The organism is Geothrix fermentans DSM 14018, assembly GCF_000428885.1.
Taxonomy (GTDB): Bacteria; Acidobacteriota; Holophagae; order Holophagales; family Holophagaceae; genus Geothrix; species Geothrix fermentans.
Map to the genome: position 1 here is coordinate 1 of NZ_AUAU01000011.1, position 54,245 is coordinate 54,245.

Below are 54,245 nucleotides of genomic sequence, written 5' to 3' on the forward strand. Positions count from 1 at the left end.
CTGTCGCGACCTTGCGCCCCTCCCGGCGGGACGATCCTTTCCGCGCGAAGGAAATCCACCGTAGTACCCTTGACGGTGAACTGACAACCTCTCTCAGCTTCTCGCTTCCTCGGCTCCGCTCATCGTCTCGGTGCAGGCGGGGCCGGTTAGCCACATTCGTTAGGCCGCAACCAATCGATGCCGACCAGCGCCCAGTTTGTTTCTTTCCTTGCACATGTTCTCTGGATGGTTCTCGGCCTTCCGGCTTGCTTGCTCTTTGTGCAGTGGATTTCCAGAACTTTCCCTAAGATCGTTCACAGAAAGGGAGTGGCTCAATTCCTCTTAACCCCAACGGTGATCTTCACTTGGGCCCTATTCTGGTTCTATCCGTTGGGTTGGCTGGCCCATTGGGTTCCCATCCGATTGTTCAATGTCCCTTACTCAGTGCTTAAAAGTGCTTCCGGGCTAGGCATCCTAATCGGCGTTCTGCTTCTACTCCTGTGGCGTATTATTCGTGGCAAAATCCCAAAGAATCGCCCAGCGGCCTAACCCTTAGCTCAACTCGGACCCCGCCTGCATTGCCCGCTGCTCTCTCTCAACATCTCGCTTCCTCGGCTCCGCTCGTCGCCTCGGTGCAGGCGGGGCCGGTTAGCTTCATTCGTTAGGCCGCTCACATGAAGAATGATCCTCGAATAGTGCGGCTCCTCAAACGCTACCCAAAAGGTGAGGATTTTTATGACGCTTCCATTGATGTGAGCCATTTCGACATCGATCGGCTTCTCGAAATCTGTCAGTGCCAAAAGGATTCAGAGCTTTCAGTTCCCAGGGAATTGGGTGAATTCGCATTGGGTCACTTCGGCCAGGCTTTCGGAATAGAATTCGACCGCTCTGAATTCGACTTCTATCTGCATTCATATGTCCGAGCTGAATTCGTGTCGTCCTACTATAGTGATCCAACGGTCACTTCAAAGCCTGCACCAGAAAATGGTCCGCCCACCAAGATTCCACTTCCTGAGGGCATGCAATGGTTTTCTGTTCGCCCAAAAGAGGGGCGAGAACACTACGAAGCTTACGAAATCTCCGAAGATGGCTCATCGGCCTAACCCTTAGCTCAACTCGGACCCCGCCTGCATTGCCTTTCGCTCTCTCTCAACATCTCGCTTCCTCGGCTCCGCTCAGCGTCTCGGTGCAGGCGCGGCCGGTTAGCTTCATTCGTTAGGCGCCACACACCTGGAGCCGTCATGTCGATCAAAAATGCAGCAACAATCCTATGGTTTGGACCAATCTGCCTGTTCGCGGCTCCTCCTCAGTTGGCAGAGCAACCAAAGCAACAAGAAAAAATCATTACGACTTACGACATGCGCAGATCAGCGAGTAGGGAATTAGAGGCCGCAGAAAAGGAAATGGCCGTTGTTCTAGCAAAACTTGAATCCCTTCTGTGCGAAGAAACTCAGAAAACCAAGTTGAAGGCCTCGCAGGAGGCCTGGTTGAATTATCGAAAAATCAACTCCGACTTCGAGGCATTCTTCTGGGATGGCGGTACTGGTCAGCCCCAGATCCACATTCAAGCAATCACACGGATGACTAAGGCCAGGTCCGCAGAACTACAGAAAGTCATTGATGATAATTTCGGCCATTGAAGGCCTCTCTGTGCGCCTAACCCTCCGCTCAACTCGGACCCCGCCTGCATTGCCTTTCGCTCTCTCTCATCGTTTCGCTTCCTCGGCTCCGTTCAGCGCCTCGGTGCAGGCGGGGCCCGGTTAGCTTCCTTCGTTAGGCCTTTCCATGGAGGAGTCGGTGCGAGTTCTGTTCTTTGCACTCATCGCGGCCACCCTAATAGGCCAATCTCCAGAGAAGTCTCATTCGCGTGGTATTCGCATCCTTGAACCAGGTATGTATTGGTCCTCCGATTTTACCGGTGGTACCAAAGGAGAATGGGTAATCGTCAGCGTAGAAAATGGCCAGGGGTGGCTGACCTTGGGCAAGCTCTCTCAAGGCTCTACAACCTATGGAGATAAAACCATTTCGACCATTGAAAGGGTTAAAGGTCAGCCTTGGATATATATTCAAAACTTGCCATCTATTCCTAATTCTCCAACGTGGGCGTTTTCTGCAATTCGAGAGGTAGAATGGAAACCACTGATTACACCTAAAAAGCGCACACTCAGCACTAATCATCCAATCATCGGTGACATTAAATTAATCTTTGACCCACCAACCCCTCAATTTACATTCAACAACGATATGATTTGCACAATTCATTTTGGCCAGTCGACTCAAAGAATTGTCATTGATAGGGGCTGCAATGATTCTTCGATTCATGGTGTTGCTGTATTGGATATTGATGGGGATGGAAAGTTGGATTTAATTGTTAGTCATGTCGGTTATCCAGGGCGTCATCATCTATGCCTATTTCTTTCCTCCAGTGCCTCGCCAGGAAAGCTGCTTGGCCGTGCTATCAGGTTAAGTCACGGTGGAGAGTAGCAGGTGCTCTTGACCATTCTTCGCAGCACGAAAGGCCTAACCCTCCGCTCAACTCGGACCCCGCCTGTATTGCCCTTCGCTCTCTCTCAATATTTCGCTAACCCGGCTCCGCTCGTCGCCTCGGTGCAGGCGGGGCCGGTTAGCTCCATTCGTTAGGCCTCTCAATGCACCCAAGGTTCGCCATCGTAGGGATGATGCTGCTGAGCATTAGTCAGCTCGTCGGCCAATCGCCTTCTCCTGACCTACAATCCGCCAAACAGCTGTTGGGTATGGCTTCCAATCAAGAATGGAAAGCAATTCAAGATGTCGCCAAGTCAGCCAAAGATCCTATGAAGCGGTTGTTCTCTGGGTACCTTCTCTATCGGTCCAACCCCAACAAATTTGGGTCCATCTTCACCAGGTCACTTCCCGATACGGAACTAGCGATTTCTAGGTTCATAGGGCTCAATCAGTCGATCCCATACTCCGCAGAGTGGCAAAACAATGAATTCCGCCATCCCAAGGTGAAATGGGCAATCGGATTTGAACCCATTTTCGAGGCATACCTAGAAAAGGTCAAAACTGGTGACACCGAAGCCCTGAGGCGACTTCTCATGTTACAAGGTCGTGGAGACGGGCATTATGCCGAAGAGATCGCTTCAGGCATCGCTGAACTCTTCTATGACCCTGAGTTTGTGATCACCCACTGGAACCTTCTTGAGCCTCACAAGATATTCCTCAGGGCCGTAAAGAACTGGGTTTCTGAAACTGAATTTTTGGCGATTCGGAAAGGGTTTGAAGAAAGGCTGAACCCGGGTGATCCTCGATTACCGCTAATTCTAAACCTGCTGGATAACCCTGAATGACCACCATCGGCCTAACCCTTAGCTCAACTCGGACCCCGCCTGCATTGTCTTCCGCTCTTTCTCTTCTTCCCGCTTCCTCGGCTCCGCTCAGCGCCTCGGTGCAGGCGGGGCGCGGTTAGCTCCATTCGTTAGGCCGCTTCCACAAGAAACAGCTTCAGGTTCTAAAAGGGAGAATCCATAAAGAGCTTTCCGGAAGTCACTGAACATCCAATCGAACGAGTTCTTCGCGTTCTCATTGGAATTGGCCTTCTTTGCATTGTCTTCGTTGGTCCCAAAACGAATTGGGGCTGGTTTGGTCTTGTTCCGCTGCTCACGGGCGTGACGGGCCTTTGCCCGCTCTACACTCTGCTCGGTATCTCAACTTGCCGCCGCAAGTCGGCCTGAGTCCAGTTAGGCCGCGTATGAACAACCGGCAGTCCATGTTTTCGCCGTTTACCCAGTTCCTTGGTCTGGTTTCCTGCCTGGTCGTCGTATTCATCGCTGCCGGAGTTGGAGCCTTTGCATCGGTCAATGCCGGACCTTTCTATGCCCAGCTTGCCCGCCCTTCCTGGGCCCCTCCCGGCTGGCTGTTCGGCCCGGTTTGGACTGCGCTGTATACTTTCATGGGAATCGCCGCTTGGCTGGTCTGGCGCGTTCGGGGGTTTTCTGGGGCAAGGTCCGCGCTATTGCTGTTCCTCAGTCAGCTCGTGGTCAATTCACTCTGGAGTTGGCTCTTTTTCTTTTGGCACCAGGGGATGCTTGCCTTCCTCGAAGTGATTCTTCTATGGACCCTGATTCTTGCAACCGTGATCGCTTTCTGGAGAATCCGGAAACTCCCAGCTGCTCTACTCATTCCGTATTTTTTGTGGGTCACCTTTGCTTCTTTGCTTACCTTTTCGGTATGGCGCCAAAATCCAAAGATTCTAGGTTGATCACAATTGACGCCCCAGCGACCTAACCTTCCGCTCAACTCGGGCCCCGCCTGCATGGCCCGCCGCTCTCTCTCAATCTCTCGCTTCCTCGGCTCCGCTTAGCGTCTCGGCGTAGGCGGGGCCGGTTAGCTTCATCCGTTAGGCCCCTCTCTGCGCTGCCTGCCTGCTGGCCTTCTTCTTGATGACCGCACCAATCACTTCTCTTCTAACAGGAGTCAACATGCGATTACCCGCTGCCATATTGCTTTTATTGCTGACAGCTTGCTTTCCCATGTCAGCCCCATTTCACATCTATCCAATTAGTGAAACGGGCTCCGGTTCACCGATCCCTTGCCGCTTCAGAATTCACTTTGGTTGGCAAAGCGCAACAATCACAGCTTCCCTTCCGAATGAGGAAACTTTTGAATCGGTGATTAGTACTACGAGTTCAGTCCCACCCGACCGCGAATTGGCTCCCCTCTGGGACAAGGTATTCGGCAGCGGGTATTTCAATGCCAAAGTCCTCGGTAGCCCCCAACACTTCCGAACTACACTCCGTAGCCAGCAGGGGCATGAACTCCGCTTGGAACTCCATCGAATGCCTGGAGACAAAAACAACGGCTTCGAAGGGGTTGCCATTGATAATAATAATTTAGTCTATAAGGCAGGCTATTAGTACTTTGTCATCACGGAACCATTCGATCACGAACATGAGCCTAAACCCTCAGTTCAACTCGAACCTCGCCCGCACTGCCTCCCGCTCTCTCAACTTCTCGCTTCCTCGCTCTGCTCGTCACCTCGGCACAGGCAGGGCCGGTAATCTTCATTCGCCAAACCGCAATACCATCTTTGTGAATTTCCATGTCAAAGGAGATTGGCATGATCAATCAGGTTTTCCTCAACCTTCCTGTCGCTGACCTCCAGAGATCAATCGCTTTTTTCGAGGCGCTTGGCTTTACCCAAAACCCGCAATTCAGCGGTGATTCGGCAGCATGCATCGTCATCAGCGATGCAATGTCTGTCATGTTGGCCACGCATGCCAAGTTTCGCGAGTTCACTCCCAAGGCCGTTTGCGATACCCATCAGGCCGTCGAAGTACTGATCTCCCTCAGTTGCGACAGCAGGGAACGGGTCGATGAGCTGGTCGCAAAAGCCCTTGCAGCTGGGGGCTCCACCTACGATGAGCCTGAAGACTTCGGGTTCATGTACACGCACAGTTTCGTGGACCCGGACGGGCATGGGTGGGGATTGCTCCACCTGGTTTCCCAGCCTGCGCCAGAGAGTGCCTAACAAAACCCCCACGGGCCCGCGCCGGTCCCATTCCCCCGCCGTCAGCCCGTTCGAATAACCTACCGTTCTCGGGAGGATGCCATGAGCGCTCGGGACATCTCAAAGCTGCTGTTCACGACCGTCTATCCTCTCTACGTCCAGAAGGCCGAGCGCAAAGGAAGAACAAGGGACGAGGTGGATTCGATCATCTGCTGGCTCACGGGTTACAGCCGTGACCAGCTCGCCCTCCATACGCGCGTGAACATCGACTTCCAGACGTTCTTCGACCACGCCCCCTTGATCCACCCCAACAGCTCACTCATCACAGGCGTCGTCTGCGGGGTCCGGGTCGAGGACATCGCCGATCCCATGACCCGGAAGATCAGATACCTCGACAAGCTCATCGACGAGCTTGCCAAGGGCAAGGCCATGGACAAGATTCTGCGCCAATGAACCCCGGGCCGGTCGTAGGCCTGGCCCGATTCCCGCTTACGGCCGAGCGATGCCTTTTGGTATCCTAAGGATGGCGGGTCACCGCATTCATCGTCATGCCGACCATGAGGGCGGCATGGGAGGCGTAAGCATGTTTGGAATAAATGACTATGTTTTCTACGGTGCCACTGGCGTCTGCCGGGTCACGGACCTCAGGATGGTGAAGCTTGGAGGCATGGAGGGGCAGGAATGCTATGTACTCGAGCCCATTTCGGCTCCCACAAGCAGCATCTACATTCCCACCTCCAATGATGAAATTCTCGCCCATATCCGTCCCATCATGAGCAAAGACCAGATCTACGGCCTGATCGACCACATGCCCGAGGAGGAGACGGTCTGGATCAGCGATGAACGGGAACGGAGCAAGGCCTATTACGCGAAGGTCAACTCCTGCGACAGCAGGGCGCTGATCCAGCTGATCAAGACGCTCTACCTCGAGAAAAACCAGCACAGCAAGTCCAAGCGGCTGGGCACCATCGACAGCAAGATCATGGGCACGGCCGAGAGGCTGCTCTACGAGGAGTTCGCCTTCGTCCTGGGCCTCGACCCGAAGGACGTGCTCCCCTTCATCCAGGCGCGGATCCCCCGGCAGGCCGTGTAGGGATCCGGCCGCCGCTACTTCCGCCGCCGCTCCTCGGCCTCGGCGTCCTCGTCCTCCTCGTCGTCCTCGATGGAGGCCAGGGATACGGGCTTGCCCCGCAGGTCCACGGGCGAACCCTCCTCGGGGATGAAGATCTCCCGGTGGCGGTCCCAGCGCCCGACCAGCTGGTCCTCCTCGGTGTAGAAGCGCGCCTCCCCGGCCTCCGGGAACAGCACCACCCACTGGGCGTGGCTGGAGCCGCGCTCGAACGCCATGAGGACGGACCAATCCTCGTCGCGGCCCTCGGCGGACACCAGCGCGTCCATGAGGGCGTACGGCGGCGGGAAGGCCAGGGTGCGCATCTCGTCCAGATCCCTGATCGTGCGGGTGTGCAGCATGGCGACCCCCCAGCCATTGGCCCCGTCGGGAAAGCGGAGCCATCATAGCTCCGACCGGCCTGGGAAGGCCCCGCATCTTCGGAGGGACGCGGAGGTTCCAGCCCCCGGGCGGGCCCGGAGGCGCCCATGAAACCCGTTTCGCTGATCGCCGCGGCCTTTCTCGGGGTGATCTCCCTGGCCCACCTGCTGCGGCTGGCCCTGGGCCTGGAGGTCCAGATCGGCCGGGCCCAGGTCCCGCTCTGGATGAGCGGAGTGGCCTTCCTGTTCTGCGGGATCCTCGCCGCGCTCCTCTACCGGGAGGGCCGCCAGCACTGACCGGGCCCGATCGGCCTGGCGCCCGGCCCGAACCCGGCTATCTTCTTCCGGGTAATCCCCGGGAGAAGTCTCGATCTCAGAATCCGCAACCGGCTGGACCCTTCCCCGCCCCCCCTGGTATCGGAGAATTGGAGCGCCCCATGGCCGAGCTGAGCCCAGACCAGGTGGCGGGCAACTGGAGCGCCATCGCCTCCGAGTACGAGCAGGCCTTCGAGGGGCTGAGCGCCCAGTTTGCGGAGCATGCCCTCCGGCTGCTGGACCTCGGGCCGGGCGCGCGGGTGCTCGACGTGGCCGCCGGCACGGGGGCCTTCGGTCTCTCGGCCGCGCGCGCCGGGGCCGAGGTCCTGGCCACGGACTTCGCGCCGGGCATGGTGGACCGCCTGCAGGCGCGCATCGCCGCGGCGGGACTGCCGGGCATGGCGGCCGAGGTCATGGACGGCCAGGCGCTGGCCCTGCCCGACGCCAGCTTCGACGGCGCCGCCTCGGTGCTGGGCCTGATCTTCTTCCCGGACCAGGACCGGGGCCTGGCGGAGCTGCGCCGGGTGCTCCGCGAGGGCGGCCGCGCGGCGGTGGTCTGCTGGCGCGACCCGGCCAACCTGCCCCTGATGGCCTTGGTGAGGCAGGCGGTCCGCAAGGTCGTTCCCGGCTTCCAGCCGCCCTCCGCGCCGCCGGTCTGGGCCCGGCTCAACGGTGACAGCCTCGGGTCCCGCATGGAGGCGGCCGGCTTCCGCGAAGTGGAGGTCCTGACCTCCACGGCCACCCAGCGGATCCACTCGCCGGAGGCCTACTGGTCGGGCTTCACGCGGTCGGCCCCGCCCCTGGCCCACCTCTTCGAGCGCCTGGGACCGGAGACGACCGCGGCCGTGGGGCGGGAGTACATCGGCGCCCTCCGCGCCCAGTCCCGGGACGGCGTGCCCACGCTGACCGTGGAGGCCTGCATCGGCCTGGGGAGGGCCTGACATGGAGGCGGGCCGGGAGGGCCCCGGCGTCCGCCTCCCGCCGCCGGTGGTGTTCGCCGCGGGGCTGGGGCTCGGCTTCCTGCTCCAGCGGGTCCAGCCACTGACTTTCGCCGCCCCGGACAATCCACTGCCCCGGTGGCTCGGGGCCCTGTTCGCCCTGGGCTCTTGCTTCCTGGCCGGCTGGGCCTTCCTCACCTTCCGCCGCTTCCACACCACCGTGCGGCCGGACCGTCCCGCCTCGGCCCTCATGGTGGAGGGCCCCTTCCGCTTCACCCGGAACCCGCTGTACCTGAGCCTGGCGCTCCTCCAGGCGGGCCTGGCCCTCCTGGCGAACGCCCCCTGGCCCGCGCTCATGCTGCTGCCGACCCTCTTCGTCATCCGGGTCCACGTCATCGCCCGGGAGGAACGGCACCTGGAGGCCCGGTTCGGTGCGGAGTACGAGGCCTACCGCCGCGCCGTGCGACGCTGGTTCTGACGGATCCTCAGGGCTGACCTTCGGCCACCCGCGCCGCATAGGCGTCCAGGGCCCGGGTGGAGAACACCAGGGCGGCCCCCGCGTTGACGGACACCGCCACGCCCAGGGCCTCCGCGATCTCCTCCCGGCTGGCGCCCAGCTTCACGGCGGCGTCCGTGTGGACCGTGATGCACCCGTCGCAGCGCAGCGTGACCGCCACCGCCAGCGAGATCAGCTCGCGGGTCCTGGCGTCGAGGTGGCCGGTCTTCTGGCCCGCCTCTCCCAGCATGCGATAACCCCGCGCGGTCTCGGGGCTCAGCCGGGCGAGCTCTGTCACCCCGGCTCCGACCTGCTTCCGATAGCCGTTCCAGTCGAGCATCATGGCTCCACCTCCGGCCCACGAGTGTTCCACCAATCCCGGGTCGCGGGACCGGTCCATGGATCCCGTCCCTGGACCTATGCTGGTCGGATGCCCGACTCGTTCGCCGCCCGGATCCCCACGCTCGCCGAGGCGGAGCTGCGCCGCTACCTGGAGCAGCCCCAGGCCTACAAGGCCGAGGCCGTGGAGGCGGCCCTGGCGGAGCTGCGGCGGCGGGGATGCCCGGTCTCCGAGACGGACCTGGCGCGGATCGGCGACGTCCATCGGCAGCGCGAGGCCCAGCGGGCCCACCGGGCCGCGCGGTCCGGCCGCTGGCTGGGCACCGAGCCCGCCACCCGGGGGGCCCGCATCCGCCGCGTCACGGCGGGCATCCTCGCCGCGGGCCTCGGCAGCGCCGCCCTCCTCTACCTGCGGGCCGCGCCCCGGGCGGCCAATCCCCTGGGCTACGAGCCCGAGGACACCAAGCGCTACCTGCGGCAGCTGGAGGTGGTGGGCGGCAAGGCCAATGTCGTCGCCACCGAGTTCCAGCGCTGGTTCGAGGGGCTCTGGCAGGGCCGCCAGCTGGCCTTCACCGTGGCCTGGCTGACGCTCCTGCTGGCCCTGGGCTTCTGGTTCGCGGCCACGCGCCTGGCCGCCGATGGCGGGGGAGACTGACATGGCCCCCCGTTCCAGCGGCCCGGGCGCGGCGAAGCCCGCCAAGCCGGGCCTCCATCCCCGCAACCGGCACGACGCCGGCTACGACTTCCCCCGGCTGGTGGCGGCCAGCCCGGAGCTGGGCCCCTTCGTGCGCCGCGCCCCCCACGGCGGCCCCTCCATCGACTTCGCGGACCCCGCGGCGGTGAAGGCCCTGAACCGCGCCCTGCTGCTGGAGGCCTATGGCATCCGGGGCTGGGACCTGCCGGCGGGCGCCCTCTGCCCGCCCATCCCCGGCCGGGCGGACTACCTGCACCACCTGGCGGACCTGCTGGCGGAGGGCGGTCCGGTCCCAAGGGGCGCCCAAGTACGCGCACTGGACCTCGGCACGGGCGCCAGCCTCATCTACCCCCTGCTGGGCCACCGGGAGTACGGCTGGTCCTTCGTGGGCACGGACATCGACGGGGCCTCCCTCGCCTCCGCGGCCCGCATCCTGGCCGCCAACCCGGGCCTGGCGGCGGCCATCGCCCTGCGGCGCCAGAGGGATCCCCGGGCCCTCTTCCAGGGCGTGGTGGGGCCGGACGAGCGCTTCGACCTCAGCCTCTGCAACCCGCCCTTCCACGGCTCGCTGCGGGAGGCCCGGGAGGTGGCCCGGGCCAAGTGGCGGAAGCTGGGCTTGGGCGCGTCCGGCCCGGCCCGGAACTTCGGCGGCCAGGGGGCGGAACTGTGGTGCGAAGGCGGCGAGGCGGGCTTCATCCGGCGCATGATCGCGGAGAGCGCGGCCATGCCGGCCCAGGTGCGCTGGTTCACCACCCTGGTCTCCAGCTCCGCCAACCTGCTCGGCCTGCAGCGGGCCCTCCGCCAGGCCGGGGCCCTGGAGGTCCGCATCGTGCCCATGGCCCAGGGCCAGAAGCAGAGCCGCTTCCTGGCCTGGACCTTCCTGGAGGCGGCGGCGCGGAAGGCCTGGTGAAGGGGTGATCCGGGTTGTGATTCGATATTTCGGATAAACAGGTATGATTCTCCCGTCGCCGGAGCTCCCATGTTCGTCCTTCGCCGCCTCCCCGCCTTCTTCGCCCTGCTGATGCTGGGAGCGCACTTCCTCCGCGCCAGCGAGCTGCTCCTGGTGGGGCTCTCCCTCGTCCTCCTGGTGCCGCTCTTCATCCCGAAACCCCCGGCCCAGGCCACCGTGCGCTGGGCCCTTGCCCTGGGGGCGCTGGTGTGGCTGTGGACGGCGGTCCAGGGCGTGCGCCAGCGCCTGGCCTTCGACGAGCCCTGGCTGCGCATGGCCCTCATCCTCGGCGCCGTAGCCCTGTTCACCGCCTGGTCCGGCTGGCTGCTGCGGGGGGGGGGTGAAGAATGAAAAGGATGGACAGGATTAACAGGATGAAAGGCAGGATTAACAGGATTGAAAACCTTGGATCTTGAATCCTGTTCCCTGCTCATCGACCAGGCCCAGCCCAAGGTTCGCAAGATGAAGGGCTGGAGCCGGAGATGGCGGAGAAAAGGCTGCGGGCCCACAGATTTCACAGATCCACACAGATTGAGAACGGGGCTGTAGCTGGTTTGGGGATGCCGCTTCGCCAGCGTGGGCTCCATGGGGGGCGTCTTCGGCGGGCCCGGATGTCCTTGTCAGAACGCCCGGCGCCTTTTCTTTGGCCTCCGCTTTCCTCCGCTCCTCCGCAAACCTCCGCTTATGAACGCTTTTTCTCCGTCATCCGCAGTTCCAGCTTCTTCAGACTGAGGCTCACCGATAACGAGATCCTGTTAATCCAATCATTTACTCCTGTTCATCCTGTCCAGCTTTTTCAGAACACCGACCACCCCGTTCGGGTGGTGAAGCGGTCCAGGGCCTCGACGCCGGCGATGCTGTTGCCGTGGGGGTCGAGGGCGGGGCTCCAGACGCAGAGGACGCCGCGCTCGGGCAGCACCGCCAGGATGCCGCCGCCCACGCCGCTCTTGCCGGGCAGGCCCACGCGGTAGGCGAAGTCGCCGGCCGCGTCGTAGGTGCCGCAGGTGAGCATCACGGAGTTGATGCGCTTGGATTCGCTGCGGGAGAGCAGGCGCGAGCCGTCCGCCCGCAGGCCGTGATTGGCCAGGAAGAGGCCCGCCTTCGCCAGGTCCGCGCAGCTCATGGCCAGGCTGCACTGGCGGAAGTAGTGGTCCAGCACCTGATCCACGGGGTTCTCCAGGTTGCCGCAGCTGGCCATGAAGTGGGCCAGGGCCGCGTTGCGGTGGCCGTGGGAGGCCTCGGAGGCCGCGACTTCCGGATCCACGTCCAGGGCCGGGTTGCCGCTCTCGGCGCGCAGGAAGTCCCGCAGCGCGCCCAGGGAATCGCCCGTGAGCGAGAGCAGGCGGTCGATGAGGACCAGGGCCCCGGCGTTGATGAAGGGGTTGCGGGGGATGCCCTTCTCGTACTCCAGCTGCACCAGCGAGTTGAAGGGATTGCCCGAGGGCTCGCGGCCCACGCGCTTCCACAGGGCCTCGCCGTCCCGCGCCAGCACCAGGGCCAGGGAGAAGGCCTTGGACACGCTCTGGATGGAGAAGGGCGTGCGCCAGTCCCCAGTGCCGAAGAGCTGGCCCTCGGTGGTGGCGAGGGCCAGGCCGAAGCGCGTGGCGGGCACGGAGGCCAGGGCGGGAATGTAGTCCGCCACCTTCCCCTGCGCCGCCAGGGGCGCGGCTTCCACCGCCAGGTCGTCGAGGAGGGCCTGAAGATCCATGAGAGGCAGGATAATGCACAGGCGCCCGCGGCCGCACCCCGATGAGCCGCAACCACCCCATCCGTGTTCATCTGGATGCCTCCGTGGCCAACCTTCTTCTCCGGAGCGCCCATGACCCCCCTCGCCGCCGACCTCCTGCCGATCTTCCGCCGCGACCTGCGCTGCTTCATCCGCGAGGTGGAGCTGTTCCCCGATGACGCCACGCTCTGGCGCACGGTGCCGGGCGTCACCAACAGCGCGGGGAATGTGGCCCTCCACGTGGCGGGCAACCTGCGGCACTTCCTGGGTGCCGTGCTGGGCGCCACGGGCTACGTGCGCCAGCGGGAGCGGGAGTTCGCCCAGCGGGAGGGCACCCGGGCCTCCGTGGCCGCAGAGCTCGCATCCGCCATCGCCGCCGTGGAGGCGGGCCTGGCGGCCCTCACGCCGGACATGGAAGCAGACATCTTCCCCGCGCCGGTGGGCACGCACCGGCCGCGCACGGGCCTCCTCCTGACGCACCTGGCCGTCCACCTGGCCTTCCATCTCGGCCAGGCCGGCTACCTGCGCCGCGCCCTCACGGGCGATGCCACCAGCGCCGGAGGCATGTCCCTCCCGGAGCTGCTGGGCCATTGAGGCTTCCGCCCCGCCGTTGGAGAATCTGAACCAGGCCTGAGGAGGCACCATGTCCTTGAACGGGAACGTCGCGCTCGTCACCGGCGCCAGCCGCGGCATCGGAGCCGCCACGGCCCGGGCGCTGGCCGCCCGGGGGGCGGCGGTGGCCGTGAACTACTTCGGCTCCGAGGCCGCGGCGCAGTCCGTCGTGGCCGACATCCGGGCCGCCGGCGGAAAGGCCATCGCCGTGAAGGGCGACGCGCGGGACCGGGCCCAGGTGGAGGCCATGGCCGCCGAGGTGAAGGCACAGCTGGGGCCCATCGGCATCCTCGTGCTCAACGCCTCCATCGGCTTTCCCATGAAGGGCTTCCTGGACTATCCCTGGGACGCCTTCGAGGCCAAGGTGCTGGGCGAGATGGGCGCGGCCTTCCACGGCTGCCGGGCCGTGGTGCCCCAGATGCTGGAGCGCAAGAGCGGCAGCATCGTCGCCATCACCAGCGGCCTGGCCCGCGACCCGGGCTGGGGGTTCTGCGCCCACAGCGCCGCCAAGGCCGCCCTGGAGGGCCTGGTGCGCGCCCTGGCCTTCGAGCTGGGCCCCATGGGCATCCGCGTGAACGCCGTGGCCCCGGGCCTCACCCTCACAGACGCCACCGCCAACCTCCCCGAGAAGCACAAGCAGGCGGCCGCGGAACACACGCCCCTGCGCCGCAACGGCCAGGCGGAGGACGTGGCCGAAGCCGTGGCCGGCCTCCTCCAGACCGGGTTCGTCACCGGCGCCACCCTCCCCGTCAACGGCGGCGCCCACACCTTCTAGGAGTCTTCCATGGCGGCGCTCCGCACCGGCTTCGTCCTCGGCATCCTCGTGGTGCTCTGGACCTTCGTCATGGGCTTCACGGGCTGGTACCGGAACCCTGGCCTGCTCTTCCTCTTCTGGCTGGTGATCCCCCTGCAGATCGGGATCCTGGTGTGGATGCTCCGTCGCGACGCCTCCACCACGGGCTACCTGCGCCAGGTGCAGAACGGCGTGGGGGCCTCCCTCGCCGCCTCGGCCATCATCTTCGTGGGGAGCCTGCTCTTCACCACCGTGGTGTTCCCCAGCTACTTCGCCGAGATGGAGGCCCTGGGCCGCCTGCGCATGGCCCAGCAGGGCCTCGGCCCCGAGCAGATCGAGGCCGTGGTGAAGGCCCAGGCCCCCATGCGGACCTCCCTGGGCAGCGCCTTCGCCGGGGCCCTGGGCACCTGGATCACGGGCCTGTTCACCTCCCTGATCGCAGCCGTGAAGTACCACCGGCGCCGAGCGTCCGCCGCGGCCGCGGAACCCATCCTTCCGAAACCCTAGCCGCGCTCCCGGCGCAGCTCCGACACCAGGGAGAGCGGGTAGGCCAGGCCGGCGCAGGCATCGTCCACGCAGCGCAGGACGAGGCCCGAGCGCAGGGGGGCCACGGCCAGCTCCTCGCGGCTGAGCCACCGGCAGCCCAGGATCTCGGGGTCCTCGGGCGCGGCCTGGGCGCCTCCGGGCACGGTGCCCCGGAAGCAGAGCCGGCAGTAGTCCTTCCCGTTCCGGGCCCGGAGCTGGTAGACCCCCACCAGCGCCTCCGGCGTGAAGGCCAGGCCCGTCTCCTCGCGCACCTCGCGGCGCACGGCGTCGAGAATGGATTCGCCGGGCTCCACGTGGCCCGCGGGCTGGTTGAAGACGCGCTCAGGCGAACCGTCCGTCTCCTCCACGACCAGGTAGCGGCCCTCCCGCTCGATGATAGCGGCGACGGTGAGCTCCCACATCAGACCGCCAGGAACAGGTAGAAGCCGTTGATGAAGTAGACGATGCCCACCACGCCCACCAGCAGGCCCAGGACGTAGACGGGCTTCTGCTTCAGCAGGGCGGCGATGGAAGAGAGCAGGATCGCGATCTGGAGGAAGATCACCGCCAGGCCGAAGGCCGCGCCGTGCTTCTGCGCGTCGGTCTTGGCATCCTCGAAGCGCCGGGCCTCCTTCTGGATCTCGGCCTTCTCGCCGTCGTACTTGGCCACCTTCTTCTCCACGTCGGCCAGGCTCTTCTCCAGGGTGGGCACAGCGGTTTTCGGGGCCAGCTCCAGCTCCCGGCGGAGGCGCATGGCCTCCACCTCGTAGAGGTTCCCCTTGATGCCCTTGGCCTGGTAGTAGGCCCACTGGTCCGAGGCCTGGCTCTGGCTCAGCACGGCCCGGGTGGAGTGGCCGCCGCCCTTGAACGTGGCCAGAGTCGCGCAGACCGCCAGAATCACGGTGGTGAGAGCCAGGAGGCTCAGCCAGGGTTCCTTCTTCTCATCGCTCATGGGACTCCGCCGCAACTCGCTCCTCCATCTTACGGAATATCACCCGCTTGCTTGAACCGTCGGGGTCCGGGCCTATCGTGGAAGGCGGAGCCTTCTGGGATGTGCGTCGTCTGCCGCAGTCCTCCTCCGGTCCTGCCAGGATCCGCTTCCCCTTCCCGGGGGCGGCCCGGCGTGTCCGCTCCCGTGTTCCCCGTGCAAAGCCAGAGGAGACTCCCATGCTGCATCGCACCGCGCTTTGCGTCGGGATCAACCAGTACCAGAACTTCCCGGCGGCCAGCCTGAACGGGTGTGTCAACGACGCCCATGACATGGCCTCGCTGCTGAAGGACCTCCTGGGCTTCGAGGATTCCGACATCACCCGGCTGACGGACCAGGCCGCCACCAAGGCCAACATCATGCGCGAGCTGCGGCGCATGGTGGAGGGCGCCCTGGCGGGCCGCTACGACCACCTGGTCTTCACCTTCGCAGGCCATGGCACCCAGGTGCCGGACCTGAACCTCGACGAGTTCGACCGGGCCGACGAGGCCTTCTGCCCCCACGACCTGGCCCAGAGCGGCCCCCAGTGGGACCGCGACCACCTCATCGTGGACGATGAGCTTCACGACCTGTTCGTGCAGCTTCCCCCCACGGTGATCCTGGAGATCCTGCTCGACACATCGCACAGCGGCGCGGGTCTTCGGGCCGCGGACCTGCTCATGGACCGCAAGCCCCGCTACCTGCCCCCGCCCTCCATCGAGGCCTTCCGCGACATTGAGTACCGCCACGCCCGCCCCGGGCACATCAAGCTGCTGGAGAAGGGCCTGTCCCACCACATCCTGTGGACCGCCTGCAAGCAGACCCAGGCCGCCGCGGACGCCTTCATGCAGGGCGACTGGCACGGCGCCTTCACCTGGCACTTCTGCCGGGAGGCCCGGGCAAGCGGCAACCACCTCACCCGCGCCAAGGTGCTGGCCAAGATCCGCGCGGATCTCGGAGCGGCCCACTTCACCCAGACCCCCCAGCTGGACTGCGAGGCCATCACCCGCCACGCGGTCATGAAGGCCATCGAGGTGCCCCCCAACGTGGCGCCCCTGCCCACGGAGATGCCGAGCTGATTCTCGCGGGATCCGCGGAGTACACTCAGGCCGGACGCGCCTGAGAGGGCCTTCGTGAACCTGCTCGGAACCCCCACGGGAAGGAAGGCCCTCTTCGGGGCGCTCTACCTCTCGGAGGGGGCGCCCATCGGGTTCATCTGGTGGACCCTGCCCACTTGGCTCCGGGCACGGGGCGTCGCCCTGGACGCCATCACGACCCTCACCGCCTCCCTCACCCTGCTGTGGACCCTGAAGTGGCTCTGGGCCCCCCTGGTGGACGTCCTGAAGGGGAGGGGCCGGGGCCTCCGGGCCTGGATCCTGGGATGCCAGGGCCTCATGGGCCTCACGCTGCTCCCGCTGCTGGCGCTGGAGCCCGGCCGCTGGCGCGGTGCCGCCGTGGCCCTTCTGGTCCTCCACGCGCTGGCGGCGGCCACGCAGGACGTGGCCATCGATGCGCTCGCGATCCAGCAGGCCCCGGCCGGGGAGCGGGGAACCCTCAATGGGTGGATGCAGGCGGGGATGCTGCTGGGCCGCTCCCTCTTCGGCGGGGGGGCCCTGCTGGTGGCCTCGCGGATCGGGGAGCGGGCGGTGCTGGCGATGCTCGTGGCCGCCATCTGGGGACCCGGGATCCTCGTGCTCCTGTCGAAGGAACGCACGGCGCCCCCTCTTCAGGCCGGGACCGAGGGCAGGGTCTGGACCACCTTCTTCCAGCGGCTCAAGGGCGTGGTGACTCGGCGGAGCAGCCTCGTGGGGCTCGCCTTTGCCCTGACCAGCGGCGCGGCCTTCGAGGGCGTCGGAGCCGTGGCCGGCCCCCTGCTGGTGGACGCGGGAGCCACCCAGGAGGCCGCAGGCTGGTTCTTCGCGGGACCCGCCGTCGCCGCCATGCTGGCGGGGGCGCTGCTGGGCGGCCACCTCTCGGACCGGTGGGGTCGCCGGCGGTGTGCCGGCCTCTCCCTGGGCCTCATCATCCTGGATGTGCTTGGCTTCGCCTTCCTGCTCCGGAGCGGGGCCGCGGGCCCGGCGGGGCCCCTGATGTCGCTCCTGGGCGGCCTGTATGTGGGGATCGGGCTCTTCACCGCGGCCTCCTACGCCCTGTTCATGGACCTCACGGATCCCGCCTTCGGAGCCACCCAGTTCAGCCTGTTCATGGGCGCCACCAATGGCTGCGAGGCCTGGGCCGGCCTGGCGGCGGGGGCCCTCATCGCAGGCCGGGGGCACCTCCCGGCCCTGCTCACGCTGGCCCTGGTGTCCGGCCTGTCCCTGCCCCTGCTGCTCCTCCTGCCCGCGGGAGGCGGGAGCCCCCTGCGGCACGAGGAGCCCGGCGCCTGACCCGGTTCCTGGTCCGACGCCGGGCTTCGCTGGCTAGCATTCGCTGACTAGTAGCGGTAGTGGTCCGCCTTGTAGGGCCCCTCCACCGGCACGCCGATGTACTTGGCCTGGTCAGGCCGCAGGGCGGTGAGCTTCGCGTTCAGGGTGGCCAGCTGGAGGCGCGCCACCTGCTCGTCCAGGTGCTTGGGCAGGGTATAGACGCCGACCTTGTACTCACCCTTCTTCGTCCACAGCTCGATCTGGGCCAGGGTCTGGTTGGCGAAGCTGCTGCTCATGACGTAGCTGGGGTGGCCCGTGCCGCAGCCCAGGTTCACCAGGCGGCCCTTGGCCAGCAGGATGATGCGCTTCTGATCGGGGAAGATCACGTGGTCCACCTGGGGCTTGATCTCCTCCCAGGGGTACTTCTCCAGGCTGGCGACGTCGATCTCGCTGTCGAAGTGGCCGATGTTGCATACGATGGCGTTGTGCTTCATGCGCTTCATGTGGTCGTGGGTGATGACGTGGAAGTTGCCCGTGCAGGTGACGAAGATGTCGGCCTGCTCGCAGGCCTCGTCCATGGTCACCACGCGGTAGCCCTCCATGGCCGCCTGCAGGGCGCAGATGGGATCGATCTCCGTGACCCACACCTGAGCGGACAATGCGCGTAAGGCCTGGGCGCTGCCCTTGCCCACGTCGCCGTAGCCGCAGACGACGGCGATCTTGCCGGCGACCATGACGTCCGTGGCGCGCTTGATGGCGTCCACCAGGCTCTCGCGGCAGCCGTAGAGGTTGTCGAACTTGCTCTTGGTGACGCTGTCGTTGACGTTGATGGCGGGGAACTTCAGCTCGCCCTTCTTGGCCATCTCGTAGAGGCGGTGGACGCCGGTGGTGGTCTCCTCCGTCACGCCCTGGACCTTGGCGAGCTGGGTGGAGTACCAGCCGGGCTGCTCCGCCAGGCGCTTGCGGATGGCGGCGAAGAGGACGGTGGCCTCCTCGCTGTCCGGGTGGTCGAGCACGGAGGCATCCTTCTCCGCCCGGGCGCCCAGGTGCAGCAGCAGAGTGGCATCGCCGCCATCATCGAGGATCATGTTCGCGCCGCCCTCGAAGTCGAAGATGCGATGGGTGTAGTCCCAGTAGTCCGGCAGGGTCTCGCCCTTGATGGCGAAGACCGGCGTGCCCCCCGCCGCGATGGCGGCGGCGGCATGGTCCTGGGTGCTGAAGATATTGCAGCTGGCCCAGCGCACTTCGGCGCCCAGTGCCTTCAGCGTCTCGATGAGCACGGCGGTCTGGATGGTCATGTGCAGCGAGCCCGCGATGCGCGCGCCCTTCAGCGGCTGCTGCGCGGCGTACTGCTTCCGGATGGCCATGAGGGCGGGCATCTCGCCCTCGGCGATGGCGATCTCCCGGCGGCCCCAGGGGGCGAGGGCGAGATCGGCGACGATGAAGTCGGTGGTGGCGACGGTCATGGGACCTCCACGGAGGGCCGGGTCAACGGGCTGGCGGTCCACCCCATCTCCCCGGTTCAGGGTTGAGGCGAGCGCCGTTCCTGGAAGGATGGGTCCGAGCCTGAGATCCCGCACAGCCGATCTGCCGGGTCCTGCAGCGCTCCTCGGACTGTTCCAGGATAATCGGTTCCGACAGGGACTCGGAGGGAGGTTTCGGGTGGTCTTTCAAAACTGTCACCCTGCAAAATTTTTTCGAAATTTTGTAACAAAAAATAAAAATTAAAATAACTAAATTTATTGATATTCGCCTGGATTGAGTCATTTTTTAATTACTAAATTTTTTCGAAGAAAAAATTTAGCCAAGCCATAACAACACTTAACAACTGGCACAGACCTCGATGAGACATGACTGCCTGAAAGGAGGCAACCATGTCCAACCCCCTCACATCCTTGGCCTTGGCACTCGCCCTGGCCCTTCCCCTCTCCGCCGCGGCAGGCCGGGCTCCCCGGGCGCCCCAGCGGGCCGTGAACCTCAACACGGCCTCGGTCACGGAGCTCATGCAGCTGCCGCGCATCGGGCAGAAGACCGCCGAGCGCATCGTGGCCTTCCGCAAGCAGCACGGCGGCTTCCAGCGGCCCGAGGAGCTGATGAACGTCAAGGGCATCGGCGAGAAGTCCTACGCCAAGCTCAAGCCCTACCTGGCCCTCACGGCCGCGCCGCGCCCCGCGGCGGCGAAGTAGGGGGCCCGCATGCGCCCGAGCTGCCGCCTCTCCCAGCGGGGGACCTCCCTGCTCGATGTCACCGTCTCCATGGCCGTGGCCGCCATCGTGGCCTTCGTGTGCATGGCCCAGTGGGATCCAGGCGGCACCGACCTGGCGGTGGCCCACCATGAGATCCGCGGCAGCCTGGAGCAGGCCTTCAGCCTGGCCCGTGCCCGGGGCAGCAACGTCACCGTGGCCCTGGGCCAGGCCAGCGGCGCCGGCGAGCACCTGCAGGTGCAGCTCAGCCGCCGGGTGAAGTGGGGCAAGCCCGCCGGCATCCCCCTGCCCCCGGACATGGAGGCGCCCACGGTGGCCACCCGCACGGGCGAGGCCCACCCCATCCTCACCGTCACCCCCCGCCACACGGCCCTGGCCAGCACCTGGTTCCTGAACGATGGCCGGGAGGCGCTCTGCATGCGCCTCTCGGGCCAGGGAAGGCTCCAGGTGCTGCGCTGGAACCGGGACCGCCGGAAGTGGGTGAGGGCCTGATGCGCATTCTGGACCTCTCCCCCGACCAGCGCCCCCGGGAGCGCCTGCTGGCGGGCCACGGCGAGACCCTCTCCGACGCGGATCTGCTGGCCCTGCTCTGGGGCACGGGCCTGCGCGGCGCCAGCGCCGTGGAGCTGGCCCAGGCGGTGCTCGGCCGCACGGGCGGCCTGGCGGGCCTCCTGGCCCTGGGCCTCAACGACTGGCTGGAGCAGCCGGGCCTGGGCCCCGCCAAGGCCGGCCAGCTCTGGGCGGCCCTGGAGCTCTCCCGTCGCGCCCAGCGCGGCTCGGACCGGCCCCGCATCACCAGCCCCCGCGCCGCCGGCAGCTACCTGCTGCCCCGCTGCCAGGGCTGGACCGAGGAGCGCTTCGGCCTGCTGGCCCTCAACGCCAAGGGCGACCTGCTGGCGGAGCGCATCCTCAGCCAGGGCACGGCCACCGCCACCCTCATCAGCCCCCGGGAGTTCTTCCGCGAGGCCCTGCGCTACGGCGCCAGCACCGCCCTGGCCTTCCACAACCATCCCAGCGGCGACCCAGCGCCCAGCCGAGAGGACATCCAGCTCACCCGCCGCCTCCAGGCCGCCGGGGAATCCCTGGGCGTGCCGCTGGCGGACCACCTCATCCTGGGCCGCGAGCGCTACCACAGCTTCCGGGCTGCGGAGGGCTGGGATCAGCGGGGCTGAGTGTCGATCAGGCCGGGCCCGGCCCCAGGTCCGGCCAGCTCCGGGCCCAGGCCTCCACGCCCTCCGCGAGATCCGGGAGCCCCGGACCGAAGCGCGCGGCGCCCAGCCAGTGGAGGCGGGGCGGGAGGGCCGCCAGCAGGCGCGCCACCCGGGCCCCGTGGCCCGGCTCCAGCAGGGGGAAGGCGCCGGGACAGGCCTCCTCCCGCACCTGCACCGGCTCCCCCAGCTCAAGCAACCAGCGACGCAGCTCGCGCCAGACGCCCGCCCAATCCGACAGCTCGGGGTCCACCGGATAGGCGCCGCCCAGGTAGGTGCGGAGCTGGAACAGGCCCGGCACGCCCCGGGGGTCATCGGCCGCGAAGGAGGCCACGCCCAGGAGGCCCCGGCCCTCCGGGGGATGGACCAGCAGGCCGATGCCCCGCTCCCAGCCGGGCACCGGGGCGTGGCGGCTGTGCCAGACGCGCAGGTCCAAGCGCGGGATGGCGTCAAGGAGGGCCGCGGCCTCGGGCGCCAGGGGTCGCAGCAACGCGGCAGAAACGGCGGCGGGAAGGGCCAGCACCAGCCCGTCCACCTCCCCGACGACGTCCTCGCCGTGGACTCGCCAGCCGCCACCGGGAAGCGTTTCGATGGCCCGCGCCGATCGGTTCGTGAGCACGCACCCCAGCCGATCCGCCAGGACCCCGGCCAGGGTTCCTACGCCGCAGGCCTCGCCGGCGCAGGGCACGCGGGTGTGCTCTGCGCCCGTGCGCAGGCCGCCGATCAGCAGGCCGCCCCGCGCCTCCAGGCGCCGCAGGCGGGGCAGCGTCTCCAGGCCGATGCGCTCCGGCGGCGCCGCCAGCACGCCCGCCACCAGGGCCGGCAGGAGTTCCCGGACAAACCCATCGCCCAGGCGGCGGCTGAAGTAGGAACGGAGGTCCTCCGTCGAGTCCGGCCGACAGGGCACGAAGGGCTCCGCCAACATACGGAGGCGCTCCGGGGTCGTGAGCCCCGGCGCCCGCAGGAGTCCCGCCGGCGTGGCGGGGCTCGGGTGCCTACCGCCGGCCTTCGCCAGCCACCGGGGCCCCTTGGGTCCGGCGCCGCGGAGCGTGAGCCCCAGCTCACCGATGAGGCGGACCAGCGGGCCGTCCCGCCCCACCAGGACGCCCTGGGGCCCGCGCTCCAGGAACCCGGGTTCCCCGCCCGGCCCCGGCCAGGGCAGGGTCTGGGCCCAGCCGCCCGGGGCCCCGGAAGCTTCCCATACCTCGACCTCCCGGCCCCTCTCCCGGAGGTGCCAGGCCGCCAGCAGCCCGGAGATCCCGCCCCCCAGGACGATGACACGGCCCGTTCCCGGATCCCTGGCCTCGCCGCTTCCCATGCCCCCTCCGCCGCGGTGGCTTCGCCTAGCGGCCCGCTTCCGCCACCCGGGCCTCCTGGAGGCCGGCCTTGGACCGGGCGCTCTTGAGGTGGTCCACGACGGCGTCGGAGATGTAGTAGCCGCTGCGGTTCTGCCGGTTCCGCCCGGCCAGGAAGGCCTGGTAGCCGTCGCCGCCATCGGCCAGGAAGGAGCTTGTGACCACGCGGTAGGTGGCGTCCTCCTCCAGGGACTTGCCCTCCAGCGTGAGCGACAGGACCCGCTGCCCGGCCGGGCGGCGGCTGTCGTAGCGCATCCGGAGGCCGTGGGAGGCCTGGAGGACGCCGTTGGTGAGGCCCGCGGCGTGCTCCATGAGGGCGCGGATCTCGCGGCCCGTCAGCTCCAGGGCCACGGCCTCGTTGGGGAAGGGGAGGGCCGACAGCACTCCACCCATGGTTACTTCGCCCGCGGGGATGTCCTCGCGGATCCCCCCGGAGTTCGTGAGGGCCAGCTGGGCGTCGGGGAAGCTCGCCAGGAGGGCGTCCGCCGCCAGGTTGCCCAGGGGGGAGGACTCGCCGTAGGAGCGCGTGAGGGCTGTGGGGGCGCTCCAGACCTTCTCCCGGGCGATGGCGTCCAGGCGGCCCAGCCAGGTGTCGATCACCGCCTGGGTGCCGGGATCCGGGCGCCACTCGTCGGCGTAGATGGTCTTCAGCTCGAAGGCCTTGAAGGCGGGCTTCCGGGTGCGCTCGTCGAGGTCCAGCACCAGCCGGCCCACGTTGATGCCGCCGCTGTCCGTGGACACGATCAGGGTGGAGCCCGCGCGGAGGGGCTGGGGCGTGCCCACGTGCGCGTGGCCGCTGATGAGCACATCCAGGCCCTTCACCGCCGCGGCGGTCTTCAGGTCCGCGTCCAGCGCCCGGCGCACATCCGTGCCGCCCTGGCTGGACTGGCGCCCGGGCATGCCCTCGTGGATCAGCAGCACCGTGATGTCCACCTTGGGCCGGAGCTCGTCCAGGTACTTCTGGAGGCAGGCGATCTCGTCGCGGGCCTCGAGGCCCACCCGCGTGATCGCGGAGACCGTGTCGTCGAAGGCGAAGCGCCCGTGGAGCCCGATGACGCCGACCTTGACGCCGTCCTTCTCCAGGATCACCCAGGGCGTGTTCCACAGCGGCACCTGGCTGTTCTGGAAGAACACGTTCCCCAGCAGGACGGGGAAGCGCGCCTGGCTCAGCTGCACCAGCAGGTTGTCCCAGCCGTGGTCGAACTCGTGGTTGCCGATGGACACGGCGTCGAAGCCCATGGTGTCCATGATCTCCACCACGGCCCGGCCCTTGGTCAGGCTGCTGAGATGGGGGCCCGTGAAGTAGTCCCCCGCGTCGAAGAGGAAGGCGGCCTTGCGCGCCCGCTTCTCCTGCTTCACGAAGGCGGCGATGTTCGCGAACCCGCCCACCTTCCGCGCCGGATCCACGAAGGGCACCTGGTAGGGCACGGCGTGGGCGTGGAGGTCGTTGGTGCAGAGGATCACCACCTCCTTCGCGAAGGCCGCGGTGGTGAGCAGCAGCGCCAGCAGGAATGATGTCCGGACAGAAGTCATGGTCCCGCCCCTGGGGCTCGGGCCCGGCGCCCAGGCCGGGCCGGAATGGCGGAGGGAGCGAGATTCGAACTCGCGGTGGACTCGCGCCCACGACGGTTTTCAAGACCGTTGCCTTAAACCGCTCGGCCATCCCTCCGTGCCTCCATCTTGAAGGCTGGGCGCGGTTCCCGGCAAGAAGCCTTGTGCCAAACCGCCCCCAACGGTAACCTGGAAGGCCTTGGAGAGATGCCGGAGTGGCCGATCGGGCTCGCCTGCTAAGCGAGTGTATTGGGTAAACCAGTACCGGGGGTTCGAATCCCCCTCTCTCCGCCACTGAAGCCGCCGAAAGGCGGCTTCTTCGTGGCGGAGAGAGGGGGATTCGAAGTCACAGAATCGCTGGCAGGTAGGCCCCGCCGAAGGCAGTCCGGGGGACTGCCGCAGGCGATCAGGGCCGTGCCAGCAATTCGTGCGGCCGGAGGGGACGCCGCGCAGCGGTGGCCCCGGAGGGAATCCCCCTGATCGCACTGCCCGGATGATCATCGAAGCCGTGGCGGAGAGAGGGGGATTCGAAGTCACAGAATCGCTGGCACGGCCCTGATCGCACTGCCGGAACGACCGGCGGGCTGGCGGAGAGAGGGATTCGCGCGGCTAAGGCGGTTCAGCCCTTCTTCTTGTGGGCGTGAACCTTCGCGAACATCGCGTCGGTCATGGGCGACACCTTCTTCTTGCCGTGGCAGGTGGCGCACTGGGCCTTGTCCGGCATGAGGAGCCCCGCCTTCTTCGCGGCGGCGGGATCCTTCATGATCCTCACGGCCTTGTACTCGCTGCCGGGGCCGTGGCAGGCCTCGCAGTCCAGCACCGGCTTCAGCTTGGCATGCGCCGAGGCGCTCCAGGACTCGAACTGCACCTTGTGGCAGGGCTTGCAGGCCCCGGCCCCGACGTGGGCCGGAGCCCCGCCGGAGAGCGCGCATGCGCTCGCGATGAATGCCGCCACCACGGAACGGATCAGCACCATGGATGCCTCCTGTAAAGAGGCCCCCAGCCTACGCCCGCGGACGGGAAACTTCATCCAACCTACAGGTAGTGAATGATGCCGGAGCTCAGGGAGTGCGGAACCGGTGGTGGCATAGGGGCGGGATGCCGTCATGGAGACAGGGGCCCCGCACGGGCAGGGGCTCCATGCGGAACCACCGCTGTGCCGTGGTCTGGGCCCGCACGTCCGGGGACTGGTTCATGGACCACCGTATGGCGCGCCCTTCCCCATCCAGGGTGAAGCGCGCCCGCACGGACCAGAGGTACTCCGTGGCCGGGGCCAGGACGCACGCCACGCGGTGTTCCACGAAGGCCACCGCCGGGCGGCGCGGCTCCCCTTCGGAGGGCGGCTCCGGCTCCTCTGTCCGCGCCTCCAGCCGGAGGCCGGTCCGCTCGTAGACCAGGTCGCCGGGGCCCCCGCCCACGGACGTCCAGATCCGGAGGTCGTAGCAGACCTCTCCGATCCGATGGAGCACTCCGCCCAGGTCATGGTCCTGGTCCTGGCGCCTCGGGAAGGCCTCCCAGCGCAGCACGGGACTGGACTCCCCCACCTTGGGCAGGGCTCCCCGAAAGGGAGGGGCGGCCAGGAACATCGGGCCCGGCTGGAGGGGGAGCAGTCCGCAGGTCAGCGGCGGCAGGTCGCCCGGCAGGTGGAAATCCTGGACCAGGAAGGCGGCGTCGGACACGGCCTCCGCCGCCTCATCGACGGCCCGTTCCACGGCCTGGCGCAGGAGGCGGCCCTCCTCCGCGGCCCAGTCCGGAAGCGGCCGGCGGGGGCCCCCCACGGTAAACCGCCCGGAGAGCAGCATGCCACCCTTCCCGTCCAGGACGGCGTAGGCCACCGTCAGCTCGAAGTCCGCCACGGGCCGGGAGCCCGCCCCGCCATACAGGCCCCAGGCCACCGCCGAGACCTCGATCCTCAGGTCAGGCGCCACGTCCGGCGCGGCCAGGACCTTCCCGGCCCGGGGCAGCCGCTGGGCCACCCGATTCGCCAGCTCCGCGGAAAGGTCCGTCTGGTTGCGCGTGAGCAGCGCCTTCGCGGTCTCTGCATCCTTCACGGGGATGCCATGGGCATAGCCCACGGCGGCGCCGGTCATGCTGCCCAGGACGGCACCCGCCGGGATGAGGATGGGCGCGAGGATGACGAAGAAAGGGCCGGTCTGCAGGGAGGTGAGGAGCCCGGCGGCGGCACCCCCGGCCGCGCCGCTCGTGGCCCCCTTCCCGGTCGAGCGCCCCTTGCCGACCTCGCCGCCCACCTGGACCGCAGGGCTGGAGGCGGAGGGGAGCGGCAGCACCGCCACGGCCACGCACCCGCGCCGGGAGGGTTCGGGGACGGCCGGGGTGAAGGACCGGGGATGCTGGGACGCGCAGCCGCCGGCCAGCACGAGCAGGAGGCCGGCGAGGGAGCGGATCGCTCTCCCACCGGCCTCCGGCTTGCGGATGGCGGCCATGGCCCCTCCGGGGGGCCGGGCCCGGCCCAGCCCGATCCGGATTATCCGACGATCTTCTTCATCCAGCCATGGGGATCCGGCACGAGGCCGTGCTGGAGGTTGAGGAGGGTCTCGCGCAGCCGGGCGGCCACGGGGCCGGTCTCGCCCTTGTTCACGACCCAATCGCCCCTGCGGGATTTCACGTGGCCCACCGGGGTGATGACGGCGGCGGTGCCGCAGGCGAAGACCTCGGTCATGCGGCCCTCGGCGACGGCGGCCTTCCACTCGGCCACGCTGATCTTGCGCTCCTCGGCCTTGTAGCCCAGCTCGCGGGCCAGCTGCAGGAGGCTGTCGCGGGTGATGCCGGGGAGAAGCGAGCCCGTGAGCTCCGGCGTGACCACCACAGTCTCGCCCTTCTCCTGGTAGACGAAGAAGATGTTCATGCCGCCCATCTCCTCGACGTACTCGCGGTGGATGGCGTCGAGCCAGACCACCTGGTCGCAGCCCTGGTCCTTGGCCTGGCTCTGGGCCACGAGGCTGGCGGCGTAGTTGCCAGCGCACTTGGCGAAGCCGGTGCCGCCGGGGGCGGCGCGGACGTACTCCTCGGAGATCCACACGGTCACCGGCTTCACACCGCCGGAGAAGTAGGCGCCGCTGGGGCAGGCCATGAGGAGGAAGAGGTATTCACTGCTGGCGTGGACGCCCAGGGCGGGCTCGGTGGCGATCATGAGCGGGCGCATGTAGAGGCTCTCGCCCACGGCGCCGGGCACCCAGGCCTGGTCCTGGGTGATGAGGGCCTTGGCGGCCTCGAGGAAGCGCGCCTCGGGCAGCTCGGGCATGGCCAGGCGGGCCGCGGAGGTGGCGAAGCGGTGGGCGTTGGCCTCGGGCCGGAAGGCGGCGATGCTGCCGTCCTTCTGCTTGTAGGCCTTGAAGCCTTCGAAGATGGCCTGGCCGTAGTGCAGAACCGAGGAGGCCGGGGACATCTCGATGGGCCCGTAGGCCTTCAGCACACCCTTGCCCCAGCCCTGGCCTTCCTTGTAGGGAATCACCACCATGTGGTCGCTGAACACCTGCCCGAACCGGGGATTGGTCATGAGCTTCGCGCGCTGCTCGGGGCTGGCGGCATGATCCGAGGGCTGGATCTCGAGGGTGGAGGTGGACGTGGCGGGGTTCACAGGCGCTCCTTGGGTGAAGATCAGGCCCGGCGGACCAGGTGCCCGAGCCGCGCGATGGCGTCCCGGGTGGTGGCGGGGTCGTGCGTGGAGAAGTTGAGGCGGAGGCAGTTGGTGCCGCGACCGTCGGCGAAGAAGAGGGGCCCCGGCGCGAAGCCGATGCCGGCGGCCAGCGCGTCCCGGTGCAGATCCAGGGCGGAGAAGCCCTCGGGCATCACCACCCAGAGGTGCATGCCGCCCTTGGGCTCGGACACCTGGGTGCCCGGGGGGAAGTGCTCCGCCAGGGCCTCCACCATGGCGTCGCGGCGCTCCTTGAGGGCGCGGCGCAGCCGGGCCAGGTGGCGCCGGAAGCCGCCCGTGTCCAGGAACCGCGCCACCACCGCCTGCATGAGGGGCGGCTGGCCGATGGTCTGCACCTCCTGGATGAGGGCCATGCGCCGCAGGAGGTCCTCCCGGGCGATGAGGTAGCCCAGGCGCAGGCCCGCGGCCAGAGACTTGGAGAAGCTGCCCAGGTGGATGACGTTGTCGGCCCCTTCCAGGCGCCGGAAGGGCGGCAGGGAGTTGCCGGAGAAGCGCAGGTCGCCGTAGGCGGAGTCCGTCACCACGATCACGCCGTGGGCCCGGGCCACCGCCAGCACCCGCTCGCGGCGGGCCTTGGACTGGGTCATGCCCGTGGGGTTGTGGAAACTGGGCACCGTGAAGAGCAGCTTGGCCTCGCTGCGCTGGAGGGCCGAAGCCAGGCGGTCGGGATCCAGGCCCTGGCGGTCCACGGGCACCGGCACGGCCTCCCGGCCCAGGGCGCGGATCATGGCCAGGATGCCCACGTAGCAGGGGCTCTCCACCAGCACCCGGTCACCGGGCACCGTGAAGGACTCCAGGGCCAAGGCGAGTCCCGACTGGGCCCCGGGGGTGGAGCGTATGCCCCAGCCCTCGTCGATGGGCTCGCCCTCGGAGGCCAGCCAGCGGGATACGGCCTCCAGGTAGGGGGGATGGCCCGCCGGGGCCGAGTACACCCAGACCTCGGGACCCATCTCCTTCAGCACCTGGGCCGTGATGCGGCGCAGGTGCTCGCCGGGCAGCAGGTCCGAGGGGATGAACCCCGCGGAGAAGCTCACCAGATGGCGGTCCTGCACCCGCTCAAGGGTCTCGCCCAGCCAGGAGCCCAGCTCGCCGTCGTGGACCAGCATGGGCGAGCCCTCGAAGGGGAACTCGCTGGCGGCCCGCAGGCCCGGAGCCTCGGGCAGGCGAGGCGCCACGAAGCTGCCCCGGCCCTGGACCGTCTGGATCCAGCCCGTGCGCTTCAGACCCGCCAGGGCCTTCAGGACGGTCAAGCGGTGGACGCCCCAGCGCTGGGCCAGCTCCGGCACCGCCGGCAGCCGGGAGCCGGGCCGCCATTCCCCTTCCTGGATGAGGCCGCGCAGCCGCCTCTGCAGCTGCAGATACAGGGGGCTCGAGGCGCCCGGGTCGAGGGAGGGATCGAGAACCATCCCCACCAGGATCGGTCATTTTTCCCCAAAAAACGACTGAATTCACAGCCTGGAGCAGACCGTGACCCGGGGTAGGTGGAGATCGGGCCTGCTCCCAGACCACCCTAGACCGGAGACCAGGCTCAACCCTGGCCTGGCCCGGACGTCCATAATGGTGCACCGGAGGTTCCATGCGCCGCCTGACCCTGACCGCCGCCCTGCTCCCCCTGCTCCTCCTGGGGGCCTGCACGGGCTACCACGTGACCTACGACTACGACGTGACCGCCTCCTTCGGCCGCTACAAGACCTTCGACTACTACACCTCCAAGAAGGGCACCGGCGGCACCACCAACCTCATGGACAAGCGGGTGCGCGCGGCCCTCGAGAAGGAGCTCCAGGCCAAGGGCTTCGTCATGGAGACCAAGGCGGACCCCGACTTCCTCGTGACCTACTACCCCGTGGTCCACGAACGCCGCTACCGCACCACCACCCACATGGGCTGGGGATGGGGCTGGGGCTACCGCCCCTTCTACGGCGGCGTCGGCACGAGCATGAGCGAGGTGCACAGCTACAAGGAAGGCACCATCGTCATCGAGGTCGTGGACTTCAAGACCAACCAGATGATCTGGCAGGGCGCCGCCGCCGGAGCTCTCACGGGCCTGGACAACCCCGAGGACGCCGACGAGGTGGTGCCAAGGGCGGTCCACGACATCCTCTCCAAGTTCCCGCCCCGGTAGCCCCTTCCCGATCAGCCTGAGATCCGCTTCGTGTGCCGGAAGAGGTCGTCCGGGTCATGGGTTCGCTTGATGGCCGCCAGGCGGTCCAGGATGGACCGGCCGTAGGCGGCCTCGATGCGGTCGGCCCCCTCCTCCTCCGTGAGGAAGTTGACGTAGGCGCCCCCCGTCGAGCTGGCCCGGGTGGCCTCGAAGCAGTCCCGGGCCCACTGGATGTTGGCGGCGTCGTCCTCCGGCCGCTCCCAGGCGCTGGCGATGTTCAGCACGTAGGCCGCATCCCGGTTCCCCGCGGGCGAGTGGCCGGCGGGCAGCTCGTTCAGGGCCCCCTGGAGGTGGAAGAGGAAGAATGCGGAGTGGGGCGACACCAGGCGCCCGGCATGATCCACCGCCAGGTTGATGAGCTCCGGGCCGATGCCGGGCAGGTAGTGGGATTTCCAGTAGTAGCGGCGGCCCTTGGGCTGGGTGGCGTCCAGCAGGCTCTGCATCTGCGTGTAGGGCCGGCGGGTCACCGTATCGGCGATGGGGTTCCCGACCCGGCGCAGGGCGGTCAGCAGGGCCTCGCCCTCCTCGATGCGGCCCGTGTGGCAGATGAAGATGAGCGCCACCAGCTTCCCGTGCTGCTCCTTGGGCAGCCAGGGCGCCGGGGGGGCGATGCGCAGGGCGGCCACGCAGGTCAGCTCGCGCGGCGCCGCGGCACTGAAGGTCCGGTAGGCTTCGAGCGCCTGGCGCGCGTCCTCGCCCCGCCAGGCGAGGGCCCCGCCCAGGATCTCGGGCCCCACGGGGAACAGCCGGTACTCGAAGGAGGTCACGAGCCCGAAGTTGCCCCCTCCGCCACGGAGGGCCCAGAAGAGGTCCGGGTGCGACCCGGCGGAGACCTGGCGGATCTCCCCGTCCGCCGTCACCACCTCCATGGAGGCCACGTTGTCGCAGGTCCAGCCGTGGCGTCGCGTGAGGTAGCCGAAGCCCCCGCCCACCGTGAGCCCGGCGATGCCCGTGGCCGAGACGAACCCGAGGACCGTGGCCAGACCGTGCGCCTGGGTCTCCCGGTCCAGGTCGCCCAGGGTGCAGCCGGCCTGGGCCCGGGCCAGACGCGCTGCGGGGTCCACCCACACACCGCGCATCGCCGAGAGGTCGATCATGAGCCCGCCTTCGCAGACCGCCAGGCCCGCGATGTTGTGGCCGCCGCCCCGCACGGAGAGGAGGAGCCCGTGGCGGCGGGCGAACCGGACCGCCTGGGCCGCGTCCGCCGTGCCCGTGCACCGGGCGATGAGGCCCGGCCGGCGGTCGATCATCCCGTTCCAGATGCGCCGCGCCTCCTCGTAGCCCTCGTCCCCGGGCGCCAGCACGGCCCCGCTGAAGGCGCCGCGGAAGGCCTGGACCGCCTCGGGCGGCAGGTCCACCTTCCCGCCATCCATTCCGGTGAGCTGGATCACCATGGTGTTCCTCCTTGGCGGGATTGGTCCGGTTTTTTCCATTCGAGACCGGCCGGGCCATGGATGATACCTCTTTCAAATGCCGCCGTGAATGAGTCCAGATGAGATCCTTGCTGGGACAAAACCGCTCCTGAAACGCCTGGAAACCGCCAAGGGGCGTAAACTGGAAGTCCTCTAGGAGGAGTTCTCATGGCGAAGGTCACCCTCAAAGGCAATCCCCTCAACACCGCCGGCGATCTGCCGAAGGTGGGCTCCGCGGCTCCGGCCTTCACCCTGGTGCGCACGGACCTCTCCGAAGTCTCGAACAAGGACCTGGCCGGCCAGCGCGTGGTGCTGAACATCTTCCCCAGCCTGGACACGCCCACCTGCGCCGCCAGCGTGCGCAAGTTCAACGCCCGCGCCAACGAGAAGCCCAACACCACCATCCTCTGCGTGAGCGAGGACCTGCCCTTCGCCCAGAAGCGCTTCTGCGGCGCCGAGGGCCTGGACAACGTGGTGCCCGCCTCCGCCTTCCGCACCCCGGATTTCGGCAAGACCTACGGCGTGACCCTGGTGGACGGCCCCATGAAGGGCCTGCTGGCCCGCGCCGTCGTCGTCGTGGATGGCGCCGGAAAGGTGATCCACACGGAGCTGGTGCCGGAGATCGCGCAGGAGCCCGACTACAACGCCGCGCTGGCGGTGCTGTAGGCAGTCTTCAGTCTTCAGTCTTCAGTGCGCGGCCCTTCGGGGCCGCTTCTCATTCGGCCTGGAAGGAGGCGGCCACGGACTTGAGGGACTGGGCGACGCCGGCCAGGTCCCGGGTGGTGATGGCCAACTCGGGGGCGGTGTTGGCCAGCTGGGCCGCGGCGAGCTGCACCTCCCCCGCGGAGGCCTGGCTGGTGGTCATGCGGCGGCTAACCTCCTCGCTGACCTTGGACTGCTCCTCGGCGGCCTGGTGGATCTCGGCGGCCACGGCCTCCACGGCCCCCAGGGTGTCCTCCATGCGCTGCAGCGCCTGCTGGATGGCCGCCACCTGGCCCTCCCCCTGGCTGATCATCGGCTGCAGCGACGCCTCCGAGCGCCCCTTGAGGTCCTGGAGCAGGTCCCCCAGGGTCCGGAGCCGGTTCTGGGCGGACTTCACCTCGAGGCCCGCCGCACGGCCATCGTCCACCATGGCATCCAGGCTCGCCCGCACCTGCAGGACGGAGGTCTGGAGCTGGGCGACGGCATAGGCCACGTCCTCAGAGGCCTGGCGCTGGACCCGGCTGCTGTTCGCGAGCTGCTGGGTGGCGGCGGACACCTGCTCGGCGCTGGCGGACAGCCCGCCCGCGCCGGTGGAGACGCGCGAGGCCTGGGCCTGCAGCGCCCGAACCAACTCGCGCAGGCGGGCGCTCATGGCGTTGAAGGCCTCGGTCATGCGCCCCGTCTCGTCGTAGCTGCGCACCGGCAGCTGGATGCGCAGATCCCCCTGCTCCATGCGGGCCATGCCGTCCGCGAGGGCGTGGATGGGCTCCGTGAGGAGCACCGTGGCGCGCCAGGTCCAGAGCAGCACCACCAGCCCGAAGAGGCTGAACCCGGCCGCCAGCAGCCAGCCCCGGGTGCGGGCCCCGCGCTCCAGGGCCTGGGCGTCCGCCAGCAGATCCCGGCTCATGCGGTCCTGGACGCCCTTGAGGGCCAGGAGCCCCTCGGAGGAGACCTTGGTCCAGGCCTCCGGATCCTCGATCACCCGCCCCGCCTGGACCAGGTCGCGCATGCGCTGGAGCTCCGGGGCGAAGGGGCCCGCCAGGGCCTTCCGGTAGTCCTCCCGGAAGGCTTCGGGAGCCGCGGACAGGAAGGCCTCGCCCTGGGCCTTCTGGGCATCCAGCAGGGCCAGGAAGCGCTCCTGGGTGGCCACATCCATGGTGCCGTGGGAGAACACGTTGGAGAGCAGCGCGCTCTCAAGACCGGCGGATTCCTTGGCCCGGATGAGGGTGCCGAAGGCCAGGAAGCGGCTTTCCAGCGGCGTTCCGGCGGCGGGCAGCATGAGCTGGTTCTGCACCCGGAGCAGCGTGTCCACTTCACGCGCATAGCCGTCGAGCATCTCCAGGCCCGCTCCGCGCTGATCGGTGCGGCGGCGCAGCTCCTTGATGCGGGCCCCGTCCCGGACCTGGACCGGGAACAGGGCCTTGAGCTCCGGTTCCGTCCCCGAGAGGAGCCCGCTGAGGGCGGCGCGCTCCTGGTCCACCGCCCCCCGGCCCCGCGACATGGGGGCCTGGAGCAGCCCCTGGCTGCCAAGGAAGAGGGCCGTCCCCGAGGATTCGGCCTGGAGGGCGTGGACGAGGTTGCCCACCTCCACCGAGAGGTTCGAAGCCGCCTTCAGCCGCTGCATCCGATCCAGCAGGCGCATCTGCTCGGCCACGTAGAGCCCGGACAGCAGCCCCCCGCCCACCACGGGCAGGAGCACCAGGCCCAGGAGCTTGGTGCGGACGCGGATGTGGAGGAGGTCGAAGAACATGGGTCACCCTGGGCCGGTCGTGGCGGATCCCATCAGTGTGGAGGGCCCGTCCCCATTCAGACGACCATCGGGTAGTGATTTGACCAAGATCACCGGCTGCGCCGGTTTCTCCAACTCCCTCAGGCGATGCGGTCCATCCGCCGCAGGCCGGGCACCTTCCAGGCCGTGGCCGCCACCACCAGCAGGGTCATGCAGCCGCCGAAGACCACGGAGGGTACCAGGCCCAGCAACCGCGCCGCCAGGCCGCTCTCGAAGGCGCCGATCTCGTTGCTGGAGCCGATGAACACCTGGTTGACCGAGGACACCCGGCCCAGCATGTGCTCGGGCGTGAGGGTCTGGAGCAGGGTGGCCCTCAGCACCACGCTGACGTTGTCCACGGCCCCGCTGGCGGCCAGCAGCAGCAGACTGAGCGCGAAGCTCCGGCTCAGGGCGAAGGCGATCATGGCCGCGCCGAAACCTGCCACGCAGAGCAGCAGTGTGCGCCCCGCCCGCCGCAGGGGCGGGAGGTGGGCCAGGGTCAGACCCATGAGCACCGAGCCCACGGCCGGGGCCGCGCGCAGGGCGCCGAGGCCCTGGGGGCCCACCCGCAGGACCTCCCGGGCGAAGACCGGCAGCACGGCCACGGCCCCGCCGAAGAGGACGGCGAAGAGGTCGAGGCTGATGGCCCCCAGCAGCAGCCGCTGGGAGAACACGAAGCGCAGGCCCTCGCCCAGGCTCTCGAGCACCGAGCCCGCCCGCGGCGCCGGAGGGCGCGGGGTGTAGCGGATGAGGAAGAGCCCCAGCGCCGCCCCCACCAGGAGCGCCATCACAAGGAAGTGGGCCCAGACCGGGCCCCGCCAGGCGTAGACCAGGCCTCCCAGGGCGGGCCCCAGCACCATGCCCGCGTGGAAGACGGACACGCGCCAGGTGGAGCCGTTCGCGTAGAGGGCCTTGGGCAGCAGGTCCGTGCCCAGCGCCATGTTCGCCGGGCGGTAGACGGCCCGCATGAGGCCCGTGAGGAAGATGATGGCGTAGATGGGCCACACGGCCCGGGCCAGCGGCCCCGCCTGGAACCGCCAGCTGAAGGCCCACAGGAGCGCCGAGCAGGCGGCCAGGCCGGCGGTGGCGGCCATGCAGAGGCGGAGGCGGTTCACGCGGTCCGCCGCGTGCCCTCCGAACAGGGCCGTGGCCAGGAAGGGCAGCGCCTCGGACAGACCCACCAGGCCCAGGGCCAGGGGGTCTCCCGTGCGGTCGTAGACCTGCCAGCCCACCACCACGCCCTGCATCTGGAGGCCCAGGGTGGCGAGCCCCATGGTGGCCACGAACCAGCGGTAGTTCCCGTCCCTCAGGGCCGCGTAGGGGTCGTGCGCCGCCGCGGACTCACTCATACCTGAGGGCGTCGATGACATCCAGCTTCGCGGCCTTCACCGCCGGCAGGAAGCCCGCCGCCACGCCCACCAGGCCGGAGAAGCCCAGGCCCAGGGCCACGGCCCAGCCCTCGGTCACCGCGGGCACCTGGAACTTCTGGAGGATGAACACCGCGCTGTAGGCGAAGGCGATGCCGATGAGGCCGCCCAGCACGGACAGCACCATCGCCTCGACGAGGAACTGCCAGAGGATGCTGTGCTGGGTGGCCCCCAGGGCCCGCCGGATGCCGATCTCGCGGGTGCGCTCGGTGACGCTCACCAGCATGATGTTGGAGATGCCGATGCCGCCCACCACCAGGGAGATGCTGGCGGCCACGGCGAGCAGGGCCGTGAGGATCCCCGCCTGCTGGGTCTGCATCTGCACGATGTCGTCCTGCTTGCGGATCTGGAAGGGGTTGTCGTCCTTGGGCGCCACCTTCATGCGCTGGCGCAGGAGCGCGGTCACCTCGGCCTCCGCCAGCTCGGCCTTGCCTTCCTGGGCGCTCACCATGATGCGTTGGATCTTGTCGCGGCCCATGATCTTGCGCATGACCGTGGTGTAGGGCGCCACGATGAGGTCGTCCTGGTCGCCGAACATGCCGGCGCCCTTCTTCTCCAGCACGCCCACCACCTGGAAGGGCAGCGCGCCCACGCGGATGGTGAGGCCCACGGGGTCCTCCCCGTTGGGGAAGAGGTTGTCCTTCACGGTCTGGCCGATGACGCAGACCTTGGCCATGCCGCGCACCTCGGTGTCCGTGAAGAACCGGCCGTTCTCCACCTCCCAGCCGCGGATCTGGAGGAACTCGGGGCCGGTACCCTGTACCTGGGTCACGCAGTTGGTGTTCTGGTAGATGATGGGCCGCGTGGTCTGGACCTGGGCCGTGGCGGCCACCACGCTGCTCTGCGAGAGCTCTTGCTGGATCAGCGGGGGGTCGGTCTCCAGGAGGATGTCCGCGCTGCCCATGGCCATGGGACCGAAGCGGTTGCCTCCGGCCCCGGGGAAGATGGTCAGCATGTTGGAGCCCATGTTCTGGATGAGGGCGATGGAGGCCCGCTTGGAGCCCTCGCCGATGCCGATCATGGCGATGACCGCCCCCACGCCCACGATGATGCCGAGCATGGTGAGGAAGGCCCGCATCTTGTTCCGGGTGATGGCAAACAGGGCGAGTTTGAGGAACTCGAGGAATCTCATGCGACCCCCCGGTCAGGGCCTGTATTCAGAGTGGGAAGGGGCCGCGACGCCGGCCAGCCGCGCCCATGGCGAGGCAGCGGCCGAAGGGCGATGCGGGACATCGTTCGAGGCCGATAACGAAGCCAGGGGTGCGGCTGGCCACGTCCCGAAGGGCAAGGGGCGGCGCCCGGCGCGATACTGCGTCGAGCGCCTCGTCAATAGTGCCGCTATGGCCATCGTCGCTCTCCTTGTCTCGCTTGGGCGACGCCCCTTGCGCGGCCCCATCTCACTTTGAATAGAGGCCCTAGCGCCGTCCCCCGGCCATCCCGCCGGAAGTGCCGTTGGCCTGCTTGGCGTTCTCCACGCCGGTGAGGATCATCATCCCCTCCTGCAGGCCCTCCCCCGTGACCTCCGTGAACTGGCCGTCGGTGATGCCGGCCTTCACGACCACCGCCTTGGGCTTGCCGTTCTCCAGCACCCAGACCCGGTCCTCGCGCTTGGCCACCACCCCGCCCTTGCTGCCCGCGGTGCTCTGGGTGCCGGACCGCTGGGGCCCCATCATCATGGGCCCGCCGAGCCGGGGACCTTCGGTCTTCTTCTCTTCCTTGATGAAGGCGGCGGGATTGAAGCGGAGGGCCGCGTTCGGCACCCGCATCACGTCCCGCTTCTGGTTGGTGATGATGGTGACGTTGGCGGTCATGCCGGAGCGGAGGGCCAGGTCGCCCGTGAACTTGGGGCCGCCCAGGAGGCTGGCGCCGCCGGGGGTCCGGGCCAGGGCCATGCGGTCCGCCGGCACCGCGGCGGCCTTCATGGCCGGGCGGGCGGCGGGGGCGGCAGCGGCCTGGCGCTCCTTGAAGCGCTTGATGAACTGCTCCTTGCTGACGCCCTGGGCCTCCATGCGTTCCTTCATGCGCTCCCAGGCCTTCTCGGGATCCTGCGGCCCCTCCTTCTGCGGCTGCGCGGGGCCGGAGAGGGGCTCGTTGGGCACCACCATCTCCACCACGTAGTTCACCACGTTGCTGGTGGTGATGGGCTCCTGGCGCACCAGGCTCACGGTGGCCATGAACTGCTTGTCCGGCAGGCTGTCCACGGTGAACATGGCCCGCTGCCCCACCTGCACCTCGTCGATGTCCGACTCACCGATGGACACCTGGACCTTCATCTTCGAGAGGTCCTGGGCGATCTGGAACAGGTTGGGCGTGCTGAAGCTGGCCGCCACGGTCTGGCCCACGTCCGCCAGCCGGGAGATCACCACGCCATCCACCGGGGCGGTGATGTCGCAGTAGCCGCGGTTGGCCTTGGCCCGGTCCAGGCTGGCCTTGGCGGATTCGAGGTTCCCCTTGGCGTTCTTGAGGGCCGTCACCTTGGTGTCCAGATCCTGGTCGGCCAGGAGCTTGTTCTCAGCCAGGCGCTTGCTCCGCTCATGGTCGGCCTTGGCGAAGTCGTAGGCGGCCTGGGCCCGGAGGAGGCTGGCCTGGGCATCCTGGAGCTGGGTGTCCCAGACCGTGGGATCGATCTGGGCGATGAGCTGCCCCTTCTTCACGATGCTGTTGTAGTCCACGTACAGGGCCGAGATCACGCCGGACACCTGGGTGCCCACCGCCACCTGCACCACGGGGCTCACGGCGCCGGTGGCGTTGATCCGCTGGGTGATGGCGCCCTTGTCCACCTTGGCCTGGCGCCACTTCACCTCATCCTTGGTCCGCGTGAGGGCGTAGGTCGCCACCCCCCCCACCACCGCGACACCGATGCCGAGGACGATCCAGGTGTTCCGCTTCATGACGCCGCGCTCCGCTTCTCAAGGGACCGGGCAGGGCCCGGCCTAGTACCTTCGCATAACGATGTATTGACCACCAGGGAAGGTTCCCGGTTGAGGCGGAATTTCGTGGAATCGGAGCCTATCGGATGAGCCCCAGGCCCTCGACGATGGCCCGTTTCGCGAACCCGTCGGCCAGGGCGTACTGGATGAGGCCCCCCGCCAGGACGATGGCCGCAGACACCAGCACGGCCGCACCCGCCAGGGGGGCGTGGACCGCGGGGCGGTCGGAGGCCAGCCGCTCGGCCTCGGCGCTGGGCGCCTGGAGGAAGAGGGCCACCAGGAAGCGCAGGTAGTAGTAGGCGGACACCAGGCTCGCCAGGACGCCCAGAATCGCCAGGCCCACGTGGCCTGCGCCCACGAGTTCGCGGAAGATCATGTACTTGCCGTAGAAGCCGCCCAGGGGCGGGATGCCCGCCAGGCTCAGCATGAACACCGCCGCGGAGAAGCCCATGGCCGGGCGCTTCCAGCCCAGGCCCCGCAGGTCGTCGAAGGTGGTCTTCTCGCCCACCAGGCCGAAGGCGGTCAGCAGGCCGAAGGCGCCCATGTTCATGGCCAGGTAGATGACCAGGTAGAACAGCACGCCCGTGTAGGCGGCCGGGGTGCCGGCCACGAAGCCCAGCATGAGGTAGCCCGCGTGGCTGATGCTGGAGTAGGCCAGCATGCGCTTCACGTTGGACTGGACCAGGGCCGTGAGGTTCCCGAGGACCAGGGTGGCGACGGCCAGCGCCGCCAGGACCGTCTGCACCTTCGCGGTCACGGGGCCCATGGGGGCGAAGCTGCCGGGGAACACCCTCAGCAGGGCGATGAAGGCCACGCCCTTGGTGGCCACGGACATGAAGCCCGCGATGGGATGGGGCGAGGCCTCGTAGGCGTCCGGCGTCCACTGGTGGAAGGGCACGGCGGAGACCTTGAAGAGGAAGCCCAGGAGCATGAGGGCCGCGCCCGCCATCACCAGGGGATCCAGGAGGGCGCCCTGGGCCTTGAGGGCCCCGGCGGCCGCGGCCAGGTCGAAGGTCCCGCTCAGGCCGTAGATGAGCACGCCGCCCATGAGGAAGCAGCTGGAGGCCACGGCGCCGGTCATGAAGTACTTCATGCCACCCTCGGCGCTCTCGGAGCGGGCGCGCACGGTGCCGACCAGGGCGTAGAGGGGGATGCTGAACAGCTCCAGGCCCAGGAAGAGGGCCACGAAGTGCGTGGTGGAGGCGAAGAGCATCATGCCCGTCACCGAGAAGAGGAGCAGGGAGAGCGTCTCGCCCTTCACCCACCCTTCCTGGTGGAAGTGGTCCCAGCTCTGGAGGATGGTGAGGGCCGCGGCCACCGCCACGAAGATGCCCGTGAACTGGGCCAGGCGGTCCATGTGCAGCTGGAAGAAGGCTGGCTGGCTGCCGGTCTTCCAGAGGCTCGTCAGGAACCAGAAGCTGCCGGCCACCGCCAGGAGGGCCGTGCCGTACATGGCGCCGCGGATCCACTTGGTGGTGCCCTGGTCCTTGTCGAGGGACATCAGGACGACCAGGCAGGCGCCGAAGGCCGGGAGGAGCAGCGGCAGCAGGGCCGCCCACTGGCTGGGGGTGAGGCTCATCGGTGCACCTCGTGGGCAGCGGGGGCTTCGGAAACCGGGGCTTCGGAGGCGTGCGCCCCGGCGGATTCCCCGGGCGCGGCGGCCTCGCGGACGGCGGGGGCCAGGATGAAGGGCCGGGGGGCCGGGGCCTTGATCTCCTGGAGGAGGGCGGCCACGGGGGCCTCGCTGGCGCCCACGAAGGTCCGGGGGTGGACGCCCATCCAGACGATGAGCACCACGATGGGCAGCATCACCGCGATCTCGCGGGCGTTCAGGTCGCTGTGCAGGTGGTGGGTGCCGCTGTCCTCATCCTTGTTCTCGGGGCCCCAGAAGACCCGCATGAACATCCACAGCATGTAGACCGCGCCCAGCAGGACGCCGGAGGTGGCGAGGACTGCGTAGAGGCGGCCCCAGGTGAAGCCGGAGAGGAAGGTGCCGTTGAGGATCCAGAACTCGCCCACGAACCCGTTGGTGAGGGGCAGGCCGATGGAGCTCAGGGTCACGATCATGAAGAACGTGGTGAAGATGGGCATCTTCACGGCCACGCCGCCGAAATCCGAGATCATGCGTGTGTGGGCCCGGTCGTAGAGCATGCCCACCAGGAGGAAGAGCGCGCCGGTGCTTACGCCGTGGTTCAGCATCTGGAGCATGGCGCCCTGGGTGCCGATGACGGTCATGGAGGCCAGTCCCAGCATCACGAAGCCCATGTGGCTCACGGAGGAGTAGGCCACCAGCTTCTTGATGTCGCGCTGCACCATGGCCACCAACGCCCCGTAGACGATGGCGATGACGCTCAGCAGGGCGATGGGCTTGGCGTAGTGCATCGCCGCCTGGGGGAACATGGGGATGGCGAAGCGGATGAAGCCGTATCCGCCCAGCTTCAGCAGCACGCCGGCGAGGATGACGGAACCGGCCGTGGGCGCCTGCACGTGGGCATCCGGCAGCCAGGTGTGCAGGGGGAACAGGGGCACCTTGATGGCGAAGGCCACGGCGAAGGCGATGAAGAGCCAGCCCTGGACGCCGAAGGGCAGCGCCGAGGCCGCCTGGGCCATGAGGGCCGGGTTGAAGCCGCCGGCCTTGTTGGCCAGGTAGAGCAGCGCCACCAGCCAGAGGAGGGAGCCGCTCAGGGTGTAGAGGAAGAACTTGTTGGCGGCGTAGCGGCGCTCGTCTCCACCCCAGACCCCGATCATGAAGTACATCGGGATCAGCATGGCCTCCCAGAACAGGTAGAACACGAACAGGTCCTGGGCCACCAGGGCGCCCAGCATGCCCGTCTCCAGCAGGAGGAACAGGGCCGCGAAGGTGCCCATGCGGTCCTTGAGGCTGTTCCAGGTGCCCAGCATGGTGAGAGGCACCAGAAAGGTGGTGAGGAGCACCAGCCAGAGGTTGAGGCCGTCCACGGCCAGGGCGTAGTCCACAGGCAGGCCCACGAGGGTGAACCAGGGCGTGCGCTCTGCGAGGACGGTCCCGCCCGCCGCCGGGTTGTGGCCCAGGAGCCAAGCGAGGCTCAGGACGAAGATGGCCAGGGCGCCCAGGAAGCCCAGCAGGCGCGCCAGCTTGCCCAGCGCGTGCGGCAGGGCCATGAGCAGGAAGCCCAGGACGGTCGGCGCGAAGACCAGGAAGGTGAGGGGATGGAGGTTCAGCCAGGTCATCGCCCCACCTACTTCAGGAAGACATAGAGGAGGATCGCGGCCCCCAGCGCCATGCTGAGCGCGTAGTTCCGCACCCGGCCGGTCTGGAAGAGCGCCGTGAAGTCCCCGAAGACCCGGGCCAGCGCACCCGGCAGGTTCACGCCCACGCCGTCGATGATGATGACGTCGAAGAGCTTCCACAGGAGGTTCCCGAACCAGCGGATGGGCCGGAGGAGGTAGAGCTCCACACCCTCGTCCACATAGTACTTGTTCAGCAGCACCCGGTGGACCGTGGGGAACTTCTCCGCGAAGGCCAGCTCCCAGGCGGGACCGGCCTTGTACTTGGACCAGCCCAGGAAGCCGAAGACCAGGCCCAGGGTGGTGGAGATCGCCGCCAGCAGCACGGCCGGGCCCTCGTGGTGGCCGTGGGCTGCGTGGGTCTGGCCGTAGGTCAGGGCCGGCTTCAGCCACTCGCCGATGGCGAAGTGGCCGCCGAAGGCCTCGGGCACGCCCCAGAAGCCCCAGAGCAGCGAGCCCACCGCCAGCACCATGAGGGGGACCGTCATGGAGAGCGGGCTCTCGTGGGCGTGCTCGTAGGCGTGGTGGTCCCGGGGTTCGCCCCAGAAGGCCAGGGCCATGAGGCGCCACATGTAGAAGCTGGTGCAGCAGGCGGCGACGACACCCACCACCCACAGGGCCGGGGACTTGAGGTAGGCCAGGTAGAGGATCTCGTCCTTGCTGAAGAAGCCCGAGGTGCCGGGGAAGCCCATGATGGCGACGGTGCCGGCCACCATGGTGATGAAGGTGATCTTCGTCTTGTTCTTCAGCCCGCCCATCTTGAACAGGTCCTGCTCGTGGTGCATGGCGGTGATTGCGCTGCCGGCGCCGAGGAAGAGGAGGGCCTTGAACCAGGCGTGGGTGAAGACGTGGAAGAAGCCCGCGGCGAAGCCCGCCGCGCCCAGGCCCAGGAACATGTAGCCCAGCTGGGAGATGGTGGAGTAGGCCAGCACCTTCTTGATGTCGCGCTGGAAGAGGCCGATGGTGGCGGCGAAGAGAGCCGTGGCCGCGCCCACCCAGGCCACTACAGTCATGGTGGTGGGGGTCAGGGTGTAGACCGGGGCCAGGCGGCAGATCATGTAGATGCCGCTGGTCACCATGGTGGCGGCGTGGATGAGGGCGCTGACGGGGGTCGGGCCCGCCATGGCATCCGGCAGCCAGAGGTAGAGGGGCAGCTGGGCGCTCTTGCCCGTGGCGCCCACGAAGAGCATCAGAGTGGCGAAGGTGAGGATGCCGAAGCCGGCCTCGGGAGCCAGGTGGCCCGCCTGGGTGAGGATGTCGGCGATGGTCAGGGTACCGAAGGACGCGAAGAGCACCAGCATGCCGATGGACACGCCCAGGTCGCCCACGCGGTTGAAGAGGAAGGCCTTGAGGCCCGCCTGGGGGGCGAAGTCCGTCTCGAAGTAGTAGCCGATGAGCAGGTAGGAGCAGAGGCCCACGCCCTCCCAGCCCACGAACATCAGGGGCAGGCTCGATCCGAGGATCAGGGTCAGCATGAAGAACACGAAGAGGTTCAGGTAGCTGAAGAACCGCGCGTAGCCCTTCTCCGCGTGCATGTAGCCCACAGAGTAGAGGTGGATGAGGAAGCCGATGCCCGTGACGACCAGCATCATGGTGCCGCTAAGGGGATCGATCACCAGGCCGAAGGGCACGCTCATGGAGCCCGTGACCATCCACTCGGCGTAGTTCAGGACCAGCCGGTGGTCCGGCATGCCCTTCATGGCGAGGAAGGCGGACACGGCCAGCACGAGAGAGAGCGCCACTGTGCCCAGGCCCACGAGGGTCACGGCGCCCTTGCCGGCGCGCTTGCCCAGCAGGCCGTTGAAGGCCGCGCCCAGCAGGGGGAGGATCGGAATGAGCCAGTAGTACTTGTTCATCGCATCCTCACTGCTTCAGGCTGGCGGCCCGGTCCGAGTCCGTGGTGTCCCGGTGGCGGTAGAGGCCGATGATCAGCGCCAGGCCGACGGCCGCCTCGCAGGCGGCCACGGCGATGATGAAGAGGTAGAACACCATGGCCTGGGCATCCCCCCCGCGGAACCGGGCGAAGGCCAGCAGGGCCACGTTGGCGGCGTTGAGCATCAGCTCCACGCCCATGAACTGCATGAGGAGCGTGCGGCGCAGGAGCACCGTGGCCAGCCCCAGGAAGAAGAGCAGCAGGGCCACCACCAGGTATCCCTGGAGCCCGCCGTGGAGGATCGCATCCATGCCGGTCATCGCTGGCTCCTCACAGGTTCCGCTTCGTCAGCGCCACGGCGCCGATCATCGCGGCCAACAGCACCAGGCCCGCCACCTCGAAGCCCAGCAGGTGGTCCGCGAAGAGCGCCGTCCCCACCTTCTCGAGCGTCATGGCCTGGGGCATCGTGCTCCCCTTCTCCGCCAGGGCCTTCAGCCCGGCCGAGCCCATCACCAGCTTCACGCCGCCGAGGGCGAGGACCGCCAGCAGGGCCAGGGACAGCCACCGCTGCACGGGATGGGAGGCCTGGGCCTCCTCCTCCTGGTGGCTGTTCAGCATCATGATCACGAAGAGGACGAGCACCATGATGGCGCCGGTGTAGACGATGATCTGGAGGGCAGCAGCCACCGGGTTGGCCAGCAGCACGAAGAGCCCGGCCACGCCGAAGAAGGCCGCCACCATGCAGAGGCCCGCCACGACGACGTTCTTCTGCAGCAGCATCCCCAGGGCGCCCAGGAGGGTGATGAGGGCAAAGGTGATGAACATGGCCGCTCCCTTACATCGCGATCGTGCGGCGCGGCACGGATGGGGTGGGATCCTGGGAGATGCGCTCCTTGCCGTCGGCCTCGGTGTAGGTGTTCATCAGGTCCCACTTGCCGAACTGCATGGACAGCCGGTCGTAGGCGGCCACCTCGTAGTCCTTCCGGAGCCAGATGGCATCCTTGGGGCAGGCCTCCTCGCACATGCCGCAGTAGATGCAGCGCAGCATGTCGATGGTGAACTTGGCCGGGCGCTTCTCCTCGAAGCCCTGGGTGAAGGTGAGGTCGCTGAACTCCTCGGCCTCGATGCTGATGCAGCGGGCCGGGCAGGCCTCCTGGCACATGAAGCAGGCCACGCACTTGATGGCGCCGTCCTCGAACCGCTTCAGCTCGTGGAGGCCGCGGTAGCCGGCGGGCATCTCCTTCTTCATGTCCGGGTACTGGATCGTGAAGCGCTTGGCGCTGGGCGTGAAGATCTGCCTGAAGAAGTGGCGGATGGTGATGCCCATCCCCTTCATCACGGGCCAGACATAGGTGCGGTCCAGCCAGTTCAGCTCGACCTTCTTGACGACGACACCCATCGCCTACTCCTCAGTGGCCCTGGCTCATGCGCCAGGCGTGGAAGACCAGGTTGACCATGGACATCGGAAGCATCGCCTTCCATCCGAGGTGCATGAGCTGGTCGTAGCGGAAGCGGGGCAGGGTCCACCGGATCCAGACGTAGACCCAGGCGAAGAACAGCATCTTCACCAGGAAGCTGGCCACGGACAGCATCACCGAGGGGTCCTGCACGAAGGGCACCTGCCAGCCGCCGAAGTAGAGCGTGGCCATGAGGGCGGAGGCCGTCATCATGTGGCAGTACTCGGAGAGGGCCAGCAGGCTGAACTTCATGCTCCCGTATTCGGTGTTGAAGCCTGCCACGATCTCGCTCTCGCCCTCGGCGAAGTCGAAGGGCAGGCGGTTCGTCTCGGCGAACATGCAAGCGAAGAACACGATGAAGCCGAGGGGCTGGCGCACGATGTTCCAGGCCCAGGGGAGGTGGCCCTGCGCCTTGATGACCTCGGAGGGGTCGTAGCCGCCGGCGGTCATGAAGATGGCCACCACGGCCAGGCTCATGCCGATCTCGTAGCTCACCATGGTGGCCGACGAGCGCATGCCGCCGAGGATGGCCCACTTGTTGTTGCTGGACCAGGCCGCCACCAGCACGCCGTAGACCGCCATGCCGCCGATGGCCAGGGGATAGAGCAGGCCCATGCCGTTGCCGGGATCCAGCAGCGCCAGGTGGTATTCCTGGCCTCCGCTCACGAAGCTGCGGCCGAAGGGGATGACGGCGAAGCCCATGAGGGCCGGCACCAGGGCCAGGAAGGGGGCCAGCCAGAAGAGACCCTTGTTGGCGTCGTGGGGAACCAGGTCCTCCTTGAAGAAGAACTTGATGCCGTCCGCCAGGGGCTGGGCCAGGCCGATGATCTTGATTTTGCCGAAGAGGGCCGCCCGGTTGGGGCCGATGCGGTCCTGGATCATGGCCGCGCCGCGGCGCTCCACCCAGGTCCAGACGGCCGCCAGCGAGAAGACGCCGCCGAAGACGATGACGAGTTTCGCCACCATCCAAGCGGTGGCAGGCGTGGTGTGCAGCAGGCTTGCGAGCTTGTCCATGGGCGGCTTCCCGGCGGGCCACCCGCGGGGAGGCCCAACCCATCGAGCCTATCAGAGCGGGACCCTTCATGACACGGAGGGAAAGAACCCCGGGGGCGCCGATGCGACCTGGGTCACAGCCCCAGGCTCGGGCCCTGCCGGGCCCGAGTGGGAAAAGAATCAAGAAAACGTCTGGGCTGCGTAGCAGCCCTTGCTAAATCGCGGGCGCAGGCCGCGATTTAGCCCACCTTGGCCTCGAGCTTCGCCCACGAGTCCTTCAGCCCCACCGTCCGGTTGAAAACCGGACTGCCGGGCCTGGAATCCGGGTCCACGGCGAAGTAGCCCGTGCGCTCGAACTGGAAGCGCTCGCCGGGGGCCGCCTCGGCCAGGCTGGGCTCCAGGCGCGCCTCCGCGAGCACTTCGAGGCTTCCAGGGTTGAGGAGGCTTTTCCAGTCCTGCCCCTCGGCCACGTCCATGGGATCTTCCTGGGTGAAGAGGGCCTCGTAGAGCCGCACCTCGGCCCGCACGGCATGGGCGGCGCTCACCCAGTGGAGGGTGCCCTTCACCTTCCGGCCGTCCGGCGCGTTGCCGCCCCGACTGGCGGGATCCCACTCGCAGCGCAGCTCCACCACGTTCCCGGCGGCGTCCTTGACCACCTCCCGGCAGGTGACCAGGCATGCCCCCCGGAGGCGCACCTCGGCGCCGGGCGCCAGGCGGAACCACTTCTTGGGAGCCTCTTCCCGGAAGTCGTCCTGGTCGATGAAGAGCTCCCGGGTGAAGGGCAGCTTGCGGGTGCCGAGGGAAGGATCGTCGGGGTGATTGGGCACCTCCACCTCGAAGGCCTCGGCGTCGGCCATGTTGGTGATGACCACCTTCAGGGGGCGGAGCACGGCCATGCGCCGGGGGGCCCGCTTCTCCAGATCCTCCCGGATGCAGAACTCCAGCAGGCCCGCATCGGCCACCATGTCGCGCTTGGCCACGCCCACCTTCTCCGCGAAGGCCCGCACGGCCTCGGGGGTGTAGCCGCGGCGCCGCAGGCCGCAGATGGTGGGCATGCGGGGATCGTCCCAGCCCCGCACGATGCCATCCTGCACCAGCTGGAGCAGGCGCCGCTTGCTCATCACCGTGTAGGTGAGGTTCAGGCGGGCGAACTCGATCTGGCGCGGCAGGGGCCGCTGGAAGAACCTGCCCTCCACGTCCTGGTCCAGGAACCACTCGTAGAGGGGACGGTGGTCCTCGAACTCCAGGGTGCAGATGGAGTGGGTGATGGTCTCGATGGCATCCGACACGCCGTGGGCGTAGTCGTACATGGGATAGATGCACCAGGTGTCGCCCGTGCGGTGGTGGTGGGCCCGGCGGATGCGGTACATGAGCGGGTCGCGCAGGTTCATGTTGCCGCTCTGCATGTCGATCTTGGCGCGCAGGACCTTCGAGCCGTCCGGGAACTCGCCGGCCTTCATGCGGCGGAAGAGGTCCAGGTTCTCCTCGGGACTGCGGTCGCGGTAGGGGCTGTTCTTCCCCGGCGCATGGAAGTTGCCCCGGTACTCGCGGATCTCGGCCTCGGACAGGTCGCAGACGTAGGCCTTGCCCTGCTGGATGAGGTACTCGGCGTAGTCGTAGAGGAAGGGGAAGTAGTCCGAGGCGTAGTGCTCGCCCTTCCAGTCGAAGCCCAGCCAGCGCACATCATCGCGGATGGAGTCCACGTACTCCACGTCCTCCTTCACGGGGTTCGTGTCGTCGAAGCGCAGGTTCGTGGCGCCGCCGTAGGCCTTCGCCAACCCGAAGTTCAGGCAGATGCTCTTGGCGTGGCCGATGTGCAGGTAGCCATTGGGCTCCGGCGGAAACCGCGTGAGCACCCGCCCCCCATGCTTCCCCGAGACGCGGTCCGCCTCCACGATCTCCTCGATGAAGTGGAGGCTCCGGGATTCGGGCTTGGGTTCGGGGGTGGGCTGTTCAGCGGGCATGGGGCTCACGATTCATAAACCCCCAAGATACCAAGGCCTCCCATCAACCTCCAAAAGACGATTGGAGCCACGGATAAACACGGATGAACCCGGATATTGATAAAAATCCTATCTGTGTTCATCCGTGTTCATCTGTGGCTGAATCCCCTACCCCAGCCCGGCCGCGACCTGGGTGGCGCGCTCGATGCCGCGGGCCACGACGGAGCGGATGCGGCCGTCCTCCAGGGCCAGCAGGCCGGCGATGGTGCAGCCGGCGGGGGTGGTGACGTCGTCCTTGAGGGCGGCGGGATGGCGGCCCGTCTCCAGCACCATGGAGGCGGCGCCCAGGGTCATCTGGGCCGCCAGCTCCACGGCCACGGCCCGGGGCAGGCCGCACTGGACGCCGCCCTCGGCCAGGGCCTCAAGGATGACGAACATGAACGCCGGGCCGCTGGCGCTGAGGCCCGTGACCGCGTCCATGTGCCGCTCGTCCAGGTCCATGACCCGCCCCAGGGGCTCGAAGAGCGTCCGGGCCTGGGCCAGCTGGGCCTCGGTCACCCCCTGCCCCGCCGCCAGCACCGTCATGCCCCGGCGGATGGAGCAGGGCGTGTTGGGCATGGCCCGCACCAGCGGCGTGCCCGCGGGAGTGTGGGCCGCCAGGAAGTCCAGCGTCGTGCCCGCGGCGATGGAGACCACCAGGGGGTGGTGGTCCAGGGCCCCTGACGTGGACAGGCCCGCCAACAGGCCCTTCAGCTCCTTCGGCTTCACACAGAGCAGCACCACCTCCGCCTTCCGCACTGCGCCATTGGCATCGCTCGAGAGGGCGATGCCCAGACCCTCGGCCCGGGCCTGGGCCGCGCCCGGATGGCGCGTGGCGGCCTGGATGCGGCCCGCCGGGTAGCCCGAGGCCTCCACCAGGCCGGCGCTGATGGCCTGGCCCATGGTGCCGAAACCGAGGATGGCGAGTTGGGGATGGCGGCTCATGGCGACTCCCTGGAACGAAAAACCCCCGCCTTGGGGGGCGGGGGTGGATGGCGGGACCTGGATCCAGGTCAGCCGATCACGCGACTCCCCCCGCACGCGAGGTGCTAGGGCGCGGGTGGATGGCCAGGATGGAATTCATGCAAGTAAGCATACCCCAGGTCCGGCAGAAGGCATGGTCGAAGGTGGGACACGCCCCCGTTGTGCTCCAGGAGAGGTTCCGGTGTCACGACCGGCCCGGGTGGGGGGCCGATGCAGCCTTCTCAGCCACTGACGCTGCTCACCGTGATGGCCCAGGTAAACCCTCCTGGCCCAAGCACACACCAGATCACCTGGGCCCTCCCCCCTCCGAGATTGAGCACCGCGAGCGGATAGATGGCCTGACTCTGCCCGACAGGCGTATTCAAAGCCCCGGGCCCCCGGGTCGTCCACACCATCTCCCCGAGGCGGATCGGTGTGATCGGTTCCTGGAGGGTATCCGGAACACCGCAACGCCAAGCCATGGCCAAACTGCCATCTCCCTGCCGGTCCACCAGCAGGCCTCCTCCGTTGTTGCTTCCGAATTGGACATCGCTCGTACCCAGGACGCTAGAAGCCTGCCATCCCGTAGGTGAATACCCCGCGGCCATGACCTTCACGCTCCGGTCGGGGGCGTACCCGACCCAGGCCGCCTGCGGGTTGCCGGAGGGGTCCAGGACGAGCCGGTGAGCGGCCAGTTGGAAAGCGTTGTCCAGCCCCTGCCCCACCAGCGCCGGGAGGGACACCGGAGCCGACCAGCCTCCGCCGACCCAGTTCGAAACGTCGAAGGTTCCCGTGTAGCCATATCGCCCAAGGATCGGGGATCCATCCTTCAGCCAGAGGATCTCCATACCCGGGTTTGGATATCGGACCGTCCCCGGCGCATTCAATCCAGGCACGCCGACAGTGACCGGAGCTTCCGGAGGAAGGCCCTTGAGCCACCGGGACGTGTGGACGCCCGCCTCTCCAATGCGGGTCTCCATCCACCAGATGACCGCGTCTCCGATCGGAGATACGGAGAGCCCGATGTCGCGGATGCGGCTGATGGAGGGTATCTCCTCCGCCAGCACCTCCACCGGACTCCATGCCCCTGCCACCCAGCGCGTGGCGAGAACCTGCGAGGGATTCGACCAGGATCTCCACACGGCCACCGCGTTGCCGCTGGCATCCATCGCAACCTTGGGCATGGGATCAGGGCTGAAGGATTCCCCATATTTGGGCAGTTCCATGGACAGGCCAGCGGCCTCCCAGGTGCCCGCGACCCGACGCCGGAGGGTGAACGCATAGCCAAAGCCTTTGGATGGATCAACCTCGTAGGTCCCCAGGACCGCCTCTCCGGATGGCCCCACGGCCAGGTCGTACCCGAGGCTGCTCGAGCTCACCTGGACCGGAGATGACCACGAACCTTGATTCCCGATCGCCACCATCACCCGATAGAGGGACTGGCTTCCCACGGTCGGGTTCTCGCGCCAACTGCCGATCTGGTATCCGCCAGGCCCCGAACGAAAGATCGGAAAGAGGGTTTCGGAATAGGCGGCGGACCCGATCACCACTCCCGGAACGTTCTGAATCGGTCGTGTCCAGGCAGGCGCGGCAGGTTGGGAGGAGCCTGCCCCCCCACCCCCGCAGCCCAACAGCCCCAGGCACGCCGCCAGGCAACCCGCACAGAAGCGGGTCCAGCCCAATTGCAGGGAATACCTCATGTGAGCGCCCCCATATGCCAATCGAATTGTTATATGTTGCGATGAATTGGCCATCATACACCGGCTGGCCGAGGCGTAAGAGTGGACATTCACTCATCAACGCGAACCTTCGGTCGTCCGGCTCTCCGCCGGTGTTTCCGCTTCCTGGCCCGCCTTAACCGCCTACTGGTCCCGTCCCCGCCCCAGGGTCCACCAGGGGCAGTCCACCAGGTCGGAGACCACGAAGCCCTGGCGCATCTCCGAGATGCGCTGGAAGCGGGTGCAGGCGGGGGTATGGAAGCCCGTGGTGATCTCGCCGGGGCCCGACCGCACCCCGAAGTAGAACTCGGATTGTTCGAGGCCCAGCCGGAGCGCGGTTTCCTGGAGGGCCTCGCGGTGGTCCATGCCCTCGGGGATGCCCTGGATGACCTGCACCGCGTCGCCGGCGATGATCGTGGGGGCGTAGGCGGCGGCACCCTGATCCTCCAGCACGGCCAGGGTGATGTGGGTGAACTCCTGAAGGTCCATCAGCGCCGCCGATCCATCACAACCAGCGCGCGAGGCGGGCCGCCACTTCGTCTCGGCCCACCAGCATGAGCGTGTCGAAGATGCCGGGACTGACCGGTTTCCCGCAGAGGGCCACGCGTAGCGCCTGGGCCAGGTCCTTGGTCTTCAGGCCGTGGCGCTCCAGGATGGCGGCGAAGGCGGCTTCCAGGCCCCCATGGCTGTAATCCGCCAGGGCCGCCACCTCGCGCAGGGCGGGCTTCACGGCGGGCGTCATGAACTTCTCCACGGCCTTGGCGTCGAAGTCGGCGGGCCGCTCGAAGGCGAAGCGCAGGGCCTCGGCCATGTCCGTGAGGGACTTGCCCTTCTGGGTCGCCTGGATGGCCTGGGCGCGCCAGGCCTCGGGCTTTGCATTCCACGCCTCGGGCACGAAGGGCCGCAGGTGCGGCTCCAGCTCCTGCCAGGAGGCCCGCTGGATGAGCTTCTGGTTCAGCCACTGGAGCTTGTCCATGTCGAAGCGGGCGGCGCTCTTCTGGCAATCCGCCAAGTCGAAGAGCTGGATCATCTGCTCGTCCGTGAGCAGCTCCTCCTCGGCGCTCTCCACGGCCCGGCCGTCGATCTTGGGGGTCCAGGAGAGGCGCGCCAGGGCCAGGCGCACGGCGGAGGGCAGCAGGCCCATGGCCTGGTACTCGGTGATGCTGGTGGCGCCATGGCGCTTGCTGAGCTTGGCGCCATCGGCCCCCAGGATCATGGGCACATGGGCGAAGGCCGGCAGCTCGTAGCCGAAGGCCGCGAAGAGGGGGATCTGCTTGGGCGTGTTGTTCAGGTGGTCGTCGCCGCGGATGACGTGGGTGACCTCCATGTGGGTGTCGTCCACCACCACGCAGAAGTTGTAGGTGGGCACGCCGATCTCGCCAGGCGCCTCGCCAGTGCGGGCGATGATCCAGTCGTCCAGACTCTCCGCCGGGAAGCGGGTGTCGCCCTTGATGAGGTCGGGCACCACGATGTCGCCCGTCGCGGGCATGCGGAAGCGGATGGCGGCGGGCTGGCTGGCGTCGTGGTTCGCGTCGGCGCAGCCCTTCCCCGCGTCCATCCCGCGGTTGTACTGGAAGACCTTGCCGGCGGCCTCCACGGCCTTGCGGCGCTCGTCCAGGGCCTCCTTGGAGCAGCGGCAGCGATAGGCCAGCCCCTTGTCCAGCAGCTCCTGGATCTTGGCGCGGTAGAGGTCCATGCGCTGCATCTGCCGGTAGGGGCCGTGGGGGCCCTTCCACTGGCTCGGATCGCCCACCACCGGGCCCTCGTCCCAAGTCAGGCCGCACCAGGCCATGCCCTCCTCGATGATGCGGATGTTGTCGTCCGTGCTGCGGGAGAGGTCCGTGTCCTCGATGCGCAGGATGAAGCGTCCCCCGTGCCGGCGGGCATAGAGCCAGCAGAACAGCGCCGTACGCACCCCTCCGATATGGAGCATGCCGGTGGGGGACGGGGCGAAGCGGGTGACGATCTGGCGGGACATGGGGACTCCGGGCTATCAGCTATCAGCTATCAGACAAAACATCGGGCGCCATCGGCGCCCGACTGAGAGCTGACAGCCGACAGCTGAGAGCCTACTTAATATACAACTTCAGCTTGATCTCCACCGGAGAGTCCCCGCTGAAGAGGCTGCGGTCGAGCACGATGGGCACCTCGACCACGCTGCGGTGGGGCATGTGGGCGGGCGCGGGGATGTGGGCGGAGGTGGTGGCGTCGAGGGGAAGCTCGTCGATCTCCTCCAGCAGCTCGCCGGCGGACAGCTCCTCCACCTCGAGGGGCTTGCTGGATTCCATGGCCGGGGGAGGCGGCGGTGGCGGAGGGGGCGCCCCGCCCGTCAGGACGGTGGGGGGCGGTTCTTCGACCACGCCGCCGCCGTACTTTTCCGCCAGGCTCTTCAGCACCAGCCGGGCCACGCCGGTGAGGGTCTCCTTGACACCCTCGCCCCGCATGGCGCAGGCCTCGAAGGTCGGCACGCCGAAGAGGTTGATCTCCTTGTCCAGGGTGGCCACGGGCAGTGCGTTGGGCGTGTCCCGCTTGTTCCACTGGATCACGTGGGGGATCTTCGCCAGGTCCGTGCCCTGCTCCTTGAGGTTGGCGATGAGGTTCTGGAAGCTCTCTTTGTTGCTCTCCAGGGCCGGGGCCTGCGAATCCGCCACGAACACGACGGCGTCGGCCCCGCGCAGCACCAGCTTGCGGGTGGCGTCGTAGAAGACCTGGCCGGGCACGGTGTAGAGCTGGACGCGGGTCTTCATGCCGCGGATGGTGCCGAGGTCGATGGGCAGGAAATCGAAGAAGAGGGTGCGGTCCGTCTGGGTGGCGAGCGACAGCATCTTCCCCCGGCCCTCTCCGGGCAGGGTGTCATAGACATGCTGGAGGTTGGTCGTCTTGCCGCAAAGGCCCGGGCCGTAATAGACGATCTTGGCCGTCAGCTCCTTCGTGGCAGCATTGAAAAGCACCATGCCTTCACCTTCGCGATCTCCCGGGAAGATTGGCGGGTCCGCGGCACCCCGTCAAGAAAGAACCGGGATCCGCGCGGGAACCCACAATCCCCCCAGTCTGCGGTACACTTCCCGCCATCCCATCATCCATGAGGATTTCCATGGCCAAGCTGCTGGTGCATGAAAGCACGGGGGTCCGCGAGTTCGAAATCGTGGATGAAGAGGTCCACATGGGCCGCGAGCTGGACAACACCCTCCGGCTGCCGGACCCGAGCATCAGCCGCCACCACTGCGTCCTCCGCAAGGTGGGCGGGGGCTACGAGATCCAGGACCTCCAGAGCAGCAACGGCGTGCTGGTGAACGGCAACCGGGTGCAGTCCTCCCCCCTGCGGAACGGGGACCGCATCACCCTGGGCCAGGTACAGCTCACCTTCCAGGACCCCCAGGCGGAGGTGGGCGCCACCGTGGCCGTGAGCCGGGACGCGGCCCAGCCCCCCCTCGGCACCGTGCGCATGTCCGCCGATGAACTGGCGGCCATCCACACCGGGAAGCCCCCCGCCTCCGTCCATCAATCAGACACCGGGCCCACGCCCGTGGCCCAGCCCATCCCGCCGGTGGCCCCGCCCCCGGCGCCCCGGGCCACCGCGCCCGGCCGTGCTCCCGAGCAGTCCTTCCTGGGCTCCCTCCTGCCCCCGATCCCGGACGACGCCGTGACCCTCGGTGAGCGCGGCGACCTGGTCTCACGCCTGCTGGCGGTCCTCATCGACGCCGTGCCGGCGGTCCTCATCTCCATCGCCTTCATGTTCCTCTCCCACCTGCCCGTGATCGGGTGCGCCCTCGTGCCGGCCAGCTTCCTCGTCCAGCTGGCCTACTACTGGCTCTTCATCCCCTGGTGCGTCTCGAAGTACGGCGCCAGCATCGGGAAGAAGGTCATGAAGCTGCGGGTGGTGCCCGAGGGCCAGCCCCAGGGCCGCATCGAGTTCGGGCCCG

56 protein-coding genes, 2 tRNA genes, 2 pseudogenes and 1 riboswitch (1 of these 61 running past the window's edge) are annotated in these 54,245 nt (G+C 67.8%); of the genes and pseudogenes, 29 read left to right on the forward strand and 31 right to left on the reverse strand.

Annotated elements, in window-relative coordinates; translation table 11 throughout:
* Positions 1 to 653 precede the first annotated feature (653 nt).
* The 11 genes and pseudogenes from G398_RS20645 to G398_RS22100 all read left to right on the forward strand — a co-directional run bounded on the left by G398_RS20645 (position 654) and on the right by G398_RS22100 (position 6,560).
* On the forward strand, positions 654 to 1,082 hold the full coding sequence (locus G398_RS20645) for a hypothetical protein (RefSeq protein WP_157492281.1): 429 nt from the start codon (positions 654 to 656) through the stop codon (positions 1,080 to 1,082).
* A 138-nt stretch (positions 1,083 to 1,220) separates the two neighbouring features.
* A complete protein-coding gene (locus G398_RS20180) occupies positions 1,221 to 1,619 on the forward strand; it encodes a lysozyme inhibitor LprI family protein (protein WP_084512010.1) in 399 nt (132 codons plus the stop codon).
* A 157-nt stretch (positions 1,620 to 1,776) separates the two neighbouring features.
* Positions 1,777 to 2,463 (forward strand): FG-GAP repeat protein, encoded by a 687-nt coding sequence (locus G398_RS20650; protein WP_157492282.1) that lies wholly within the window; start codon positions 1,777 to 1,779, stop codon positions 2,461 to 2,463.
* 194 nt (positions 2,464 to 2,657) lie between these two features.
* Positions 2,658 to 3,308 carry a hypothetical protein gene (locus G398_RS20655; protein ID WP_157492283.1) on the forward strand — a complete coding sequence of 217 codons (651 nt, stop codon included), beginning with the start codon at positions 2,658 to 2,660 and terminating at the stop codon, positions 3,306 to 3,308.
* 210 nt (positions 3,309 to 3,518) lie between these two features.
* Entirely contained in the window at positions 3,519 to 3,692 is a 174-nt protein-coding gene (locus G398_RS22095) for a YgaP family membrane protein (RefSeq protein WP_342669696.1), read from the forward strand.
* A 17-nt stretch (positions 3,693 to 3,709) separates the two neighbouring features.
* Entirely contained in the window at positions 3,710 to 4,219 is a 510-nt protein-coding gene (locus tag G398_RS19330) for a TspO/MBR family protein (RefSeq protein WP_211229044.1), read from the forward strand.
* A 220-nt stretch (positions 4,220 to 4,439) separates the two neighbouring features.
* A complete protein-coding gene (locus G398_RS20660; RefSeq protein ID WP_157492284.1) occupies positions 4,440 to 4,874 on the forward strand; it encodes a hypothetical protein in 435 nt (144 codons plus the stop codon).
* A gap of 203 nt (positions 4,875 to 5,077) precedes the next feature.
* Positions 5,078 to 5,488: a VOC family protein gene (locus G398_RS0104950; protein WP_026852778.1), complete on the forward strand. Its 411-nt coding sequence runs from the start codon at positions 5,078 to 5,080 to the stop codon at positions 5,486 to 5,488.
* A gap of 81 nt (positions 5,489 to 5,569) precedes the next feature.
* A complete protein-coding gene (locus G398_RS0104955; protein WP_026852779.1) occupies positions 5,570 to 5,920 on the forward strand; it encodes a DUF2200 domain-containing protein in 351 nt (116 codons plus the stop codon).
* A 130-nt stretch (positions 5,921 to 6,050) separates the two neighbouring features.
* Positions 6,051 to 6,224, forward strand: a pseudogene (locus G398_RS22155) (CarD family transcriptional regulator); the annotation flags it as partial.
* A gap of 15 nt (positions 6,225 to 6,239) precedes the next feature.
* On the forward strand, positions 6,240 to 6,560 hold the full coding sequence (locus G398_RS22100; RefSeq protein WP_342669694.1) for a hypothetical protein: 321 nt from the start codon (positions 6,240 to 6,242) through the stop codon (positions 6,558 to 6,560).
* Positions 6,561 to 6,574: 14 nt separating this feature from the next.
* Here the strand turns inward: G398_RS22100 and G398_RS0104965 are convergent, their stop codons facing one another.
* Positions 6,575 to 6,937: a hypothetical protein gene (locus G398_RS0104965; RefSeq protein ID WP_026852781.1), complete on the reverse strand. Its 363-nt coding sequence runs from the start codon at positions 6,935 to 6,937 to the stop codon at positions 6,575 to 6,577.
* A gap of 126 nt (positions 6,938 to 7,063) precedes the next feature.
* On the opposite strand from G398_RS0104965, the gene G398_RS0104970 reads away from it, so the two are divergent.
* The 3 genes from G398_RS0104970 (at position 7,064) to G398_RS0104980 (ending at position 8,686) form a co-directional block, all read left to right on the forward strand.
* On the forward strand, positions 7,064 to 7,252 hold the full coding sequence (locus tag G398_RS0104970; protein ID WP_026852782.1) for a hypothetical protein: 189 nt from the start codon (positions 7,064 to 7,066) through the stop codon (positions 7,250 to 7,252).
* Between the two features lie 140 nt (positions 7,253 to 7,392).
* Positions 7,393 to 8,211, forward strand: coding sequence for a class I SAM-dependent methyltransferase (locus G398_RS16325; RefSeq protein WP_052571473.1), 819 nt, complete (start codon positions 7,393 to 7,395; stop codon positions 8,209 to 8,211).
* Position 8,212: 1 nt separating this feature from the next.
* Positions 8,213 to 8,686: a methyltransferase family protein gene (locus G398_RS0104980; protein ID WP_026852783.1), complete on the forward strand. Its 474-nt coding sequence runs from the start codon at positions 8,213 to 8,215 to the stop codon at positions 8,684 to 8,686.
* Between the two features lie 7 nt (positions 8,687 to 8,693).
* On the opposite strand, the gene G398_RS0104985 is transcribed toward G398_RS0104980, so the two are convergent.
* Complete coding sequence (locus G398_RS0104985; protein WP_026852784.1) at positions 8,694 to 9,044, reverse strand: carboxymuconolactone decarboxylase family protein; 351 nt, start codon at positions 9,042 to 9,044, stop codon at positions 8,694 to 8,696.
* A 90-nt stretch (positions 9,045 to 9,134) separates the two neighbouring features.
* Between G398_RS0104985 and G398_RS21160 the strand changes: the two genes are divergently transcribed.
* The 3 genes from G398_RS21160 to G398_RS0105000 all read left to right on the forward strand — a co-directional run bounded on the left by G398_RS21160 (position 9,135) and on the right by G398_RS0105000 (position 11,037).
* Positions 9,135 to 9,698: a hypothetical protein gene (locus G398_RS21160; RefSeq protein ID WP_211229046.1), complete on the forward strand. Its 564-nt coding sequence runs from the start codon at positions 9,135 to 9,137 to the stop codon at positions 9,696 to 9,698.
* Position 9,699: 1 nt separating this feature from the next.
* On the forward strand, positions 9,700 to 10,647 hold the full coding sequence (rlmF, locus tag G398_RS0104995; protein WP_026852786.1) for a 23S rRNA (adenine(1618)-N(6))-methyltransferase RlmF: 948 nt from the start codon (positions 9,700 to 9,702) through the stop codon (positions 10,645 to 10,647).
* Positions 10,648 to 10,716: 69 nt separating this feature from the next.
* Entirely contained in the window at positions 10,717 to 11,037 is a 321-nt protein-coding gene (locus tag G398_RS0105000; RefSeq protein ID WP_026852787.1) for a hypothetical protein, read from the forward strand.
* 445 nt (positions 11,038 to 11,482) lie between these two features.
* On the opposite strand, the gene G398_RS0105005 is transcribed toward G398_RS0105000, so the two are convergent.
* The gene (locus tag G398_RS0105005) at positions 11,483 to 12,394 is read right to left on the reverse strand and encodes a glutaminase (RefSeq protein WP_026852788.1); all 912 of its coding nucleotides are present in this window, start codon (positions 12,392 to 12,394) and stop codon (positions 11,483 to 11,485) included.
* Positions 12,395 to 12,505: 111 nt separating this feature from the next.
* On the opposite strand from G398_RS0105005, the gene G398_RS16330 reads away from it, so the two are divergent.
* The 3 genes from G398_RS16330 to G398_RS0105020 are packed head-to-tail and all read left to right on the forward strand — an operon-like array spanning position 12,506 to position 14,324.
* On the forward strand, positions 12,506 to 13,006 hold the full coding sequence (locus G398_RS16330) for a DinB family protein (RefSeq protein WP_052571475.1): 501 nt from the start codon (positions 12,506 to 12,508) through the stop codon (positions 13,004 to 13,006).
* Between the two features lie 49 nt (positions 13,007 to 13,055).
* A complete protein-coding gene (locus G398_RS0105015) occupies positions 13,056 to 13,799 on the forward strand; it encodes an SDR family oxidoreductase (protein WP_043483725.1) in 744 nt (247 codons plus the stop codon).
* Between the two features lie 9 nt (positions 13,800 to 13,808).
* Positions 13,809 to 14,324, forward strand: a complete 516-nt coding sequence (locus tag G398_RS0105020) for a DUF4199 domain-containing protein (RefSeq protein ID WP_026852790.1) — start codon at positions 13,809 to 13,811, stop codon at positions 14,322 to 14,324.
* On the opposite strand, the gene G398_RS0105025 is transcribed toward G398_RS0105020, so the two are convergent.
* A complete protein-coding gene (locus tag G398_RS0105025) occupies positions 14,321 to 14,764 on the reverse strand; it encodes an NUDIX domain-containing protein (RefSeq protein WP_043483728.1) in 444 nt (147 codons plus the stop codon). The genes G398_RS0105020 and G398_RS0105025 overlap by 4 nt on opposite strands.
* Entirely contained in the window at positions 14,764 to 15,294 is a 531-nt protein-coding gene (locus G398_RS0105030) for a DUF4337 domain-containing protein (protein ID WP_026852791.1), read from the reverse strand. Before G398_RS0105030 ends, G398_RS0105025 begins: the two co-directional genes overlap by 1 nt.
* 215 nt (positions 15,295 to 15,509) lie before the next feature.
* Here G398_RS0105030 and G398_RS16335 point away from each other — a divergent pair, with 215 nt between their 5' ends.
* Entirely contained in the window at positions 15,510 to 16,388 is an 879-nt protein-coding gene (locus tag G398_RS16335; RefSeq protein WP_052571477.1) for a caspase family protein, read from the forward strand.
* 54 nt (positions 16,389 to 16,442) lie between these two features.
* On the forward strand, positions 16,443 to 17,696 hold the full coding sequence (locus G398_RS0105040) for an MFS transporter (protein ID WP_026852792.1): 1,254 nt from the start codon (positions 16,443 to 16,445) through the stop codon (positions 17,694 to 17,696).
* Between the two features lie 47 nt (positions 17,697 to 17,743).
* Here the strand turns inward: G398_RS0105040 and ahcY are convergent, their stop codons facing one another.
* Positions 17,744 to 19,141: an adenosylhomocysteinase gene (gene ahcY / locus G398_RS0105045; RefSeq protein WP_026852793.1), complete on the reverse strand. Its 1,398-nt coding sequence runs from the start codon at positions 19,139 to 19,141 to the stop codon at positions 17,744 to 17,746.
* Between the two features lie 62 nt (positions 19,142 to 19,203).
* Positions 19,204 to 19,292: riboswitch (S-adenosyl-L-homocysteine riboswitch) on the reverse strand.
* A 257-nt stretch (positions 19,293 to 19,549) separates the two neighbouring features.
* Between ahcY and G398_RS16340 the strand changes: the two genes are divergently transcribed.
* The 3 genes from G398_RS16340 to radC are packed head-to-tail and all read left to right on the forward strand — an operon-like array spanning position 19,550 to position 21,051.
* A complete protein-coding gene (locus G398_RS16340; protein WP_052571479.1) occupies positions 19,550 to 19,861 on the forward strand; it encodes a ComEA family DNA-binding protein in 312 nt (103 codons plus the stop codon).
* Positions 19,862 to 19,870: 9 nt separating this feature from the next.
* Entirely contained in the window at positions 19,871 to 20,371 is a 501-nt protein-coding gene (locus G398_RS0105055) for a pilus assembly FimT family protein (RefSeq protein ID WP_026852794.1), read from the forward strand.
* Positions 20,371 to 21,051 (forward strand): RadC family protein, encoded by a 681-nt coding sequence (radC, locus tag G398_RS0105060; RefSeq protein WP_026852795.1) that lies wholly within the window; start codon positions 20,371 to 20,373, stop codon positions 21,049 to 21,051. Before G398_RS0105055 ends, radC begins: the two co-directional genes overlap by 1 nt.
* A gap of 7 nt (positions 21,052 to 21,058) precedes the next feature.
* On the opposite strand, the gene G398_RS0105065 is transcribed toward radC, so the two are convergent.
* From G398_RS0105065 to G398_RS0105075, 3 genes are all read right to left on the reverse strand, one after another.
* Positions 21,059 to 22,405, reverse strand: coding sequence for a protoporphyrinogen/coproporphyrinogen oxidase (locus G398_RS0105065; RefSeq protein WP_026852796.1), 1,347 nt, complete (start codon positions 22,403 to 22,405; stop codon positions 21,059 to 21,061).
* Positions 22,406 to 22,430: 25 nt separating this feature from the next.
* Complete coding sequence (locus G398_RS0105070; protein ID WP_043483731.1) at positions 22,431 to 23,975, reverse strand: bifunctional metallophosphatase/5'-nucleotidase; 1,545 nt, start codon at positions 23,973 to 23,975, stop codon at positions 22,431 to 22,433.
* 46 nt (positions 23,976 to 24,021) lie between these two features.
* A tRNA-Ser gene (locus G398_RS0105075) sits at positions 24,022 to 24,111 on the reverse strand.
* Positions 24,112 to 24,194: 83 nt separating this feature from the next.
* Between G398_RS0105075 and G398_RS0105080 the strand changes: the two genes are divergently transcribed.
* Positions 24,195 to 24,287: transfer RNA gene (locus G398_RS0105080), tRNA-Ser, on the forward strand.
* 325 nt (positions 24,288 to 24,612) lie between these two features.
* On the opposite strand, the gene G398_RS16345 is transcribed toward G398_RS0105080, so the two are convergent.
* The 4 genes from G398_RS16345 to G398_RS0105100 form a co-directional block, all read right to left on the reverse strand.
* A complete protein-coding gene (locus tag G398_RS16345; RefSeq protein WP_052571481.1) occupies positions 24,613 to 24,969 on the reverse strand; it encodes a cytochrome c3 family protein in 357 nt (118 codons plus the stop codon).
* Positions 24,970 to 25,054: 85 nt separating this feature from the next.
* Positions 25,055 to 26,437, reverse strand: coding sequence for a hypothetical protein (locus tag G398_RS0105090; RefSeq protein ID WP_026852798.1), 1,383 nt, complete (start codon positions 26,435 to 26,437; stop codon positions 25,055 to 25,057).
* 41 nt (positions 26,438 to 26,478) lie between these two features.
* Positions 26,479 to 27,591 (reverse strand): branched-chain amino acid aminotransferase, encoded by a 1,113-nt coding sequence (locus G398_RS0105095; RefSeq protein ID WP_043483733.1) that lies wholly within the window; start codon positions 27,589 to 27,591, stop codon positions 26,479 to 26,481.
* A 20-nt stretch (positions 27,592 to 27,611) separates the two neighbouring features.
* Positions 27,612 to 29,075, reverse strand: a complete 1,464-nt coding sequence (locus G398_RS0105100) for an aminotransferase-like domain-containing protein (protein ID WP_026852800.1) — start codon at positions 29,073 to 29,075, stop codon at positions 27,612 to 27,614.
* Between the two features lie 170 nt (positions 29,076 to 29,245).
* On the opposite strand from G398_RS0105100, the gene G398_RS0105105 reads away from it, so the two are divergent.
* Positions 29,246 to 29,791, forward strand: coding sequence for a DUF4136 domain-containing protein (locus G398_RS0105105; RefSeq protein ID WP_026852801.1), 546 nt, complete (start codon positions 29,246 to 29,248; stop codon positions 29,789 to 29,791).
* Between the two features lie 11 nt (positions 29,792 to 29,802).
* On the opposite strand, the gene G398_RS0105110 is transcribed toward G398_RS0105105, so the two are convergent.
* Positions 29,803 to 31,224, reverse strand: a complete 1,422-nt coding sequence (locus G398_RS0105110; RefSeq protein WP_052571483.1) for an FAD-binding oxidoreductase — start codon at positions 31,222 to 31,224, stop codon at positions 29,803 to 29,805.
* Positions 31,225 to 31,410: 186 nt separating this feature from the next.
* Between G398_RS0105110 and tpx the strand changes: the two genes are divergently transcribed.
* Positions 31,411 to 31,908: a thiol peroxidase gene (tpx, locus tag G398_RS0105115; RefSeq protein ID WP_026852803.1), complete on the forward strand. Its 498-nt coding sequence runs from the start codon at positions 31,411 to 31,413 to the stop codon at positions 31,906 to 31,908.
* A 49-nt stretch (positions 31,909 to 31,957) separates the two neighbouring features.
* On the opposite strand, the gene G398_RS0105120 is transcribed toward tpx, so the two are convergent.
* The 17 genes and pseudogenes from G398_RS0105120 to G398_RS22105 all read right to left on the reverse strand — a co-directional run.
* Positions 31,958 to 33,694 (reverse strand): nitrate- and nitrite sensing domain-containing protein, encoded by a 1,737-nt coding sequence (locus G398_RS0105120; protein WP_026852804.1) that lies wholly within the window; start codon positions 33,692 to 33,694, stop codon positions 31,958 to 31,960.
* 119 nt (positions 33,695 to 33,813) lie between these two features.
* Positions 33,814 to 35,061 (reverse strand): MFS transporter, encoded by a 1,248-nt coding sequence (locus G398_RS0105125; RefSeq protein WP_026852805.1) that lies wholly within the window; start codon positions 35,059 to 35,061, stop codon positions 33,814 to 33,816.
* A complete protein-coding gene (locus G398_RS0105130; RefSeq protein WP_026852806.1) occupies positions 35,054 to 36,271 on the reverse strand; it encodes an ABC transporter permease in 1,218 nt (405 codons plus the stop codon). Before G398_RS0105130 ends, G398_RS0105125 begins: the two co-directional genes overlap by 8 nt.
* 283 nt (positions 36,272 to 36,554) lie before the next feature.
* Positions 36,555 to 38,030 carry an efflux RND transporter periplasmic adaptor subunit gene (locus tag G398_RS19335; RefSeq protein ID WP_052571485.1) on the reverse strand — a complete coding sequence of 492 codons (1,476 nt, stop codon included), beginning with the start codon at positions 38,028 to 38,030 and terminating at the stop codon, positions 36,555 to 36,557.
* A gap of 118 nt (positions 38,031 to 38,148) precedes the next feature.
* Positions 38,149 to 39,648, reverse strand: coding sequence for an NADH-quinone oxidoreductase subunit N (locus G398_RS0105140; protein ID WP_026852807.1), 1,500 nt, complete (start codon positions 39,646 to 39,648; stop codon positions 38,149 to 38,151).
* Entirely contained in the window at positions 39,645 to 41,279 is a 1,635-nt protein-coding gene (locus G398_RS16355) for an NADH-quinone oxidoreductase subunit M (protein WP_157492287.1), read from the reverse strand. Before G398_RS16355 ends, G398_RS0105140 begins: the two co-directional genes overlap by 4 nt.
* Before the next feature lie 8 nt (positions 41,280 to 41,287).
* Entirely contained in the window at positions 41,288 to 43,192 is a 1,905-nt protein-coding gene (nuoL, locus tag G398_RS0105150) for an NADH-quinone oxidoreductase subunit L (protein ID WP_026852808.1), read from the reverse strand.
* Between the two features lie 7 nt (positions 43,193 to 43,199).
* On the reverse strand, positions 43,200 to 43,520 hold the full coding sequence (gene nuoK / locus G398_RS0105155) for an NADH-quinone oxidoreductase subunit NuoK (protein WP_026852809.1): 321 nt from the start codon (positions 43,518 to 43,520) through the stop codon (positions 43,200 to 43,202).
* A 19-nt stretch (positions 43,521 to 43,539) separates the two neighbouring features.
* On the reverse strand, positions 43,540 to 44,034 hold the full coding sequence (locus G398_RS0105160) for an NADH-quinone oxidoreductase subunit J (protein ID WP_026852810.1): 495 nt from the start codon (positions 44,032 to 44,034) through the stop codon (positions 43,540 to 43,542).
* A gap of 10 nt (positions 44,035 to 44,044) precedes the next feature.
* Positions 44,045 to 44,608, reverse strand: a complete 564-nt coding sequence (locus G398_RS16360; RefSeq protein WP_052571487.1) for a NuoI/complex I 23 kDa subunit family protein — start codon at positions 44,606 to 44,608, stop codon at positions 44,045 to 44,047.
* 10 nt (positions 44,609 to 44,618) lie between these two features.
* Complete coding sequence (gene nuoH, locus G398_RS0105170) at positions 44,619 to 45,680, reverse strand: NADH-quinone oxidoreductase subunit NuoH (RefSeq protein ID WP_052571488.1); 1,062 nt, start codon at positions 45,678 to 45,680, stop codon at positions 44,619 to 44,621.
* Between the two features lie 218 nt (positions 45,681 to 45,898).
* The gene (locus G398_RS16365; protein WP_043483736.1) at positions 45,899 to 47,623 is read right to left on the reverse strand and encodes a glutamine--tRNA ligase/YqeY domain fusion protein; all 1,725 of its coding nucleotides are present in this window, start codon (positions 47,621 to 47,623) and stop codon (positions 45,899 to 45,901) included.
* Positions 47,624 to 47,770: 147 nt separating this feature from the next.
* Entirely contained in the window at positions 47,771 to 48,586 is an 816-nt protein-coding gene (proC, locus tag G398_RS0105180) for a pyrroline-5-carboxylate reductase (protein WP_026852812.1), read from the reverse strand.
* A gap of 260 nt (positions 48,587 to 48,846) precedes the next feature.
* Positions 48,847 to 50,151 (reverse strand): hypothetical protein, encoded by a 1,305-nt coding sequence (locus G398_RS0105185; RefSeq protein ID WP_026852813.1) that lies wholly within the window; start codon positions 50,149 to 50,151, stop codon positions 48,847 to 48,849.
* Between the two features lie 315 nt (positions 50,152 to 50,466).
* Positions 50,467 to 50,811, reverse strand: a complete 345-nt coding sequence (locus tag G398_RS0105190; RefSeq protein ID WP_026852814.1) for a hypothetical protein — start codon at positions 50,809 to 50,811, stop codon at positions 50,467 to 50,469.
* 16 nt (positions 50,812 to 50,827) lie between these two features.
* Positions 50,828 to 52,300 carry a glutamate--tRNA ligase gene (gltX, locus tag G398_RS0105195; protein ID WP_026852815.1) on the reverse strand — a complete coding sequence of 491 codons (1,473 nt, stop codon included), beginning with the start codon at positions 52,298 to 52,300 and terminating at the stop codon, positions 50,828 to 50,830.
* 403 nt (positions 52,301 to 52,703) lie between these two features.
* Positions 52,704 to 53,276 (reverse strand): annotated as a pseudogene (locus G398_RS22105) (GTP-binding protein); the annotation flags it as partial.
* A 140-nt stretch (positions 53,277 to 53,416) separates the two neighbouring features.
* Between G398_RS22105 and G398_RS19340 the strand changes: the two are divergent.
* A protein-coding gene (locus G398_RS19340; RefSeq protein ID WP_026852816.1) for an FHA domain-containing protein crosses the window boundary here: on the forward strand, positions 53,417 to 54,245 show its 5' portion. It continues 125 nt past the right edge of the window; the window shows 829 of its 954 coding nt (coding positions 1-829); the start codon lies at positions 53,417 to 53,419; the stop codon falls past the right edge of the window.

Coding starts and splice junctions, on each gene's coding strand:
- G398_RS20645 (WP_157492281.1), top strand. CDS start 654: ATGAAGAATGATCCTCGAATAGTGCGGCTCCTCAAACGCTACCCAAAA.
- G398_RS20180 (WP_084512010.1), top strand. CDS start 1,221: ATGTCGATCAAAAATGCAGCAACAATCCTATGGTTTGGACCAATCTGC.
- G398_RS20655 (WP_157492283.1), top strand. CDS start 2,658: ATGCTGCTGAGCATTAGTCAGCTCGTCGGCCAATCGCCTTCTCCTGAC.
- G398_RS19330 (WP_211229044.1), top strand. CDS start 3,710: ATGAACAACCGGCAGTCCATGTTTTCGCCGTTTACCCAGTTCCTTGGT.
- G398_RS20660 (WP_157492284.1), top strand. CDS start 4,440: ATGCGATTACCCGCTGCCATATTGCTTTTATTGCTGACAGCTTGCTTT.
- G398_RS0104950 (WP_026852778.1), top strand. CDS start 5,078: ATGATCAATCAGGTTTTCCTCAACCTTCCTGTCGCTGACCTCCAGAGA.
- G398_RS0104955 (WP_026852779.1), top strand. CDS start 5,570: ATGAGCGCTCGGGACATCTCAAAGCTGCTGTTCACGACCGTCTATCCT.
- G398_RS22100 (WP_342669694.1), top strand. CDS start 6,240: ATGAGCAAAGACCAGATCTACGGCCTGATCGACCACATGCCCGAGGAG.
- G398_RS0104965 (WP_026852781.1), bottom strand. CDS start 6,937: ATGCTGCACACCCGCACGATCAGGGATCTGGACGAGATGCGCACCCTG.
- G398_RS0104970 (WP_026852782.1), top strand. CDS start 7,064: ATGAAACCCGTTTCGCTGATCGCCGCGGCCTTTCTCGGGGTGATCTCC.
- G398_RS16325 (WP_052571473.1), top strand. CDS start 7,393: ATGGCCGAGCTGAGCCCAGACCAGGTGGCGGGCAACTGGAGCGCCATC.
- G398_RS0104980 (WP_026852783.1), top strand. CDS start 8,213: ATGGAGGCGGGCCGGGAGGGCCCCGGCGTCCGCCTCCCGCCGCCGGTG.
- G398_RS0104985 (WP_026852784.1), bottom strand. CDS start 9,044: ATGCTCGACTGGAACGGCTATCGGAAGCAGGTCGGAGCCGGGGTGACA.
- G398_RS21160 (WP_211229046.1), top strand. CDS start 9,135: ATGCCCGACTCGTTCGCCGCCCGGATCCCCACGCTCGCCGAGGCGGAG.
- rlmF (WP_026852786.1), top strand. CDS start 9,700: ATGGCCCCCCGTTCCAGCGGCCCGGGCGCGGCGAAGCCCGCCAAGCCG.
- G398_RS0105000 (WP_026852787.1), top strand. CDS start 10,717: ATGTTCGTCCTTCGCCGCCTCCCCGCCTTCTTCGCCCTGCTGATGCTG.
- G398_RS0105005 (WP_026852788.1), bottom strand. CDS start 12,394: ATGGATCTTCAGGCCCTCCTCGACGACCTGGCGGTGGAAGCCGCGCCC.
- G398_RS16330 (WP_052571475.1), top strand. CDS start 12,506: ATGACCCCCCTCGCCGCCGACCTCCTGCCGATCTTCCGCCGCGACCTG.
- G398_RS0105015 (WP_043483725.1), top strand. CDS start 13,056: ATGTCCTTGAACGGGAACGTCGCGCTCGTCACCGGCGCCAGCCGCGGC.
- G398_RS0105020 (WP_026852790.1), top strand. CDS start 13,809: ATGGCGGCGCTCCGCACCGGCTTCGTCCTCGGCATCCTCGTGGTGCTC.
- G398_RS0105025 (WP_043483728.1), bottom strand. CDS start 14,764: ATGTGGGAGCTCACCGTCGCCGCTATCATCGAGCGGGAGGGCCGCTAC.
- G398_RS0105030 (WP_026852791.1), bottom strand. CDS start 15,294: ATGAGCGATGAGAAGAAGGAACCCTGGCTGAGCCTCCTGGCTCTCACC.
- G398_RS16335 (WP_052571477.1), top strand. CDS start 15,510: ATGCTGCATCGCACCGCGCTTTGCGTCGGGATCAACCAGTACCAGAAC.
- ahcY (WP_026852793.1), bottom strand. CDS start 19,141: ATGACCGTCGCCACCACCGACTTCATCGTCGCCGATCTCGCCCTCGCC.
- G398_RS16340 (WP_052571479.1), top strand. CDS start 19,550: ATGTCCAACCCCCTCACATCCTTGGCCTTGGCACTCGCCCTGGCCCTT.
- G398_RS0105055 (WP_026852794.1), top strand. CDS start 19,871: ATGCGCCCGAGCTGCCGCCTCTCCCAGCGGGGGACCTCCCTGCTCGAT.
- radC (WP_026852795.1), top strand. CDS start 20,371: ATGCGCATTCTGGACCTCTCCCCCGACCAGCGCCCCCGGGAGCGCCTG.
- G398_RS0105065 (WP_026852796.1), bottom strand. CDS start 22,405: ATGGGAAGCGGCGAGGCCAGGGATCCGGGAACGGGCCGTGTCATCGTC.
- G398_RS0105070 (WP_043483731.1), bottom strand. CDS start 23,975: ATGACTTCTGTCCGGACATCATTCCTGCTGGCGCTGCTGCTCACCACC.
- G398_RS16345 (WP_052571481.1), bottom strand. CDS start 24,969: ATGGTGCTGATCCGTTCCGTGGTGGCGGCATTCATCGCGAGCGCATGC.
- G398_RS0105090 (WP_026852798.1), bottom strand. CDS start 26,437: ATGGCCGCCATCCGCAAGCCGGAGGCCGGTGGGAGAGCGATCCGCTCC.
- G398_RS0105100 (WP_026852800.1), bottom strand. CDS start 29,075: ATGGTTCTCGATCCCTCCCTCGACCCGGGCGCCTCGAGCCCCCTGTAT.
- G398_RS0105105 (WP_026852801.1), top strand. CDS start 29,246: ATGCGCCGCCTGACCCTGACCGCCGCCCTGCTCCCCCTGCTCCTCCTG.
- G398_RS0105110 (WP_052571483.1), bottom strand. CDS start 31,224: ATGGTGATCCAGCTCACCGGAATGGATGGCGGGAAGGTGGACCTGCCG.
- tpx (WP_026852803.1), top strand. CDS start 31,411: ATGGCGAAGGTCACCCTCAAAGGCAATCCCCTCAACACCGCCGGCGAT.
- G398_RS0105120 (WP_026852804.1), bottom strand. CDS start 33,694: ATGTTCTTCGACCTCCTCCACATCCGCGTCCGCACCAAGCTCCTGGGC.
- G398_RS0105125 (WP_026852805.1), bottom strand. CDS start 35,061: ATGAGTGAGTCCGCGGCGGCGCACGACCCCTACGCGGCCCTGAGGGAC.
- G398_RS0105130 (WP_026852806.1), bottom strand. CDS start 36,271: ATGAGATTCCTCGAGTTCCTCAAACTCGCCCTGTTTGCCATCACCCGG.
- G398_RS19335 (WP_052571485.1), bottom strand. CDS start 38,030: ATGAAGCGGAACACCTGGATCGTCCTCGGCATCGGTGTCGCGGTGGTG.
- G398_RS0105140 (WP_026852807.1), bottom strand. CDS start 39,648: ATGAGCCTCACCCCCAGCCAGTGGGCGGCCCTGCTGCCGCTGCTCCTC.
- G398_RS16355 (WP_157492287.1), bottom strand. CDS start 41,279: ATGACCTGGCTGAACCTCCATCCCCTCACCTTCCTGGTCTTCGCGCCG.
- nuoL (WP_026852808.1), bottom strand. CDS start 43,192: ATGAACAAGTACTACTGGCTCATTCCGATCCTCCCCCTGCTGGGCGCG.
- nuoK (WP_026852809.1), bottom strand. CDS start 43,520: ATGGATGCGATCCTCCACGGCGGGCTCCAGGGATACCTGGTGGTGGCC.
- G398_RS0105160 (WP_026852810.1), bottom strand. CDS start 44,034: ATGTTCATCACCTTTGCCCTCATCACCCTCCTGGGCGCCCTGGGGATG.
- G398_RS16360 (WP_052571487.1), bottom strand. CDS start 44,608: ATGGGTGTCGTCGTCAAGAAGGTCGAGCTGAACTGGCTGGACCGCACC.
- nuoH (WP_052571488.1), bottom strand. CDS start 45,680: ATGGACAAGCTCGCAAGCCTGCTGCACACCACGCCTGCCACCGCTTGG.
- G398_RS16365 (WP_043483736.1), bottom strand. CDS start 47,623: ATGCCCGCTGAACAGCCCACCCCCGAACCCAAGCCCGAATCCCGGAGC.
- proC (WP_026852812.1), bottom strand. CDS start 48,586: ATGAGCCGCCATCCCCAACTCGCCATCCTCGGTTTCGGCACCATGGGC.
- G398_RS0105190 (WP_026852814.1), bottom strand. CDS start 50,811: ATGGACCTTCAGGAGTTCACCCACATCACCCTGGCCGTGCTGGAGGAT.
- gltX (WP_026852815.1), bottom strand. CDS start 52,300: ATGTCCCGCCAGATCGTCACCCGCTTCGCCCCGTCCCCCACCGGCATG.